Genomic DNA, 54,150 nt, shown 5'->3' on the forward strand with positions numbered 1-54,150 from the left:
CCCGGCGCTGCGGGTCGTGACCGGGCGGGCGCCGGGCGCGCTCGCCGGGCTGCCCGCGCCCGACGCGGTGTTCGTCGGCGGCGGCGTCACCGCGCCCGGCATGATCGACGCCTGCTGGGCGGCGCTGCGGCCGGGCGGGCGGCTGGTCGTCAACGCCGTCACGCTGGAGTCGGAGCAGGTCGTGGCGGCGGGCCGGGCCCGGCTCGGCGGCGACCTGACCCGGATAGCGATCAACCGCGCCGCCCCCGTCGGCGGGTTCACAGGATGGAGAGCGATGATGCCGGTGACCCAGTGGACGGCCGTCAAATGACCGTGCACTTCATCGGCGCCGGTCCGGGCGCCGCCGACCTGATCACCGTGCGCGGCCGGGACCTCATCGCCGCCGCGCCCGTCTGCCTGTACGCCGGCAGCCTCGTCCCGGACGAGGTGCTGGCGTGGTGCCCGCCGGGCGCGCGGCTGGTCGACACCGCCAAGATGGTGCTGGACGACATCGTCGCCGAGATGGTCGCCGCGCACGCCGCCGGGCAGGACGTGGCGCGGCTGCACTCGGGCGACCCGTCGGTGTTCAGCGCGATGGCCGAGCAGATGCGGCGGCTGGACGCGGCGGGCGTCCCCTACAAGGTCACGCCGGGCGTCCCGGCGTTCGCGGCGGCGGCCGCGTCCCTCGGCCGCGAGCTGACCGTCCCGGGCGTCGGGCAGACCGTCGTGCTCACCCGCACCTCGGCGCGCGCGACGCCGATGCCGCCCGGCGAGGACCTGGCGACGCTCGGCCGCAGCCGCGCCACGATGGTGCTGCACCTGGCCGTGCAGCGGATCGACGAGGTCGTCGCGGAGCTGGTCCCCAACTACGGCGCGGACTGCCCGGCGGCCGTGGTCGCCTACGCGAGCCGCCCGGACGAGATCGTGCTGCGCGGCACGCTCGCCGACATCGCCGCGCAGGTGCGCGCGGCCGACGTCCGCCGCACCGCCGTGATCATCGTCGGGTCGGTGCTGACCGCGGCGGGCTTCACCGACAGCCACCTGTACTCGGCCGCCCGCTGCCGCGACGAATAACGATCTTGACAGCGGGCGGTCGCCGGTGAATCGTCCCGATTCATGGAGATCCGCGACCTGACCCCGGCGGAACGCCGCGTGTGGCGGGCCTTCCCGCGCGGCCGCCGCGTCGACTTCACCGACCGCCCGCCGGGGCCGGAACGCACCGTCCGCGCGAAGGTGCTGCGCGCGCTCCTGCTCACCCAGGGCGCGGCGGACGGCGAGGTCGCGTCGCTGCGGATGACCGCCGCCCGCATCACCGGGCGCCTCGACCTGAAGTACGCCACGGTCGAGCACCCGGTGTCGCTGCACGGCTGCCACTTCGACGAGGTGCCGTTCCTGTACGGGGCGCGGGTCCGGCAGTTCAACCTGCAAGGTTCGCACCTGCCGGGCCTGGACGCGGCGACCATCCACGTGGACGGCGTGCTGCGGGTCACCGGCTGCCGCGTCACCGGCCTCGCCCGGCTCGGCGGCGCGCGGATCTCCGGCGCCCTGTTCTGCGACGGCGCCGAGTTCGGCTCGCCCGGCGTCGCCACCGCGCTTGAGCTGAACCACGTCTCGGTCGGGCGCGACCTGTACGGCGTGGGCCTGGCCGCGCACGGCACCGTCCGGCTGAACGGCGCCGAGGTCACCGGCAAGGTCAACCTGCGCGACGCCGTGCTGGACGCGCCCGGCGGCACGGCGCTGAACGCCAAGCTGCTCACCGTCGGCTCCAACGTCTCCCTGGACGAACTCCAGGCGCAAGGCGAGGTCAGGCTGCACGGCGCCCGGATCCCCGGGCAGCTCGGCCTGACCGGCGCCCGGCTGTCCGAGCCCGGCGGCACGGCGCTGGACGTGGGCGCGGTCGTCATCGGCTCCGGCGCCGACCTGACCGGCTTACAGGCCGAGGGCCGGATCGAGCTGCACGACGCGACGGTCACCGGCCCGCTCGACCTCTCCAGGGCCCGCCTCACCGCACCCGGCGGTGTCGTGCTGGACGCCACCTCGCTCACGGTCGGCTCCAACGTCGTCCTGCACCGCCTCCAGGCGGAGGGCCGGGTGGAGCTGCGCGGCGCGACGATCTCCGGGCAGCTCAACTGCGCCGGGGCCCGGTTCACCAACCCGGGCGAGACCGCGCTGCGGGCGAGCAGCTGCACCATCGGCGAGCTGTGGCTGCGGGAGGACTCCCTCATCGAGGGGGCGGTGAACCTGCGCCGGTCCCAGATCGACATGGTGCACGCCGAGCCCGGCGCCTGGCCCGACGTCGTCAAGCTCGACGGGTTCGTCTACACAGCGCTGAATCCGCGCCGGCCCGCCCGGGAGCGCCTGCCCCTCCTCGAACGCGACGACGACGGCTACGTCCCGTTCGCCTACGAGCAGCTCGCCGCGTCCTACCGGCGGATCGGCGACGAGGCGGGCGTGCGGGCCGTCCAACTCGCCCGGCAGCGCCGCCACCGCGGCACGCTGCCCTGGTACGCGCGGATCTGGGGGTATCTGCAGGAGGTGACCGTCGGCTACGGCTTCAAGCCGCTGCGCGCCGCCGCGTGGCTGGTCGCGCTGCTCGCCGCCGGCACGGCCGCGTTCGGGCTGCACCACCCGCCGCCCCTCAAGCCGGACGAGACACCCGGCTTCAACGCCCTCTTCTACACCCTCGACCTGCTGCTGCCGATCATCGACTTCGGGCAGGAGAAGGCGTTCAAGCCGCAGGGCGGGTACCAGTGGCTGTCCTACGCGCTGATCCTGGCCGGCTGGGTCCTGGCGACGACGATCATCACCGGCATCACCCGCGCGCTCAGCCGGCAGTGAGCTCGCGCTTGATCTGCTCGAACTCCACGGCCATCGCGGCCTGCAGCGCCTGCGCGGCCGACAGCGGGCGGACCATGACCATGAAGTCGTCGATCAGGCCGTCGGCGCGGGTGTGGATGAAGTCGCAGCCGGTGATCTCCTTGTCGCCGACCCGCGCCTGGAAGACCAGCGCGTGGTCGTCGCCGTCGTTGATCTCGCGGACGTAGCGGAAGTCCTGGAAGACGCGGAAGACCGCGCGCAGGATCGCGGCGGTGATCTGCTTGCCCTCGTAGGGCTTGAAGACGACCGGGCTGGTGAACACGACGTCGTCGGCCAGCAGGGCGATGGCGGCGTCGGGGTCGTTCGCCTCGACGGCCTTGCGGAAGGACTGCATGCCCGGCTCCTCACTACTCAATTTGTTGACTATGTACCGATGAGATTAATCACCGCGCTGCTACGGTGTCCAGGTGTCGTTGCGTTACGCGGTGCTGGCCGCCCTCCTGGACGGCGAGGCGTCCGGCTATGACCTGGCCAAGGCGTTCGACGCCTCGGTCGGCAACTTCTGGGCCGCGACGCCGCAGCAGCTCTACCGCGAGCTGGACCGGCTGGCGGCGGACGGACTGATCGCGGCCCGGGTCGTCCAGCAGGAGCGCCGCCCCAACAAGCGGATGTTCACCCTCACCGGGACCGGCCGCGACGCGCTGCGCGCCTTCACCGCCGAGCCCGCCCGGCCGACCGCCATCCGCGACGAGCTGATGGTCAAGGTGCAGGCCGCCGACGCGGGCGACACCGCGGCCGTGCGGGCCGCCGTCGAGGCGCGGATGGAGGCGGCGCGCGCCAAGCTCGCCCGCTACGACCGCACCCGCGCCCGGCTGCTGGACGGCCGCGACGAGGCCGCCTACCTGCGCGAGGCCGAGCGCGTCGGCCCGTACCTGACGCTGATGCGCGGCCGCGCGTTCGAGCAGGAGAACCTGCGCTGGTGCGAGCGCACCCTGGAGGTCCTCAGCTCCCGCGGCTGACCGGCACCGGCTCCGGCACCCGGGGGCGCCGGGTCGCGACCGTAACGGCGAGGGCGCCGAGGACGAGGGCGGCGGCGGGCCAGCCGAGCGACGCCGGGCCCCAGGCGCCCAGCGCGATCCCGCCGAGCGCGCCGCCGAGGCCCATGCCGACGTACTGCGCCGAGGCGTTCAGCCCCATCAGCAGCGGCGTCGCCCCCGGCGCCAGCTCCACCAGCAGCCGCAGGTGCGTGGCGTACTGGAGCCAGGACGGCACCCCGAACACCGCGGCCCACAGCAGCGTGACGGCGTAGTCGTCGCGGACGAGCGGCACCAGCGCGACGACGACGGCGAACGCCGCCAGCGCGCCGATCCGGACGCGGTCCGGGTGCAGGCCGTCAGCGAGCCGGCCGCCGACCAGGTTCGCGCCGATCGAGACCGTGCCGAAGACCCACAGCGCCACGGCGAGCCGGCCGCCGTCGCCGCCCGTCGCGGGCGCCAGCACCGGGCCGAGGTAGGTGTAGAGGGCGTAGAACCCGGCGAACAGCAGCATGATCAGGCCGAGCATCGCGGCCACCCGCCGGTCGGCGAGCGGCGCGAACCGGCGGCGCAGCCCGTCGGGGACCGGCAGCCGCAGGTCCGGCACGACGAGCGCGACCCCGGCCAGCGCGGCGGCGCCGAGCCCGGCGACCAGCCAGAGCGTGGCCCGCCAGCCGAGCGCGCCGCCGACCCAGGTCCCGAGCGGCACGCCGATGGCGTTGGCCACGGTGAGGCCGGCCATGACGGCGGCCATCGCGCGCCCGCGGCGCTCGGGCGGCGCGAGCGCGGCGGCCACGGCGGCGGCGTTCGGGGTGTACATCGACGCGCCCGCCGCCGCGACCACCCGGGTCGCCAGCACCAGCGGGTAGCTCGGCGCGAGCGCGGTCGCGACGTTGCCGAGCACGAACAGCGCGAGCGCGGCGAGCAGCACCGGGCGGCGCGAGAACCGGGCCGTCGCCGCGGCGAGGACCGGCGACAGCACCGCGTAGGAGAGGGCGAACACGGTGACCAGCTGCCCGGCGGCGGACGGGGAGACGTCCAGGTCGCGGGCGACGGGGGCGACGAGCCCGGCGGTCACGAAGGCGTCCACGCCGATCGCGAAGGTGCCGGCGGCGAGGGCGAGCAGGCGTGATCTCAAGGGGGGACCTCCGCAGAACACTTTGATTGATCTCAAAGTGTCGGAAACTTCGACGCTTGTCAAACCATCGAAGCGAGGCCGTATGCTGCGGGCATGTCCCTGCTTCCCCAGCCCGCCCGCGCGGACATCGACTTCATCGCGCTGATGCACGCCCTCGCCGACCCGGTGCGGCTGCGGATGGTCGGGCTGCTGGCGGACGGCCGCGAGCGGACGTGCCTCGGCGTCGTGGAGGCGCTCGGCATGAACGCCTCCACCATGTCCCACCACTTCCGGGTGCTGCGCGAGTCCGGCGTGACCAGCACCCGCAAGACCGGCCGCGTCCGCTACGTCACCCTGCGCCGCGACGACCTGGACGCCCGCTTCCCCGGCGTCCTGGACGCCGCGATCGGCGCCGTCCCGGCCTAGCGGACGCAGTTGGGCGGCTCGTCGGGCTGCTGAACGTCCCCGGCAGGGAGCCGGAACCGCGAGTCCTTGACGGTGTAGCCCTTCAGCCACCGCCCGTCCGGCCCGGCGGAGGCGGGGCTGAACGGCGCGGGGCCGGTGCCCATCTGCTGGCACACCGGGTCGACCAGCCCCCAGGAGAAGCCCATCCGGTCGTACCGGTGGCCGCGCGGGTCCTGGTAGAAGGTGAACGTCCCGCGCCTCATGTTCGCCGGGACGTCGTCCTGGCGGAGGCCCGAGACCACCGCGACCGGGCCGCCGGTCATCACGTAGTCGACCTTGACGCTGCCCCAGTGGTGCACCGAGGGGCCGCCGGGCCGGTCGGGCGCGTAGTGGTCGAAGCGGATGGTGCCGTGCGCGGCACCCCAGGTGATCTTCCCGTCGACGACCTTGAACGGGCCGCCGTGCGCGTCCACGACGAACCGCCGGAACGGGTACTGCGGATCGCCGGGGTAGCGCAGCCACGCGTCGCCGGTGACGTGGGAGCGCTGCGCGGCGCCCCCTCCTGCGGCGGGCTCGGCGAGCGCGTCGCCGGTGGCGGTGAGGGCGGCCACCGCGCAGGCCGTTGCGAGAGTGACGCCGATCGTGCGGGACATCCGTCCTCCTGAGAACCGGTGCGGGCGGCCTTCGCCCGCGCCCTTCACGCTCGCAGCGGCGCGCCGCGCGGCCTTCCCCCGCCGGAGCGAGCCGCCTGGCCCGTCCGGGCGAGATCGCCGGGGAAAGGAATCGGCCCCGCGGCCAAGTAGGGGTGACCGCACCTGATCATGGGAGGCACCGCATGACCGGATTCCGCACTTGAGGGGCGCCGACGTGGCACCGCCCGGCACGCGGCGGGCCGACGAGTTCGCCGCGCACTACGACGCGCACTTCGCCGACGTCCACCGCTACATCGCCGGGCGGCTCGGCCGGGACGTGGCCGACGACATCGCCGCCGACACGTTCGTCATCGCGCTGCGCGGCCACGACCGCTACGACCCGGCCAAAGGCTCGGTCCGGCCGTGGCTGTTCGGCATCGCCACCAACCTCGTCGCGCAGCACCGGCGGCAGGAGCGGCGCCGCTACCGGGCCCTCGCCAAGGTCGGCCCGGACGCGGCGCAGGACGGCCACGAGGACCGGGTCCTCGACTGGGTGCGGGCCGAGGGCCTGCAGCCGCGCCTGGCCGGCGCGCTGCGCGCCCTGCCCGCCGCGCAGCGCGACGTGCTGCTGCTCAGCGCGCTCGGCGAGCTGACCAACGAGGAGATCGCCGCGGCGCTCGACATCCCCTACGGCACGGTCGCCTCGCGGCTGAGCCGGGCCCGCGCCAAGGTGCGGGCCGCTCTCGGAGAGGACCGGTAATGGACGACGACCGCATGATCCGCGCGTTCCTGGTGGACGACGCCCCGCCGTCGGCGGAGGTCGTCGCCGAGGGCCGGCGCCGGCTGTACGCGGCGGCGCCCCCTGCCCGGCGGCCGCGCCGGCGGCCGGCCTGGAGCCTCGGCGCGGCGGGGCTCGCCGCCGCCGCTGCCTGCGCGGCCACGGTGGTGACGCTCGGCGGCGGGGACCCCGCTCCGCCCGGCGGGCGGACGCTCACCGCGTCCCAGGTGCTGCTCGCCGCCGCGCACGAGGCCGAGACCGCGCCGCCCGGCCGGTACTGGCACAGCCACGTGGTGGCGGGGCAGACCTACCGCGTCGACCAGGGCGGCTACGCGATCGTCGGCGCCCGGATGGAGATCGACGGCTGGGCGGCGCGCAGCCCGCGCGACGCCGACGTCACCCGCAGCCGGTTCGCCGGGGCCCGCCCGCAGACCGCCGCCGACCGCGCCGCCTGGGCCCGCGCGGGCTCCCCGAAGACCTGGCGGGTGCGCTCCAACGGCTCTCTGATCGTCCAGCGGGCGGCGGACCAGCCGTGGGATGTCAGGCGCACGTCGCCCGCGGCCAAGAAGGCGCGCGAGGCGTTCTTCGCGGACCAGGCGGAGCGGTGCGCGAAGACGCGCGACTGCCCGCCGTCCGAACCGAGCGCCGCGCAGCGCGAGGCGTTCGCCGGCGACCCGAAGGCCCTGCGCGCCTACCTCGACGCGGCCACCGGCCAGGGCGGCCCGTCGGGGATGCTGCGCAACGCGGCCGGGCTGCTCACCCAGCCCGGCTCGGGCAAGCTGCACGGCGCGGTGTTCCGCCTGCTCGCCGGGCTGCCCGGGATCCGCAACGCGGGCCGGACCACCGACAGCGAGGGCCGCCCGGCGCTCGCGCTGTCCGCCCGGGATGCCAGGCTCGACACCCGCCTCCTGCTGGAGCCGGGCACCTATCGGGTGCTCGGCCTCCAGGACGTCCTGGTCACCGGCACCGAGGGTCTGAAGCCGGGAACCGTCTACCGCCAGGACGTCTACCTGAAGCTGGGCTGGACGGACGAGGCGCCTTAACCCGCGCGGCCGACGATGGTGCCACCCCGGTCGATGACGACGATGTCGACCTCGATCGGGGCGCCGCGCAGGGTGTCGAGCGCGACGTCCCGCGCGCGCGCTGCGACCAGGTCGCCGAGCGGCTGCCCCGCCCGCTGGCAGATCTGCAGCGCGTCCAGGGCGGTGTTGGCTCCGCGCACCTGCTCGGCCACCACGGGGTCGGCGATGAGGGAGGCGAGGGCGGCGAAATCGACCTGGGAGCGCTTGGAGTGCAGGTCCAGGTGGCCGTTGGCGAGCTTGGCCAGCTTGCCGATGCCGCCCGCGATCGTCAGGCGGGGCACCGGGTGGCGGCGCAGGTACTTCAGCACCGCGCCGGCGAAGTCGCCCATGTCGAGCAGCGCGTCCTCGGGCAGCCCGTACAGCTCCGCCGCGACCTTCTCCGAGGTGCTGCCGGTCGCGCCCGCGACATGGGTGTACCCGGCGGCGCGGGCGACGTCGACGCCGCGGCGGATGCTCTCGATCCACGCCGAGCACGAGTAGGGCACGACGATCCCGGTCGTGCCGAGGATCGACAGCCCGCCGAGGATGCCGAGGCGCGGGTTCCAGGTCCTGCGGGCCAGTTCCTCGCCGCGGTCGACGGAGATCTCCACGATGACGTCGGCGTCGCCGAGGACCTCGCGCATCATCGCGCGCGGCACCGGGTTGATGGCGGGCTCGCCGACCTCCAGCGGCAGGCCCGGCTTGGTGACCGTGCCGACGCCCGGCCCGGCGCGGAACACCACCCCCGAGCCGGGCGGCCCCGGGCGGACGGTCGAGCGGATCAGCGCGCCGTGCGTGACGTCGGGGTCGTCGCCGGCGTCCTTGACGATCCCGGCGGTCGCCGACGCCGCGGTCAGCTCCTCCACCGCGAGCGCGAACGCGGGCCGCTGCCCCTTCGGCAGGACGATCTCGACCGGGTCGGGGAACTCGCCGGTCAGCAGCGCGGTGTGGGCGGCCTTGGTCGCGGCGGTCGCGCAGGCGCCCGTCGTCCAGCCGTAACGGAGATCGCTCACGGTCCTAGCATGCTCCTGTGAGGCGGATACTGCTGCTGGGGGGCACCGGCGAGGCCAGGCGGCTGGCCGGGCGGCTGGACGAGGACCCCGCGTTCGAGGTGATCTCTTCGCTGGCCGGGCGGGTCGCCGATCCCGCGCTGCCGGCCGGGCGGGTGCGGATCGGCGGGTTCGGCGGCGTCGACGGCCTGGCCGCGTGGCTGCGCGCCGAGCGGATCGACGCCGTCGTGGACGCCACCCACCCGTTCGCCGCCGTGATGACCGATGCGGCCGTGGCCGCGGCCGGGCGGCTCGGGCTGCCGCTGCTGGTGCTGCGGCGCCCCGGCTGGACCGAGGGGCCGGGCGACGACTGGCGGCGCGTCCCGACGCTGGAGGCCGCCGCGGCGGACCTGCCCGGCGAGCGGGTGTTCCTGACGACCGGCCGCAAGAACCTCGCCGCGTTCGCCGGGGACGCGCGCCGCTGGTTCCTCGTCCGCTCCGTCGACCCGCCCGAGCCGCCAGTGCCGCCGCGCATGCACGCCGTCCTCGCACGCGGCCCGTTCACCGTCGCCGAGGAGCTGGCGCTGATGCGCGAGCACGCGATCGACACCCTGGTGACCAAGGACAGCGGCAGCCCGATGACGGCGGCGAAGCTCGCCGCCGCCCGCGAGCTCGGGCTGCCCGTCGTGATGGTCGACCGGCCGCCGCTGCCGGACGGCGTCCCCGCCGCGGCGACCGTGCAGGAGGCGCTCGCCTGGCTCACCTCGGGTAGCGGCGCGGGGTGAACACCACGCCGTTCTCCCACCGGGTCTGCGACGAGCCGACGATGAGCAGCGTGCGCATGTCGACGTCCGCCGGGTCCAGGTCGGCGAGCCGGACGACGCGCACCCGCTCCCCCGCGCCGCCGACGTCGCGGCCGAGCACGACCGGCGTGTCCGGGTCGCGGTGCTCCAGCAGCAGGTCGCGGGCCTCGGCGACCTGCGTGGTGCGGGTCTTGGACGCCGGGTTGTAGATCGCGATGGCCAGGTCGGCGCGCGCGGCGGCCTCGAGCCGGGCGGCGATGACGTCCCACGGCTTCAGCCGGTCCGACAGCGAGATCACGCAGTAGTCGTGCCCGAGCGGCGCGCCCGCGCGGGACGCGACGGCCTGCGCGGCGGTGAGGCCGGGCAGCACCCGCACCGGGACGTCCTTCCAGCGGTCCGCGGCGGCGACCTCCAGGACGGCGGTGGCCATCGCGAACACGCCCGGGTCGCCCGACGACACGACCGCGACCCGGCGGCCCTGCGCGGCCAGGCCCAGCGCGTGCTCGGCGCGCTCGGACTCCACGGTGTTGCCCGACGGGTGCCGGACCTGGCGGGCGTTCGGCGGGACCCGGTCCAGGTAGGGGCCGTAGCCGATGAGGTCGTCGGCGGCGGCGAGGGCCTCCTGCGCCTGCGGCGTCAGCCACTCGCGCCCGGCCGGGCCGAGGCCGACGACGACGACCTCGCCCTGCCCCTCCTGCTTCGGCGTCTCGGGCAGCTCGCGGCGCGTCCGCTCGTGCACGCGGCTCGGCAGGATCGCCACGGAGAAGTACGGCACGGTCTCGGCGTCGACCTCGGCGAGCGGCGACAGGCGCTGCCGGCCGGTGGTAGCGCGCTCGACGTACCAGGCGTCGTCCAGCCGCCCGGCCCGCTCCAGCGCGCCGCGGACCTTGCCGAACGTCCGCCCCAGCTTCATGATCGCGGCCGAGTCCGTCGCGGCGATCTGGTCGGCCAGCACGTCCTCGGGCAGCGTGCCGGGCAGGACCGTCAGCGCCTCCTCGCGCTCCACCAGCGGGCGGCCGAGCTCGGCCGTCGCGGCGTTGATGGAGGTGACGCCGGGGACGACCGTCGTCGGGTAGCGGCCCGCCAGCCGCTTGTGCAGGTGCATGTAGGAGCCGTAGAAGAACGGGTCGCCCGCGCACAGCACCACGACGTCGCGGCCCGCGTCCAGGTGCGCGGCGAGCCGCTCGGCGCAGCGCTCGTAGAACTCCTCGATGACGCCCCGGTAGTCGTCGGTCGCCTCGGTCGTCACCGGGTAGATCAGGGCCTCTTCGATCTGCCCCTCGCGCAGCAGCCCGGCCGCGGTCGCGCGGGCCACGCTGCGGCCGTGCCGCGCCGCGTGGTGGACGACGACGTCGGCGGCCTCGATCAGCCGGGCCGCCTTCAGCGTGATCAGCTCGGGGTCGCCGGGACCGACGCCCACCCCGTACAGGTGACCGGTCATCACTCCTCCTCGCTGGCGATGGCGTTGATCGCGGCGACGGCCATCGCGCTGCCGCCGCGCCGCCCATGCACCACCAGATACGGCAGGTCGGACCCGGCCAGGGCGACCTTGGACTCGGCGGCGCCGATGAACCCGACCGGGATGCCGAGCACCGCCGCCGGGCGCGGCGCGCCCTGTGCGACCAGCTCCAGCAGCCGGAACAGCGCGGTCGGGGCGTTGCCGATGGCGACGACGGCGCCGTCCAGGCGGTCGCCCCACAGGTCGAGCGCGGCGGCGCTGCGGGTGTTGCCGATCTTCGCGGCCAGCTCGGGCACGCGTGGGTCGTCCAAGGTGCAGACGACCTCGTTGCCGGCGGGCAGCCGCTTGCGGGTGACGCCGGCGGCGACCATCTTGGCGTCGCAGAGGATCGGCCTGCCGTCCAGCAGCGCGGCCCGCGCCGCCGCCACGACGCCGGGCGCGTAGGCCACGTCGCGGACCAGGTCCACCATCCCGCAGGAGTGGATCATGCGGACGGCGACCCGGGCGACGTCGGCGGGCAGGCCCGCCAGGTCAGCCTCGGCCCGGATCGTCGCGAACGACCGCCGGTAGATCTCGGCGCCGTCGCGGACGTAGTCGATCACTCGCTCTCCCGTGCTCTCGCGACGGCCGCCGCCGTCGCCGTCAAGTCGTGCCCCGGCGCGCGCACCTGGTCGCCGCGCCGCACCTGGTAGCCGTCCGCCGTCGCCACGACCGCGACGTGCGCGGACGCGGGCCTGCCGCACTGGCGGTCGCAGCCGGACCAGTGCACCGGCAGCCCCGCGCCGGACGCGGCGCGGGCGCGGGCGGCGTCCGCGCGCACGTCGGTGAGCGACTTGGCGCAGCCGGGCCGGCCGGCGCAGGCGGTGAGCCCGTCCCAGGACGATCCGGACCCGGTGACCAGGCCATGAGAGTGTGACACGTCCGTCAAATCGGTGATCACCACGGTCCGCCAGGGCGTGACGACGAGTCCCGGGGCATCCCGCAGCGGCCCCGGCTCAAGCCGCCCGAACGGCACGATCCCGTGCAGCGCGAAGCGCCCGTCCACCTGCTCGACGACCCCGAGCGCAGGCTTGGCCGGAACCCGCGGCACCTCAATCACCTCAGCCGAAGCCTCCGGCAGCAACCCCGCGAGCCGCCCGACCGGATCACTCCACTCGGTCAGCCGCCACTCGCCGTCCCGCACCGCGAGAAAGGCCCGAGCAGCCCGCAAAGCCACCCCGACGGCGTCCTCGCCCCCAACCCGCACCCCGGTGTCGCTGCCACCCAGCACCAGCGCGAACTCATCGGCCCCGACCGCGTAGAGCCCGACATCCCCCCGCATCGCGATGACATCGCCGCGCCCGTCATCGACCACGAACAGGAACCGCCCGGAAAGACCGGCCAACTCCGGATCAGCGCACAGCCCCGCATCCAATGCGCTCACCAGCGGCCGCACGTCCACCAACCCGCGCCCGTCCCGCCCGCTCAACACACTCGCGGCGATGTTGCGCACGGTCTCATGCGAGGCCGACGGCAGCAGCCCGCCGGCTCGCAACCGCTCCCCCAGCTCGACCTCGGCCCCCGGCGCCAGCCCGCGGATCTGCACGTTCCCCCGCGATGTGAGCTCCAGCGCCCCGTCCCCGAGCTCGGCACAAGCGTCTGCGAGCACCGCGAATCGCGCCGCGTCCAGCTCTCCCCCAGGCAGCCGAACCCGGGCAAGCCCCCCGTCCGCCGCCTGATGAACCCGCAACGCACCAGGACAAGAATCAGCACCAGACCGGGGAGAAGAGGACACACCCGGATCCTAAGCCGTGCCGTTTTCCCTTACCTAAGGGAGCCGCCTGGCGGCTCCCCCCTCGGCCATGCTCGGGCGAGCACGAATCGGTCCGCGATCACGCAGATCGCGGTGTGACAGCCCCCGAATTTCGGCGCGCCTCCGCCACCGCACCACCCTGCCTCCCTCATCCACGTACCGCTACGTGGCACGCCCTTCCCCTGATCGGATGACGTGTTTCCGGCTCCGCCTCTCCCGGGCCGGTCGCACTCACGCGACCACCGGGCCACTGAATTCCGCCTTGCCTCCTGCTCCTGCTTCACCTGCTCTGCCGGGTGACAGGCCACATGCCCGGCCCCTCTCGCCGGGACGCTTCCGCGGTCCCCGTTGGACGGTCGATGCGGGGACGGGCGGAGCCACAGGAGCCGGGGTCCGCGTGGGCATGCTATTTTTGTGAGCGTTCGTTCAACTACGGGGGTGCCGGTGGGACGCAAGCAACTCTGGGACCAAGGGGAAGTGCTGGCCTCCGCCATGCGCCTGTTCCGCCACCGCGGCTACCAGGCGGCCTCGCTGCGGGACATCGAGGAGGCGACCGGACTGCATCCCGGCAGCCTGTACCGGGCGTTCGACAGCAAGGACGGCTTGTTCCGCGCCGCCCTGGACGCCTACAACGACCAGGTGGTGCAGGAGCGGGTCCGGGTCCATCTCCTGACGCCGGCGGACCCCGTGGCGGGCATCCGGTCCTTCTTCACCTCGGCGTTCGAGACCGGCCTCGATCCCGATCCGGGCTGCCTGCTCACCAACACCGCCGTGGAGTCCTTCACCGTTCCCCAGGCCGCCGCGGGAGTACGCCGCGGGCTGGAGGCGATCGAAACCGGCTTCACCGACGCCCTGACGCGTGCCCGCTCCCTGGACCTGCTGCCGGCGGACCTGGACGTCGCGGAGTCGGCGGCCCGGCTGCTGGCCCTCTACCAGGGCCTGCTGGTGCTGGTCAGGGCCGGCACGCCCCGCACGAAACTGCACACCATCACCGACGGCGCACTGGCGTCGATCGGCTCCGAGAAAGAAGGACGGCCATGAGTGACTCACAGCGGCTCTGGACGAACTATGCCGCGTGCTGGTCTGCCGACCCCGGCGAGCGGCTCGCCGCCCTCCGCACGGTCGCGGTCGAAGACGTCGCCTACCGGGACCCGGGCACGGAGGTCGGCGGGCTGACCGAACTGGCCGCCTATATGGCCGGATTCGCCGGGGCCTTCCCCGGTCACCGGTTCCGCATCGACGAGGTGCTCCACCACCACGACCGATCGCTCGCGCGGTGGACCCAGCTCGGCGAGCAGGGCGAACCCGCCACCACGGGCGTGAGCACCGCGCTCCACCGGGACGGCCGGCTCGCCGACATCACCGGCTTCTTCCCCGCATGAGCGGATCCCGCGGCCTCGCCGAGCATGCCGCCGGCAGGCTCGCCGAAACCGACGGCACGGCCGAGCTCCTACGCTGGTGACCACATCGGCGCCTTGCCGACGCCCGGAGGGGCAGGCCGGCCCCTGCGGGCGGAAGGACACAGGCCGGCCGGACCGACGCTGCCGCGGGATCTTCTCCCCTTCCCTTCTCTTTCCCCTTTCTCCGCGCCCTCTCTCCGCGCCCTCTCTCCGCGCCCTCTCTCCGCCTCCGCGCTCTCTCTCCGTACCCTCTCCTCGTATCCCGCTTCGTCCTGCGCCCTTCTCAGCCGGATAACGCGTCTCCTTCGGCGCTCTCGGTGAGCCAGCGGAGGGCCTCCTGCTGGAAGGGGACCTCGGCTTCCAGTTGGCAGAGCACTCCGATGCCTACGCCCATGGCGCGTTGGGCGTGCACGAAGTCCGGCGGGAAGGCCAGGCTGAGGGCGACCGACATGGAGGACGTCATCCCGGCGAGGGTGTCGCGGAGGTAGGGGCCGTCGAAGCGGAAGGTCTCGGTTCGGGCGGGTGCTCCTGAGTGTTCGAAGAGCTCCATCAGCTCGGCGCCGTCCGCGCGTACGCCGGGGCGCAGGAACTCCAGCTCGCGCAGGACGCGGACCAGCTCCTCCGGCGTCTCGGCGAGGTGGATGTGCATCCACTTTTCGAACGGGCTCGGGGTTCCTGGGGTGTGGCGGTACATCGCGCCGAAGTCCAGGACGCCGAGGCGGCCGTCGTCGAAGAGCCGGAAGTTGCCCGGGTGCGGGTCGCCGTGCATCATCCCGGTCCGGGGGATGGCGGCGAACATCAGGCGGGTGAGCAGGAGGCCGGCCCGGTCCCGCTGTTCCTGGGTGCCGGCGGCGATGATCCGGGCCAGTGGGGTGCCGTCGATCCACTCCGAGACCAGCACCCGGCCTTGTTGGTGGACCACCTCGGGGATCACGAAGTCGGGGTCGGCCTGGAAGCCTGCGCGGAACGCGGTCTGCGCCTCGGCCTCCTGGGCGTAGTCCAGTTCCTCGGCCAGCCGGTCCATGAGGTCGGTGGCGAGCGCGCGGCCGTCGAGCTCCGGGGCGATCAGCGAGGTGAACCAGCGCATCGCGAAGATCGTCAGGTCGCGGTCGCCGAGCAGTTGCTCGCGGGCGTCGGGGTACTGCACCTTGACCGCGACCGGGCGGCCGTCCCGCCAGACGGCGCGGTGGACCTGCCCGAGCGAGGCGGCCGACGCCGGGGCGTCGTCGAAGGACGCGAACAGGTTCTGCCAGGCCGGGCCCAGGTCCTCTTCCAGTACCTGTCGGACATCCTCGGGGGTGGCCGCCTCCTGCAGCCTGGCCAGCCGCTCGCGGTAGACGGCGGAGATGGGGGGCGGGAGCACCGTCTCGTACACCGACAGCACCTGGCCGAACTTCATCGCGCCGCCCTTGAGGCCGCCGAGCACCTCGAAGAGCTGGTCGGCGGTGCGCTCGTGCAGCTTCAGCGAGGACTCGTCGGTCAGCCTGCCGAGGGCCTTCAGCCCGCCGGCCACGGCCATCCGCCGGCCGACCCCCAGCGGGATCGCCGACATCTTCGCCATCCGGGACAGCGTTCGGATTCGCATGGCCGAAGCTTCGCCGGGGTCGCTTGTAGACCGCATCGGCCCGTGGTCCTCAGTTGGAATGCGACCGCGGTAGGGGGTCGGCGTTGGACCACGGTCTGATGACGTCCAGGCCAGGCGCTGCTTAGGGTGTGCCTCACAGTGCCGAGACCATGGTCCGCCGGCGTCCGGGAGCGGGGTGCACAGGATGTGTTCCACAGTGCCGAGCTTGCGCGCGAGCGCGCTACCTGGCCGGTGCGGCGAGGCCGAAGGCGAGCCTCACCGGGCGGATGGCGAAGCGATTCGCACCTGGCCGAGCACGGCCAAGACGAGCCCTTGGGGCGGGATCGACATGAACACAGCGCACTCGGCCAGGGCGTGTTTCATGGATCTTGTTCGTCGTGAGCGGCGTCGGGGTGTGCGCATCGCAAGGCGGAGGAGGGAGCCGGCCTGTAAGTGACCGGCGGCAACGCGGCGAGGCGCGTGCCCGGCCGCCGCACAACAGAACGTAGATCCATCAAGCCCGCCCTGAACGAGTGCGGCCGGGTCTTTGCGTCATCGTCGAGGAGTTGCGCATGCGTTGGAGTGCCCCGCCCTGGCCGCTGCTGCGGCTGCTCGCCTGGGTCGGGACGTGCTGGGCGCTCCTCGCCGTGCTGCTCGCGCCGGCCCCGCCCGTCCGGACGGCGCTGGTCGCCGGGTACGCCCTGCTGTGGGGCTGGCAGACGGCGCGGCCGTGGCGGCCTCCTGCTGCGGCGGTGCCGGTGCTGGCGCCGCTGGTCCTGCTGGTCATCGTGCTGGCGCCGACCGCGGGCGACGGCGGGTTCCGGCCCTTCCCGTTCGCCGAGGGCAGTTACGCCGACGGGGCGCTGGCCGTCGCCGGCGCGCCCGTGTGGATCCATCTCGTCGTGCTCGCCCGGGGCCGCGACCTGGCCTGGTCGGTGCCGCTGACGCTGGCGCTCGCCCCGGCCCGGCACCTGCTCGCCGGGGGGCTGCCGCTCTGGCCCACCTGGGTCATGTGGGGGGTGGGGTTCCTGGTGCTCGGCTCGGCGTTCCGGATCCACGGCACGCTGTACGAGACGCGGCTGCGGCTGGGCCGGGAGGCCGTCGCGGAGGAGCGCCGGAAGATCGCGCGCGAGGTGCACGACCTGGTCGGGCACGGGCTCGGCGTGGTGCTGCTGAACGTCACCGCGGCCCGGCTCGCCGTCGCCCGGGGCGACGCCGAGGCCGCGGCCGGGGCGCTGGCGGAGGCCGAGCAGGCCGGGCGGCTGAGCGTGCGCGACGTCCACCGCGGGCTGGTGCTGCTGCGCGACCCGGCGGACACCGCGGTCGCGCCCGCGCTGCCCACCGCGGAGGACACCAAGGCGCTGGTCGACCGATTACGGGCCGGCGGGCTGGCGGTGCGGCTCACCGTCCGGGGCGATCTCGGCGCGGTCGATCCGGCGGTCGGGCTGGCCGTCTTCCGGGTGGTGCAGGAGGCGCTGTCCAACACCGCCCGGCACGCGCCCGGCGCGGCGGCGACGGTCACCGTCGAGGTCGGTGACGCGGCCGCCGAGGTGACGGTGGCCGATCAGGGGGCCGCGCCGGCGCGGGGGCGGCCCCCGGGCGGCGGGCTCGGCCTGGTCGGGATGCGCGAGCGCGTCACCGCGCTCGGCGGCACGTTGCGGGCCGGCCCGGACGGCGCCGGCTGGACGGTCCGCGCCACGATCCCGCTGGCCGGGGCCTCATGATCCGGCTGCTGCTGGTGGACGACCAGCAGCTCGTCCGCGCCGGGCTGACGCGCATCCTGGGCGGCGAGCCCGGCATGGAGATCGCCGGCGAGTGCGCCGACGGCGACGAGGTGGCCGCGGCGGTCGCGCGCTGCGCCCCCGACGTCGTGCTGATGGACGTCCGGATGAAGCGGATGGACGGCGCCGCGGCCACCCGGCTGCTGCGGGCACAGGCCGGGGCGCCGCCGGTGCTGGTCCTCACGATGTTCGACGATCCGGAGGTGGTCGCCGCCGCCCTCGCCGCCGGGGCCGCCGGGTTCGTGCTGAAGGACGCGCCGGGCGAGGAGATCGTCCAGGCCGTCCGGGCGGTGGCCGCCGGGAAGGGGTGGCTCGACCCGGCCGTCACCCCGCAGGTCCTCGCGGCCTACCGGACCGTGCTGCCGCCGCGGCCCGGGCCGTCCCCCGGGCTGTCGCTCCGGGAGCGGGAGGTGCTGGCGCTGATCGGGTCCGGCGCCACCAACCCCGAGATCGCGGCGCGGCTGAACATCGCCGAGGGCACGGTGAAGGCGCATGTCGGCAGCATCTTCACCAAGCTGGACCTCCGCGACCGCGCCGCCGCGGTCATCTACGCCCTCCGCCACGACCTGTCCGGCGGCTGAGCCCCGCACGGCCGGGACGGTCGCGGACGCCTCGCGCACCATGGCGTCACGGGCCGGTCGGCACGGCCCCGGCGGCGCTTGCGTTCGAGCGCGCTCGAAGGCCTAGCTTCACCGCCATGACGACACAGACATGGATCATCACCGGGGCGTCGAAGGGGTTCGGGCGGGCGCTGGCCGAGGCGGCCCTCGCGGCCGGGGACCGGGTCGTGGCGGCCGTCCGCACGCCCGGCAGCGTCGCCGACATCCGCGCCGCGGCCCCGGACCGCTGCGCGGTCGTCCGGTTCGACGTCCGGGACACCGCGCAGGCCGGCACGCCGGTGCAGGCGGCCCTGGACAGGTTCGGCGGCCTGGACGTGCTGGTGAACAACGCCGGCCGCGCCGTCGTCGGCGCGGCCGAGGAGGTCGGCGAGGCGCAGCTTCGCGACCTGATGGACCTGCACCTGTTCGGTCCGGCCGCGCTGGTCCGCGCGGCGCTGCCGGTGATGCGCGCGCAGCGGTCCGGGACGATCGTGCAGATGAGCAGCCAGGGCGGGCGCCTGTCGTTCCCCGGCGTCTCGGCCTATTCGGCGTCGAAGTTCGCGCTGGAGGGCTGGTCGGAGTCGCTCGCCGGGGAGGTCGCCCCGTTCGGCGTCCGGGTGATGATCGTCGAGCCGAGCCGCTTCCGGACCGCGTTCAACGCCGCGGACGTCCTGGAGTTCGCCGAGCCGTCCGGCGCCTACCGGGAGGCGCTGGCCTCCGTCCGCGCCGACCTGGCCGGGGCCGACGGCCTCCAGGAAGGCGACCCGGTCAAGGCCGCGCAGGTCATCGTGTCGCTCGCGCACTCCGACGAGGTGCCGCTGCGGCTGCCGCTCGGGCGCGAGGCCGTCGACCGGATCTCCGCCGCCTACCGGCGCGGCCTCGACGAGGTGACGAGGTGGGCGGACGTGGCGCGCGGCGCCGACTTCGCCGGCGCCGCCGCGTCCGCCCGTCCGATCTAGGGTGGGGGCATGGCCACCGACGACCTGATGAGCAAGGCGCTCGCGGCGCTCGGGGAGACCGGCGGTCCGGTGTCGGCCGAGGTCATCCACCGGCTCGCCGACGCCGGCGACGTCCGCGAGCCGATGACGATCGCCGAGGTCGCCGCCCTGCTCGACCTGTCGCCGCACACGCTGCGCTACTACGAGCGGGCCGGCCTCATCGAGGTCGACCGCGACGCCAACGGCCACCGCAGCTACTCGCCCGAGGCCGTCCGGCGGCTGGTGTTCGTGACCCGGATGCGGCTGTCCGGCATGGCGATGCGCGACCTCCAGCACTACATCGCCCTGGTGGACGCCGGGGAGGAGACCGTCCCCGAACGGCTCGACATGCTGCTGGAGCACCGCGACACCGTCCGCCGCCAGATCCGCGAGCTGACCCTCTCCCTCGCCGCCACCGAATACAAGATCGCCACCTACGGCGGCGCCGCCGCCCCCTGAGCACCGTTCCTGACCGCGGCCGGGCGGCGGGCGGCGCGCGCCGGAGCGGCGGTCGCGTCCCGGCCACAGCCCCGCGTCGTGGCGGCCGGGGAAAAGCGGCAGGGCCGCCAGACCGGGTGGTCTGACGGCCCTGTTCGGCCGGCTCATGATCAAGCCTTGTCGAAGGTGTGCTTGGCCCAGAGGTAGGAGGCGACCGCGATGCCGGCGCACCAGGCGACGGCGATGGGGCCGCTGTTGCCGATCGGGGTGCCCAGCAGCAGGCCGCGCAGGGTCTCCATGATGGGGGTGAAGGGCTGGTACTCGGCGAACCAGCGCAGCACGGTCGGCATGGAGTCGGTGGGGACGAAGCCGCTGCCCAGGAAGGGCAGCAGGATCAGGGGCATGGGGGCGTTGCTGGCGGACTCGGGCGTCTGGGCCTTCAGGCCGAGGGCGACCGACAGCCAGGTGACGGCGACCACGAACAGGATGAGCAGTCCGGCCGCGGCCAGCCACTCGACGACGGTGGCGTCGGGGCGGAAGCCCATGGCCAGCGCGACGCCGATCAGGACGGCCATGCCCAGCAGCTGCTGGATGACGGCGCCGACGACGTGGCCGGTCAGGACGGCGGGCCGCCAGATCCGCATGGTGCGGAAGCGGGCGATGACGCCCTCGGTCATGTCGGTGGCGACCATGACCGCGGTTCCCGTCGCGGCGGTCGCCACCGCCATGAGCAGGATGCCCGGCACGACGTAGTTGACGTAGGCGCTGCGGCCGTTCCCGGCGCCGCCGAGGCCGTTGCCGAGGGTGCCGCCGAAGACGTAGACGAACACCAGCAGCAGGATGACGGGCGTGATCACCAGCTGGATCGTCATGGACGGGTAGCGGACCAGGCGCTTCAGCTGGCGCCGGACCATGGTGGAGGAGTCGCGGGCGGCGAGGGTGAGGGCGCTCATCGGGTGGTCTCCTGGTTCTGGCCGGTGAGGGTGAGGAAGACGTCGTCGAGGTCGGGAGTGTGCACGCCGAGGTCGGCCGGCTCGATGCCGGCGGCGTCCAGGCGGGCGAGCAGCTCGCGCAGGGACGCGACGCTGCCGTCGGAGGGGACCTGCAGCGTGAGCCGGTTCTCGTCGGCGGGGTCCACGAAGCCGCGGCCGAGCGCGCCCAGCGCGCCGTTCAGCGCGTCGTCGCCGGTGAACCGCAGCGACACGTGGCCGCCGGGGATGAGCCGCTTGAGCTCGTCGGGGGTGCCCTCGGCGATCAGCGTGCCGTGGTCGAGGAGGGCGATGTGGTCGGCGAGCTCGTCGGCCTCGTCGAGGTACTGGGTGGTGAGGAAGATGGTGACGCCGCCCGCGACCAGGTCGCGCACGATCTGCCACATGGTGCGGCGGCTGCGCGGGTCCAGGCCGGTGGTGGGCTCGTCCAGGAAGATCAGCCGGGGGTCGCCGACCAGCGTCATCGCCAGGTCCAGCCGGCGCTGCATGCCGCCGGAGTAGGTGGCGGCGGTCTTGCCGGCCGCGTCGGCCAGGTCGAACCGCTCCAGCAGCTCCTTGGCCTTGCGCTTGCCCTCGCGCTTCGGCAGGTGCTTCAGGTCGGCCATGAGGAGCAGGTTCTCCTCGCCGGTGAGCAGCTTGTCGACGGCCGAGTACTGCCCGGTGACGCCGATCGCGCCGCGGACGTCGTCGGCCTGGCGCGCCAGGTCGTGCCCGGCGACCTTGACCCGGCCGTCGTCCGCCCGGATCAGCGTGGACAGGATCTGCACGGTGGTGGTCTTGCCGGCGCCGTTCGGGCCGAGCAGGGAGAAGATCGTTCCTTCGGGGACGGCCAGGTCGACACCGTCCAGCACGACCTTGTCGCCGTAGGACTTGCGCAGTCCGCTCGCTTCGATGGCCAGGTTCGTCATGGGGGGATGCTCCTCAGGTGCGGCGGGTCAGAGGCTGCGGGCGGTGATGTCGCCCTGGATGGTGGTGGCGCGGATCTGGAGTTCGGCGGTGCCGTCGTTCTTGAGGGAGTTGTTGATGCGGCCGTGAGAGGTGCCGGCGTCCAAGGAGGCCGAGACGCCGGGGGCGGCGTCGATGGTGATGTCACCGGACTGGGTGTTCAGCTCGACGGCGCCGCCCCTGGCCTCGGCGATCCGGATGTCGCCGCGCTGGGTGCTGATCTGCGCGGGACCGTTCAGCCGGCCGACCTCGACGTCGCCGTCGATGGCGGTGAGGCGGAGCCCGGCGGCTTCGTCGATCTTGGTGTGGCGGTAGGCGCCCTCGAAGGCGACCTCGCCCAGGCGGCCGACGCCGCGCAGCTCGGTGGCGGCGGCCTTGCCCTCGACGCGGGACCCGGCGGGCAGCTGCACCGTCACCTCCACCGCGCCCGACGGGCCGAGGTACTTGCTGCCGGCGGGGGCCTGGACCCGCAGGACGCCGTCGGCGTACTCGACCGTGGTCTGCTCGGCGGCCTTGGCGTCGCGGCCCTTGCCGGGGGTGGCGGGCAGGACCTCGACCAGGGTGTCGGCGCGGTCGGCGGCGATGACCTGCACGCGGCCGGCCGGGATGTCGAAGGTGGCGGTGATCGGGGCGGGGGTGGCGAAGGTGTTCATCGTGTGCTCCTTGCGGTCTGCCGTGCGGCTCGTTGTTTCCGACATCGCAAAAGCTACGTTGCATTCACGGATCCTTCAAGTAGATCATTGCGTTGAAACTACGTTCACGCAGGTCATAGCAGGGAAATCATTGCAACGATCCTGATGATTAACGCAACGAGCCTCATGCAAAGCGTTGCAATGAATGAGAGTGAACGCTATGGTGGTGGCGACAAGGGACGTCGAGCGGCGCCAGGGGGCGCCCGAAGGGGGCCGTGGTGCCGGGAGGCAGGCTCACCCAGCAGGAACGCCAGCAGATCGCCGCGGGGCTGGCGGACGGCCTCGCCTACGCCGAGATCGCCCGGCGTCTGGACCGCCCGACCTCCACCGTCACGCGTGAGGTGATGCGCAACGGCGGCCCCACCGGCTACCGCGCCGACCTGGCCCACCGCGCCACCGAGCACCGCACCCGCCGGCGCCGGGGCGCCTCGGCGCGGGGGCCCGAGCCGGTCCAGCCGCACGGCCGCGACCCCGAGGCCGTCCGCGAGTACGAGGAGACCTTCACCACCATCATGATGGCGTCGGGCCTGCCCAAGATGATGTCGCGGGTGCTGGCCTGCCTCTACACCACCGACGCCGGCAGCCTCACCGCCGCCGAGCTCGCCCAGCGCCTCCAGGTCAGCCCGGCCTCCATCTCCAAGGCCGTGGCGTTCCTGGAGAGCCAGGACCTGGTCCGCCGGCAGCGCGACGAGGGCCGCCGCGAGCGCTACGCCGTCGACGACGACCTGTGGCACCAGTCGACGCTCTCCAGCGCCCAGGCCCTCGTCAAGTTCGTCGAGATCGCCCGGCAGGGCGTCGGCGTCCTCGGCCGCGACACCCCGGCCGCCGTCCGCCTGGAGAACATCGCCCGCTATCTGGACTTCGTCGCCGAGAGGTTCGCCCGCGCCGCCGAGCAGGCCCGCGAGGTCCTCTACGCGAACCCTGAGCCCGACGGCCCCGACAGCTGATCAGCCGATCCGCTGCTCCTCGGCGTCGAGCCAGACGTACTGGTCATCGGGGGTCACGGTCAGGCCCCACCGGCCGGCCGCGGGCCGGCCGAGCGCGTCCCACCAGCGATGGGCGTCCGCCACCTCCTGCCACAGGTCCCGCTCGCCGTACTGCCGGACCGGGAACCTCTCCGCGCCCGGCTCGTGGTCGAGGCGGGCCCACGAGCCGGACCACGGATCGACCAGCCAGAGGGTGTAGGCGCCCGGGCCGTGGTGCTCGACGATCGGCTTGCAGCGCGGCACCTTCAAGCCGATCGCCAGCGACACGTCGTACTCGCCGAGCACGTCGTAGGGGTGCAGGCAGGTGGACGACTCGCGCGCCTGTGCCTCGTGCCGCACGTCGCGCGCGAGCAGAACGCGTTTGCCGCGCTGTTCGCGCACCAGCATGAACGCCACGTTCCCCACGATCCGGCCCCGCATGGTGCCGTCCCCTGACACCAGGAACGACACCAGCGCGCCGTTGTGGAAGTCGGTGGCCCACGGCACCAGCACCCGGCCGCCCGGCCGGGTCTGCGCCGCCCACGCGGGCGGCACCCGCTTGACCGCCGCCGTGGCGATCACCCGGTCGAACGGCGCGGCCGGCCGGTGCCCGAGCGCCCCGTCCCCGGTCACCACGGTGACCCGATGGCCCGCCTCCCGCAGCACGCGACGGGCGCGGCCGGCGAGCGCCGGGTCCACCTCGACCGAGACGACGCGACCGGAGCCGAGCCGTTCGGCCAGCAGCGCGGCGTTCCAGCCGGTGCCGGTGCCGATCTCCAGCACCGACATGCCCGGTTCGGCCTGAAGCGCCGTGAGCATCTGCGCCACCACGTCGGGACGACTGGCGGAGCTGGTGACCTCATGGCCGGACAGGGCGCCGTCGTCCACCTGCGTGATCACGTAGTCGTCGGCGTAACACAGCTCCAGCCAGGCGTCCTCGTCGTCGCCGCGCCGCACCGGGACCAGCCGGTCCTGCTCGGGCACCCACACCGTGTCGGGGATGAACCGGTGCCGGAGCACCGTGTCGAACGGCTCCCGCCAGCCCGGGCCGATGTCGCCGGCCTCGGCGAGCCGCTCGACGAGCCGGGCGGACAGCTCCGCGGGGCCGGCCATCTACTTGCCGCCCTTCTCGTGCTTGCCGCCGCCGGGCGGATCCTTGGGCTCCGCCGGCGGGATCGGCTTGTCCCACTTGCCGTCGGCGTCCCGCTTCTCATCGTGCTTGCCCACGTCGGGCTCCCCTCACCTGGGCCGCAAGCAGCCGCTCTCGCAACTTGATTCCGGTCCGCGCCTGCAGCAGGAAATCCCGGCCGTCCACCGCGAACCACACCCCGGCGACCGGATCGGCCACGAACCCCAGGCCGGGGTACTCCGCCCGCAACCGCGCCAACGCCACGGCCGCCTGCTGCAGCAACGCGGCCGACCAGCCTTCCGGGGCATCGACGTCGGGACGCGGTTCGTTCCTCACGGCGCGTCCTCGGGTGCGGTCAGCTGTTCGGCGGCCCACCCGGCCTGCGCGCAGGGCGCCAGCCAACCGGCCGAGGACGAGTGGAAGCCCAGCCCCACCGGGCCTCGCACCACCTGCACCGACTCGCCCAGGCACGGCACCCGCAAGAGCAGCCGGGAGCCATCATGGCGCTCGACCCGCTGACCACGCCGCCACAGTTCCCGCCCCAGCCACGCCAGGCGAAACCGCGCTCGCAGAACGGCGGGTGCAGACGGAAGAACACCCACCGGCTGCGCCGCCTGCCCGGCGCGCCGCCGCGTCACCTGGCCGCCTGACGCTGCTTGCCGCGCGCGGCTTCGACGAGCAGCGCCTCCCGCAGCGCCTCGGCGGTGTCCTGGATGACCGTCAGGTCGACCCCGGCGGACGGGTCGTGCAGCGTCGCGCACCAATCGCCTAGCAGCCCGTCCGAACGGACGGACCGCCAGATGCGGTGCCCTCTGAAGTCCCTACGGAGCCGAGCGAGAGCCTGGTCGTCGGGGTGGGTGGGTATCGTCATCTTGCCTCCTTGCGAGGTGGAAGCCGTGCGGTCGGGCCCCGGGCTCCAATCCATGAGCCCGACCGCGCGGCGGCTTCTACGCTTCACGAAGTGCTACACATATGAGAGCTTCGACCACAGAGCGCTCGTCTGCAATGCACAGTGCAAGTTTTTCTTGTTACCTTCTGGCTATAGCCACCCGTCGCGATCACCTCCACACTGTTCACCATGGCTACTGTCCGCCACCGCCGACTTGCGCGAGAACTTCGCATACTTCGCGAGCGCTGCGGCCTCAGATCCGAAGCTGTCGCCCTCGAACTCGGCTGGGATCGCTCCAAGGTCAGCCGGTTGGAGACCGCCCGCGTCAAACCGAAGCTGGCCGACATCACCGAACTCCTCGATCTGTATGGAGTCACCAGCCCAGAACGGGACGCGCTGATCCAGCTCGCCAAGGACGCACGGCAACGCGGCTGGTGGAGAGCGTTCGGGGATGTCTTCGAGGGCACATACATCGGGCTGGAGAGCGAAGCCGACAGCATCCGCTCTTGGCAACCTCAGGTCGTCCCCGGCCTCCTCCAGACCGAGGACTATGCACGAGCCATCCTCACAGCCGCATGTCCTGACACTCTGGAACGCACCGAACAACGGGTTCGTGCACGGATGGCTCGTAAGCCACTGCTCAATCGCCCAGGACGTCCTCCCTCATTCCACGCCATCGTGGACGAGGCGGTACTTCGTCACATGGTCGGTGGCCGTGACGTGCTGCGAGCACAGCTCTCCGAGTTGTGGGCGGCTTCCCAGCGCCCCAACATCACGCTTCAGGTCATGCCTTTCGAGGCCGGCGCCCACCCGGGTGTCGACGGGGCTTTCGTGATCCTTGGCTACCTAGAGGATCTCGATCCCGACGTGGTGTACGTCGAGGGCCAGGCCGGGAGCGTCTTTCCGGAGTCGACGGAGGAAGTCACTCGCTTTAGGTTGATATGGGAGCGTCTCGTCGACGCTGCCTTGTCACCGGCGGACTCGGCGGCACTGCTCGTCGAACTGACCAGGGAGTGATCACCTTCATGGCCGACTTCACAGCCGCACGCTGGAGGAAGAGCAGCCGGAGCACGGGCAAGGAGGACTGCGTCGAGGTCGCCGGGCTCTCCCCCGTCGTCGCCGTACGCGACTCCCAAGACCCAGACGGCCCCAAGCTCACCCTCGACGCCACCGCCTGGCGCACCTTCGCCCACCGCATCAAGATCGGCGAACTCGACCTGGCCTGACACCGGCCGGACTTAGCCGTGGCTGCGCTTTGATGGAGGGGCGATGCCCTCCTCTTCCTCCTCCAGCGCGCAGGCCGCGCGGCAGCGCTTGGCCGAGCAGCTCCGCCGGATGCGTCAAGGCGCGCGGATCTCCGGTGTGCGGTTCGCCGAGCTGGCCGGCTGGCAGGACTCCAGCAACGTCTCCAAGATCGAGCGGGGGATGCGGCCCGCCTCGGCCGATCATGTGCGGTTGTGGTGCCGGATCTGTGGTGCCTCGCGGCAGCGCACCGAAGAGCTGCTGGCCGAGCAGGCGGCCGTGGCGCGTATGTGGATCTCCTACCAGCAGCTCAACCGAGGCGGCCTGACAGCCGCGCAGAAATCGGTGCGCGAGGAATACGAGCAGTTGAGGCTCGCACGTTCCTACCAGAACACGGTGATTCCCGGCCTGTTGCAAACCCGGCGCTACACCGAGGCGGCCCTACGCCAGGTGTGCGTGGAGCAGGGCGTGACCGCTGACGATCTCGCCGGTGCGGTCGCCGAGCGGATGGACCGGCAGCGGGTGTTGCGCCGGGTGGACGCCCGCTGGTGGTTTGTCATGGAAGAGGACGTCCTGTGGTACCGGCCGTTCGCCGTGGAGATCCACCGTGCACAGCTCGCGCATCTGCTGACGGTGATGCGGCTCCCCACGGTGCGGCTCGGCGTCATCCCCCGGTCCGCGGACCGGCGCAACGTGTCACCGGCCGAATCGTTCGACGTCACCGACACCGAACTGGTGACGGTCGAGCTGACCTCGGGATACCTGTCGGTGACGGTGCCCGAGGAGATCGCGATGTACCTGCGGGCCTGGGAGCGGTTGTCGGCGCTGGCGGTCCACGGCAAGCCCGCCGCAGCGCTGATCGAGCGGGCGCTGCGGGGTCTGGCGGGTCAGGACGGGGTGTAGTCGGCGTGCGGGACGGCCCGCTCCCACAACATCTCGAAGACGCCGACGACGGGGATGATCGCTCGCGGGTCGGTGACGTGCTCGTAGACGTCCAGGCCCGTCCCGTCCCCCGCGGTGAAGTTGTAGCGGATCACGCGCTGGTCGAACATGAAGTAGTCGGCCACCGGGGTCATCAGGTCGTAGGCCAGGCGGCGCGGCAGCCAGCGCAGTTCCTCCCCCGCCCGGATGTTGCCGTAGCTGATCGCGTGCTCCCAGCGGATGTAGTCGCTGACCGGCTCGGACACGATCCGCAGCCGCCGGAACCGCACGCCGCGGGCGACGACACCGCCGACCAGCTCGATCCAGTCGTCCCACTCGTAGGAGGTGTCGCCGGTCCGCCGCCATTCGATGAACGCCGGATCGGTGGTGTCGTAGGTGTCGCGGGCCTCCAGGTGGACCACCGAACGTTCGGCGCCGGCCAGCAATGCCTCGAAGGTCGGCTCCCCCTTGCCCTGCCTTCCGGGCTCGTAGGTCCCGGTCAGCGCCTCCAGGACGTACTTGCCCATACTCGCGGGATGCCAGACCACGGCCTCGTCCGCACTGATGGGCGAGTGTTCGGCGATCTTCATGAGCGTCCCGGGGTCGGTCACCAGGCGGCCCTGGTAGTAGGCGTCGCCGGTGCCAGGGTCGACGAAAACCGCCGGGCACTGGTTCTTGGGTGAGTCGTCGTCCATGCCGACGAAGTCCATGACGACCTCCTGCGCGCGGTGGGCGGCTGTTCCCGGACGACCCTCACCCGGAGGACGCCACCCGTCAAGAGACCTGTCCGCTGACCACGTCATGCCGCCGGGCAGGGGCCAAAGTCCGCCAAATTTCTTCCCCTGGGCGCGACGAGGGGGTCAGAGTCGGGCTCAGCCAAGCCCCGTAGCTCCAGGTCAGCTCCCTGTGGTGCGGATTCTGGGGAACCCAGCGTGGCAACCGGCCGCGCCCGAGGCTCATGGAGGAGCCGTGACCGTCACAGCACAGCGACCTATGGAGGTCGGAGTCACCGCGGATCCCCGATCATTGATCTCCCCGGAGCTGCTGGCCCGTCTGGCGGGCCGGATCGCCTCGGAGCAGATCTGCACCGAACAGCACGCCGAGCAGGTCATGCTCCAGGCGCTCGGTTTCCTGAAGGCATGCGCGCTCAATCCGGGTGCGGGCCTGGCGCCCTCGGAGGCCGTGGACATCGGCTGGCACACCTTTATCCTGCACACCCGCGAGTACGCCGACTTCTGTCAGCGGGTGGCCGGCCGCTTCATTCACCACACCCCCGCCGACCCTGGCGAGTCGCCGCATCAGGCCGAGGCGATCGGCTCGACCGTCGCCGCCATGCGGGCCGCCGGCATCGAGGTGGACACCGCGTTGTGGGTGCCGGTCAGCAAGTGCAGCCAGTGCTACGCCGGATGCGCCAACGACCCCAAGGCGGCGGGAGCATGATCCCCTGCCACTGGGACGCCGTTCCCGCGCCGCACCAGGCCGCGATCGAAGCCGTCTGCGGGCGGGTGCTCAAGGCCGAGCCGGTCACCGGCGGGCTGATGCCCGGTCTGACCGCCCGTCTGCACACCGAGGGCCGGTCGTTCTTCTTCAAGGCGATCCCGGCCGACAACGCCGCCGCCACGTTGTTCCGGCGCGAGCGCGAGGCCGGGTGCGCGCTCCCCGAGGACGCACCCGCGCCCAAGCTGCTGTGGTCGGACGACTCCCACGGTTGTGTCTCGCTGCTCTTCGAGCACGTGGACGGCCGGGACGCCGACCTGTCGCCCGGCTCACCCGATCTGCCCGGCGTCTTGGAGGCGCTGGGCCGGCTCAACGTCCTCCAGTGGGAGCAGGCCCCGCCGGTGGCCGGCAACCTCGGCCCGCTCCTGGACAAGGCCGCCGCCTTGCTCGGCGAACGGCGCGACGCCGCGCACTGGGCCATGTACGCCGAAGCGGTCGCCGGGTTCCGTCCGGAGTCGGTGGCCGGACCGTCGCTGCTGCACTACGACCCCCACCCTGGCAACCTCCGGGTCACCGGGCACGGCGTGCGGCTGGTCGACTGGTCGTTCGCCTGCATCGGCGTCTCCTGGATCGACGCGGCGTTCCTGGTGCCCCGCCTCATCAAGGCCGGGCACTCCCCCGCCCAGGCCGAAGCGCTGGTGTCGGCGCACCCCGACTGGTCCGCCGCCCCGGACGATGCGGTGACCGGCTTGGCCGCGCTGTGGACGCTGTTCCGCGAGTACAAGGCGCTGTACGGCCCCGATCACGCACGGACCTTCCGCATCCGGGCCGCCCACGCCGGACGGTCATGGGTGCGTCACCGAATATCCTGACCGGCCCTTGGCCGGCCGGCCGCCGGCGGGCGCGGCGACGCTGCTGATCCGGCATGGCGCGTCCCAGTCCGCGCGGGCAGACGGGCCGTTTCCGCTGGTGAACGGCCAGGGCGATCCTGGGCTCGCGACGGAAGGGCGGCAGCAGGCCGAGCAGGTGTGCGCTCGCCTTGCCGGAGAGAGGGTCGACGCGGTCTACGTGACGCCGCTGCGCCGCACCCACCAGTCCGCCGCTCCGCTTGCGTTGGCCCTGGGCGTCGAGCCGGTGGTGGAGGACGGGCTGCGCGAAGTCCATCTGGGCGAATGGGAAGGCGGCGCGTTCCGCAGGATGGTCGCGGAGAACGCCCCCGAGGCGCAGCGGATGTGAGCCGAAGAACCCTGGGACGCCATCCCCGGCGCCGAGTCGAACGAGTCACCGCCCCCCCGACGCCCTGGCCGGTTCCGCAAGTCCTGCGCCGCTCCACCAAGGGCGGCCCAAAGCAGCCGGTCTACCTGGCGATGGAAGAACTCGGCCGCGTCGTACGCACGATCTTCACCTGTGACCACCTCGCGGACGAACAGCTCCGCCGGGAGATCAACAGCGGCCTGCATCTGCTCAGTCCGCCCTCGTCTATGTCAACACCCGGCTCCCGGCCCACATCAACCCGTACGGACGCTTCTACCTGGACATGGAGACCCGCCCAGACCTCACCGCAGCCTGACGGCCCGTTGGAAGCCGGCGAAGCTCTGGTTCGGACCGGTCCCGCACGGCTGAAGGGTACGCATGCGCATTCTGAGAGCCATACCTCGTCTGGTCATGTTCGGATCGCGATCGGCGGCCACTGGGAGCCGATGTCGACAGCCGATATCTGTCGGCTCCCAGTGGCCGTGCGCTCAGGGGGCGGTGGCGACCCAGGCCGCCTGCTGCCATGCCCGGTAGTTCAGGACCGTGCCTGCGGGCGCGGTCTGGTCCACGGGTGTGCGCGGGTCGGATACCGGGCCTCCCGGCCGGGCTCGGACCAGGACCGTCTCTTCTGCCAGCAGTCGGCCGGTGGCGGTGTCCACGACGAGGCGGCGTTCCGTTGCGGGGCCGCCTGACGGTGCTCCGCTGGGCAGGGCGACCGCGTGTCCCCGCCGGCCGAGTGGATCGCTCACACTGCCAAGGCTGCGGATGCCGGGCATCTGGGCGAGCATACGGTACGCCGCTGCACGGACGTTGGACGGCGCCGGCTCGGAGAACAGGTCCCAAACGGCATCGTAAAGCCGTTCGGCATCCGTGATCGGGCCCTCGGAACCGTGTGGCTTTCTGAGGATGTACGCCCGTAGTTGCGCCGGGTCGGTCGGGAGTCGCCGCAACTGCGCCGCTGAACCGTCAGGGAAACTCAACCGGACCGGCACCTTGATGGTCTTCCACCCGGACGGTTGCGCGGTCCATGAGGTGAGCGGCCGCGGGAGTGCCCAACGTTTGGGGGATCCTGCCCTGCGCCATGCGGCCACGTCCGCCGGTCGTTGTGGATGTGCGCCGAGGTCGCGGGTGGCTTGCCAGGACGGGCGCTTGCCGGTTCCGAGCCACTGGCGAAGACCCTGACGGCGTTCCAGGACGTAGGGCCCGGAAGGCGCGTGGATCACGGTCGTCCACCCCTGTACCTCGTCCGTCAGCCAGTACGGGCCATGACCCGCCGCCTCGTGCGTGGTGGATTCCGCCGCGCTGAGCAGGATGGACTGTGCGGACAGTGCGGTGGGCCGCGTCGGAGTGGGACGGGTGGAGGGCGCACCGCCGCCGATGGTGGCGGCGGCCACCGCAGTGGCCGTCGCGGCGCCCAGGAGGCCGGATCCGATCATCCAGCGGCGCCGCGGCATGACGCGTAGCGAACTCCGCCTGCGGCCGGTCATCTCCTGTTCCAGCCGGTTCAGCGCCTCGGCGGCTGCATGGCGTGACGGGGGCGGCGGCTCTTTCAGCAGATCACGGACCATGGTCATCTCGTTCATGCGGGTGACTCCTCGGTGGTCAAAGTGGGGTTGGTTCCGCCGAGCGATTCGCGGAGTTTTCGCCGGGCACGGTTCAGCCGTGAGGCGACCGTGCCGTACTTCAGGCCCATGGCCTGCGCGACCTCCTCATACGTCAGGTCGGCGAGCGCGATCAGCAGCAGCACGTCCCGGTCGCCGGGAGAAAGCCGGGCCAGCGCGCCGGCCAGCGCGCCGCCCGTACTTACGGCACTCACGCGGTCCGCAGCCCGCTCTTCGTGGCTTTCTACGGCGTTCAGCGTCGGCGTCTTGGCCAGTGCCCGGTAGAAGCGTTTCTCCGCGCGACGGTGCAGGCCGATCAGATTCGTTGCGATCCCATACAGCCACGGCCGTACGGAGCCGCGATCCGGGTCGAAACGCCGCCGCTGCCGGAACGCGGCCAGGAACGTCTCAGCGGCGATGTCATCTGCGGCGTCCGGGCCGACCCGCCGTGTCACATAGCCGTGGATCTCCTTGTAGTAACGATGGAAGATCTCGGCGAAGCGTTCGGGTTCGTGCCACGACTCGGCGATCAGCGCGGCGTCTTGGGGAGGGGACGCCGCGCTGTCAGACGCGTGGCTCACATCCATGAAGGATCCTCTTCTCGGGGGCAGCTCACCCTGTTCTCAACCGGACGGCGCCAACCCCTTCACGAGTAGATGACGGTGGCGATGGCTACGCCGCGCATGTACCGGACAACGCGCAGCGGGCGCGAGTGCCGGCGGCCGAGTCCATCCGCGAACTCATCGTGCAAGGCACCAACGAGGGCCTGGCGGCCGAACCGGGCGATGCCCTCATGCTCCACGGCACGGTGGTCCAGGACCACGAACCGGTCGACGTCGATGAGCTCCAGCCGGCCCTCGAGGTCCTACGGGCGAAGTGCCGAGCACGAAGACACAAGCGCGTAAATCAGAAACTGCGCCTACCTTGCGGCTCACCGGAGCTTCGGGATTCCTGGGCCGTGTCGGCGCACCCCGGCTGGTCCGCCGCTCCGGACGATGCGGTGACCGGCTTGGCCGGGGGATGGGGCCGTCGCCGACGTGCGGGACTCCGACGGGCCTTCGCTCGCCGTATCAAGGCCGGCGGGGCCGCAGCCGTTTAGGGTTCGTTCATGGGCGAAACCGTCGAGTACGCGCAAACCCGCTACCAGCCGCCGGCGGGCGCGGCGACGCTGCTGCTGATCCGGCACGGCGCGTCCCAGCCCGCGCGGGCAGACGCACCGTTTCCGCTGGTGAACGGCCAGGGCGATCCTGAGCTCGCGCCCGAAGGGCGGCAGCAGGCCGAGCAGGTGTGCGCTCGCCTCGCCGGAGAGAGGATCGATGCGATCTACGTGACGCCCCTGCGCCGCACCCACCAGTCCGCCGCTCCCCTGGCGCTGGCCTTGGGCGTCGAGCCGAGCGTGGAGGACGACCTGCGCGAAGTCCATCTGGGCGAATGGGAAGGCGGCGCGTTCCGCAGGATGGTCGCGGAGAACGTCCCCGAGGCACAGCGGATGTGGGCCGAAGAGCGCTGGGACGCCATCCCCGGGGCCGAGTCGAACGAGTCGCTGGCCGCCCGCGTCCGCGCCGCCCTCGACCGCATCGCGGCGAAGCATGCCGGTGCGCGCGTCGCCGTCTTCACCCACGGCGGCATCATCGCGCAGGCGCTGGCGCTGGCCAGCGGCTCCCGCCCCATGGCCTTCCTGGGCGCGGACAACGCCTCGATCTCCGAGCTCGTCGTCCTCGACGGCAACTGGGCCGTCCGCCGTTACAACGACACCGGCCATCTGGACGCCCCGGCCGGCTCCGCGCTCACCTGACACCGCCTGCGAACCGGGCTTGTCAGGGGTGTGCCGTGAAGACGTGGGCGACGGCTCCGCCGGTGAAGGCGGTGGTGCTGATCGGCTGGAGGGTGAGCGGCGCGGGGAAGAGCGGCTCGCCCCCGCCGAGGACGACCGGGTGGACGAGGAGGTGGTACTCGTCGATCAGGCCGGTCCCGACCAGCGACCGGGCGAACCGCGCTCCGCCGTGGGCGAGCAGGTAGCCGTCGCGGGGCTCGTTCTTGAGCCGGGTGACGGCCTCGGTGAGGTCCCCGGCGACGATCGTCGTCTCGGCCCAGTCGGCGGAGGTGAGCGAGTTCGAGAACACGACCTTGGGGATGTCGTTCATCGGCTTGGCGAACGGCGCGGTGCTGCTGGGGTAGTAGGCGGCCATCGCCTCGTAGGAGGCGGCGCCCATGAGGTGCGCGCCGGCCTTGCCCAGGGTCTCGACGAGCCAGCCCATGGCGTCGTCGGAGCCTCCCGCGGCGATCCAGTCGCCGCTCCCGTCAGGCGGTGCGACGTAGCCGTCGAGCGAGACCGACATCTTCAGGACCAGTGAAGCCATGCGCTGCTTCCTTCCAGGGGTGGTGACGCGAGCTGCTCGCGCCCCATAGTCGATCACTCGCACGCTCAGACCGCCGGGCTTCCCGGAACTCATCGCGTTCCGCGGCGCGAAAGAGCGCCCGTTCGCCCGTGGGCGTGCCCGTTCCCCGAGGCGGCCGGTGACCTGGGCTTGGGGAGGGGCTCCCGGGGGAACGGACCCGTCATCACGGGTGCGGAGGAAGGTGCTTGGCCATGGACACCACCGGTGTCACGATCGAGCTCGGTGATGCGGCGCTGGAGGGCGACGTCGCCCTGCCGGACGAGCCCGCCGGCATGGTCCTGTTCGCGCACGGGAGCGGCAGTTCGCGGCACAGCCCGCGCAACCGCGCCGTCGCGGCCGGGCTGCACGGCGCCGGGTTCGGCACGCTGCTGGTGGATCTGCTGACCGAGGGCGAGGAGCGGCGGGACGCCGGGCTGCGGTTCGACATCGGGTTGCTGACGCGGCGGCTGGTCGGCGCCGTCGACCGGTTGAAGGAGGGGCTGGAGTCCGCCCCGCATACCTCCGGTCTGCCGATCGGCCTGTTCGGGGCGAGCACCGGGGCGGCCGGGGCGCTGGCGGCGGCGGCCGAGCGCCCCGGCGAGATCACGGCGGTGGTGTCGCGGGGCGGGCGGCCCGATCTGGCGGGGCCGGCGCTGGAGCTCGTGCGCGCGCCGGTGCGGCTGATCGTCGGCGGCGGCGACCCGCAGGTGCTGGAGCTGAACAGGCAGGCCGGGCAGCGGCTGGCCGCCGTCCACGACCTTCAGGTGGTCCCGGGGGCGAGCCATCTGTTCGAGGAGCCCGGAGCCCTGGAGAAGGTCACCGCGCTCGCCGCGGACTGGTTCCTGCGCCATCTGTCGCACTGATCGGGCGGCCGGACAAATGATCATTTCGCGGTGGAAGGTGCGATCATGGGCCTTCCGTGCGATGTGAGGTGACCCGTGACCGAGCCGATCCTCGTCCTCGCCGACGCCGGAGCGTGGGAGGCGTGGCTGGCCGAGCACCACGGCGCGCGGTCCGGCGTCTGGCTGAAGATCGCCAAGAAGGGGTCCGGCGCGACCACCGTGACGCTGCCGGAGGCCCTGGACGTCGCGCTCTGCCACGGCTGGATCGACAGCCAGCGCAAGCGCTGCGATGACACCTACTACCTGCAGCGGTACTCGCCCCGCGGCCCGCGCAGTCCCTGGTCGCAGGTGAACGTGGCCAAGGCCGAGGCGCTCATCGCGGCCGGGCGGATGCGGCCCGCCGGCTTCGCGGAGATCGAGGCGGCCAAGGCGGACGGGCGCTGGGCGGGCGCGTACGAGGCGCAGCGCAACGCCACCGTCCCGCCCGACCTCGCCGAGGCGCTGGAGCGCAGCGAGCGGGCCCGCGCGGCCTTCGAGGCGCTCGGCAAGACCGACCGCTACCTGCTGGTCCTGCCCCTGCACAAGGCGCGGACGCCCGAGAGCCGCGCCGCGCGGCTCCGGAAGGCGATCGCCGCCTTGGAGGCCGACCCTCTGTAGGGTGTGGATCGCGACCAAGTGGAGGAAGCCGGTGCGAATCCGGCGCGGTCCCGCCACTGTCACCGGGGAGCGGACCCCAGCAAGGCCACTGCGCGAGCGGGAAGGCCGGGGCGAGTGCCGATCCGGAAGCCAGGAGACTCCCTGGTCGCCGTAATCCCTGCTACACGGGGCGAGGACACCCCGGGTGAGGACGACCAGCGTGATTCTCCTGCTGTCCACTTCGGACACCGACCTGCTCAGCGCGCGCGCTAGCGGGGCCGACTTCCGGCTTGCCAACCCTGCGCGCGTCTCCCTGGACGAGCTTCCTGCTCTGGTGGACGGCGCCGACCTCATTGTGGTCCGGCTGCTCGGTGGGCGCCGCGCCTGGGAGGAGGGCCTGGACGCGCTGCTGGCCGGGCCGCGTCCCGTCGTCGTCCTCAGCGGTGAGCAGCAGCCCGACGCCGAGCTGATGGAGCTGTCCACCGTGCCCGCCGGTGTCAGCGCCGAGGCGCACGCCTACTTGGCGCATGGCGGCCCGGCGAACCTGCGGGAGCTGTTCAACTTCCTGAGTGACACCGTGCTGCTAACGGGGTTCGGTTTCAGTGCCCCCGCAGCCACCCCCACGTGGGGTCTGCTGGAGCGCGAAGCGCGCGCGGGCGACGGCCCTGTGATCGGTGTCCTTTACTACCGGGCGCATCACCTGGCCGGGAACACCGCGTTCGTCGAGGCGCTCTGCCAGGCGATCGAGGACAAGGGCGGGCGCGCGCTGCCGGTCTTCTGCGCGTCGCTGCGCACCGCCGACGCCGGGTTGCTGGAGACCCTCGGGCAGGCCGACGCGCTGGTGGTGACCGTCCTCGCGGCGGGCGGCACCAAGCCCGCGCTGGCCGGCGCGGGCGGCGACGACGAGGCGTGGGACGTCGGCGCCCTCGCCGAACTGGACGTCCCGATCCTGCAAGGCCTCTGCCTCACCAGCGAGCGGTCGGCGTGGGAGGAGAACGACGACGGTCTGTCCCCGCTCGACACCGCCACCCAGGTCGCGGTGCCCGAGTTCGACGGCCGGCTGATCACCGTCCCGTTCTCGTTCAAGCAGATCGACGAGGACGGCCTCAGCGTCTACGCCGCCGACCCCGAGCGGGCGGCGCGCGTCGCCGGGATCGCGGTGCGGCACGGCCTGCTCAGGCACGTCCCCGCGAGTGAGCGGCGCATCGCACTGATGCTCTCGGCCTACCCGACCAAGCACGCACGCATCGGCAACGCGGTCGGCCTGGACACCCCGGCGAGCGTGGTGAAGCTGCTCGCCGCGATGCGCGACGCCGGGTACGAGATCGGCGGCGAGCTGCCCGAAGAGGGCGACGCCCTCATGCACGCCCTGATCGCGGCGGGCGGCCAGGACGCCGACTGGCTCACCGAGGAGCAGCTCACCGGCAACCCCGTCCGCATCCCGGCGGCGAAGTACAAGACCTGGTACGCCACGCTGCCCGCGGACCTGCGCGAGGGCATCGAGCGGCACTGGGGGCCGCCGCCCGGCGGCCTGTTCGTCGACGACTCGCAGGATCCCGAAGGCGAGATCGTCCTGGCCGCGCTGCGGTCGGGCAACGTCGTGGTGATGGTCCAGCCGCCGCGCGGCTTCGGTGAGAACCCCGTCGCGATCTACCACGACCCCGACCTGCCGCCGAGCCACCACTACCTGGCCGCCTACCGGTGGCTGGACGGCGAGTTCGGCGCGCACGCGGTCGTGCACGTCGGCAAGCACGGCAACCTGGAGTGGCTGCCGGGCAAGGCGGCCGGGATGTCGGCGGGCTGCGGCCCCGACGCCGCCCTCGGCGACCTGCCGCTGATCTACCCCTTCCTGGTGAACGACCCGGGCGAGGGCACGCAGGCCAAGCGCCGCGCGCACGCCACCCTGGTCGACCACCTGATCCCGCCGATGGCGCGCGCCGACTCCTACGGCGACATCGCCCGGCTGGAGCAGCTGCTGGACGAGCACGCCAACATCGCCGCGCTCGACCCGGCGAAGCTGCCCGCGATCCGGGCGCAGATCTGGACGCTGATCCAGGCCGCCCGCCTGGACCACGACCTCGGCCTGGACGACCGCCCGCACGACGCCGAGTTCGACGACTTCCTGCTGCACGTCGACGGCTGGCTGTGCGAGGTCAAGGACGTCCAGATCCGCGACGGCCTGCACGTCCTCGGCACGCCGCCGGAGGGCGGGAACCGCGCCGACCTGGTGCTGGCGATGCTGCGCGCGCGGCAGATGTGGGGCGGCTCGGTGTCCCTGCCGGGCCTGCGCGAAGCGCTCGGCCTGGACGAGGAGAGCCGGGACCGCAACGAGGTCGACGCGTTCGAGGAGCAGGCGCGGGCCCTGGTGCTGGCCATGGAGGAGCGCGGCTGGGCGCCCGAGGCGGCCGACGAGATCGCCGAAGGCGCCGTCGCGGACGTGCTGCGGTTCGCCGCCACCGAGGTCGTCCCCCGGCTGGCGAGGACCACCGACGAGATCGGCATGGTGCTGCACGCCCTGGACGGCGGGTACGTCCCGGCCGGCCCGAGCGGCTCCCCGCTGCGCGGCCTGATCAACGTGCTGCCGACCGGGCGCAACTTCTACTCCGTCGACCCCAAGGCCGTGCCGTCGCGGCTGGCGTGGGAGACCGGCCGCGCGATGGCCGACTCGCTGCTGGCCCGCTACCGCGACGACACCGGCGCGTGGCCGCGCTCGGTCGGGTTGTCGGTGTGGGGCACCAGCGCGATGCGCACGTCCGGCGACGACGTCGCCGAGGTGCTGGCGCTGCTCGGCGTCCGGCCCGTCTGGGACGACGCCTCGCGCCGCGTCACCGGCCTGGAGCCGATCCCGCTCGCCGAGCTCGGCCGCCCCCGCATCGACGTGACGATCCGCATCAGCGGCTTCTTCCGCGACGCGTTCCCGCACGTGGTGGCGATGCTCGACGACGCCGTCCGGCTCGCCGCCGCGCAGGAGGAGGGCGACGACGACAACTTCGTCCGCGCCCACGTACAGGCCGACCGGGCGAGCCACGGCGACGAGCGCCGCGCCACGATGCGGGTGTTCGGGTCGCGGCCGGGCGCCTACGGGGCGGGCATCCTGCCGCTGATCGACAGCCGCAACTGGCGCGACGACTCCGACCTGGCCGAGGTGTACGCGGTGTGGGGCGGCTACGCCTACGGCCGCGACCTGGACGGCGTCCCGGCGCGCGGCGACATGGAGAACGCCTACCGGCGGATCAGCGTGGCGGCCAAGAACACCGACACCCGCGAGCACGACATCGCCGACTCCGACGACTACTTCCAGTACCACGGCGGCATGATCGCGACGGTGCGGGCGCTGACCGGGCAGGCCCCCAAGGCCTACATCGGCGACAGCACCCGGCCCGACGCGGTGCGCACCCGCACCCTGAACGAGGAGACCTCGCGGGTGTTCCGGGCCCGGGTGGTCAACCCGCGCTGGCTCGCGGCGATGCGCCGGCACGGCTACAAGGGCGCGTTCGAGCTGGCCGCGACGGTCGACTACCTGTTCGGCTACGACGCGACCGCCGGGGTCGTCGCCGACTGGATGTACGAGCAGCTCGCGCGGACCTACGCGCTGGACCCCGAGAACCAGCGGTTCTTCAACGAGTCCAACCCGTGGGCGCTGCACGGCATCACCGAGCGGCTGCTGGAGGCCGCCGACCGCAACATGTGGGAGCACCCCGAGCCGGGCACGCTGGAGGCGCTGAAGCAGCTGTACCTCCAGGTCGAGGGCGACCTGGAGGACGATGCCTAGGAGCGCTCAGTACTCCTTGACGGCGTAGCCGCCCACAATGTCGCCGAAGTCCTGGAAGTCGACGGTCTCGCCGCTCTGCTGCGCCTCCACCCGGGCCTTGTTGGTGAGCGCGAGCTCCTGGTTGGCGGTGACGTAGCCGCGCAGCTCGGACTCGTAGGCGGCGAACGCCTTCTCGTGGTCGCCGCCGGCGGCCTTCAGCTCGCCCGCCAGGACGTACGCGCCGACCATGGCCATGCTGGTGCCCTGCCCCGACAGCGGGGAGCCGCAGTAGCCGGCGTCGCCGAGCAGCACGACGCGTCCCGTGGACCAGGAGTCCATGTGGATCTGCGCCATCGCGTCGAAGTGGAAGTCGCCCGCGGCCTTCATGTACTCCAGCAGGCGGGGCAGCTCCCAGCCGACGCCGGCGAACCGCTCCAGCATGATCTGCTTCTGCGCGTCCTGGTCGCGGTAGTCGTAGTCGAGCGGCTCGGGGGACTCGAACCCGAAGTAGGCGCGCAGCTCGGTGTTGCCGCGGACGGTCATGACGCCGCCGCCCCACGACCCGCCGGGCATCTGGTGGAACATCTGCCAGCGGTCCAGGCCGAGGTAGTTGGGCGCGGCCCACACCGCCAGGTAGGTGCCGAGGTGGCGGATGTAGTCCTGCTCGGGGCCGAAGGCGAGGCGGCGGGTGTTGGAGTGCAGGCCGTCGGCGCCGACGACGAGGTCGAACTCGCGGACGGTGCCGCTGCGGAAGGTGACCTGGACGCCGCCGGCGGTCTCCTCCAGCGCGGTGATGGAGTCGCCGAACAGCCACTCGACGCCGTCGCCGGCCGAGTCGGCGAGGATCTGCGACAGGTCGTCGCGCAGGATCTCGATGTCGGGGCTCGCCAGGTCGCCGCCGGTGACGGTGTGCTCCTCGCTGCGGTAGAGCTCGTTGCCGTCGCCGTCGACCATCGACATGCCGGTCATCTGGACGCGGGCATCGCCGATCTGCTTCAGCACCCCCATCCGGGCGGCGACGTCCAGGGCGGGACCGCGCACGTCGACGGCCTGGCCGCCGCGCCGCAGCGCCGGGGTGATCTCCACGACGGCGACCTCGAAGCCGTAGCGGACGAGCCAGTGCGCGAGGGCCGGGCCGCCGACGCTGCCACCGGAGATCAGGATGCGGGTGTTCTTCATGGCCGTGCTCCTATCGGGTCGTTCTCGATGACCCGAGGTTCGCCGGGGGCGCTGACCGCCTGCTGACGGCCCGCGCACCGCCGCGGTGCGCGGGCCGGTGCGCGGCCCGTCCTGACCCGGCCCCTTGACCGCACCTCACCCGCTTTGCGGCTATCGTCGCGATCATGACGGAGGCAGGGCGCGAGATCATCGAGGGCTGCCGGGCCGCGCTCGGCGAACCGCCCCGCGCGCTCGGCGGCCGCGGCCTGCGCACCGGCGTGCCGCTCTGGCTGCGGCTGACCCGCGACGCGGCGCTGCGCGAGGTGCTGCGGCACCAGGACCTGCTGCTCGCCGAGGGCCGCGCGGTGTGGGGGTGCGTGGTGCAGGCGCCCACGGCGCTGCTGGAGCCGGGCCGGCGCGACCTGCCCGCCGTGGTCGTCTACAGCACCGACCCGGCGTTCGACGACATGCCGGGCGAGCTCCAGGAGATCGCCGCGCGGCTGTTCGCGGTGCGCGGCACCGAGCAGCCGGACCCCGGGCTGCGCGGCCTCGCCGAGATGCTCGCCGGCCGGGCGCCCGCCGCGACGCGGACGCCGCTGCCGCGCGTGCTCGTCGGCAGCCTGCCCGTCTTCGCCACGACGGTGCTGGTCGCCCGGCGGCACCTGCCCGGCGGGACGCTGGCCGCCGGGACGTTCCCGCTGCTCGTCCACCCCGGCACCGACGCCACGATGATCGTGCCGGGCCGGTTCTGGCCCGGCCGGCTGCTCCGGCTGTGGCGGGAGGCGGCGGGCCGGCCGGACTAGGGCGGGTCAGACCGAGCTGACGGCGTTGCGGCGGCGGCGGCCGACGTAGGCGGCGTCCGGCGCGGCGGACGCGGGCGGCTTGGGCTTTCGGGTCTTGCGCTCGTAGCGCGGGAACACCAGCACCGCCAGCACCGCGACCAGCACCGCCCCGGCGCGCAGCCCGAACACGACCGGGTCGCGCGGCCACGGCTCCCCGTACAGCAGCGTCGCCGACAGCAGCAGGTGGATCTTGGCGGTGACGGTGAGGACGGTGACCAGGACCGTCAGCCGGCAGCGCTGCAGGCCGATCGACAGCAGCCCGATGCCGAGCAGCCCCGAGACCAGGAAGAGCGGCGGCAGCGGGCCGGTGAGCAGCTCGCGGGCGTGCCCGCCGCGGATCCGCAGCGCCAGGCCGAGGCCGAACACCTCCGAGGTGCCGAGCATGGCGCCCGCGCCGATCCCGTAGGCGACGCCGGTCAGCCGCCGCGCGTGCCGGGCGGGCACCAGCCGGTCGCGGGCGGCGAACATCCACACCGGGATCAGCAGCGAGGGCACCACCACCGCCGCCATCTTCCACAGCGGCGGCACGGCCGGGTCGGCGGGCCGGCCGGTGACGGTGAGCGGCCCCTCGGGGACCAGCAGCACCGACAGCGCGGCGAGCACCATCGCGGCGACGGTGAGCAGCAGGGCGGCGGCCTCGCGGCGGGTCAGCCGGTCCCCGAACCGCCAGATGCCGAGCATGAGCAGGAGCGGCAGCGTGCCCGAGTACGCCGGGAGCGCGGACGCGATCGGCAGCGTGAGCAGGGCGAGGTCGGCCATCGCGAAACCCGCCATCAGCACCACGAGGCCGAGCAGCCAGCGGCGCTCGTGCAGGATGCTCCCCACGGCGATCAGCGGGCGGCGGCCGGTCAGCGGCCGCATCCGCGCGGCGGCCGACTTGAACATGACATAGGCGGCGAAGAACAGCAGTTGCGCACAGCAGGCGAGGATCACGGCGTTCACGGCACACCCCCGGGGTGGGAAGGAGCTGTGAATCGGATGTTCGCATAATGGGACGCATAGGAAATCGCCGCCAACTACGGATAATGTCGCCGATCTGTGGGTCGGACTGAGTAGCAGCCCGCCAGGGCGGATCTTGCGCACCGGAGTGAACATCGCGCGCGCCGCTTTTGCATTTCGGACAGTATGGCGTTCGGTGCGCGACGGGTAATCTGCGGGACGCCACTTCCACCCGGGCCGCGCCAGCACGCCATCTGGTCCAGGTTGGGCACACGGGGCCTCGTTTCGGCCTATCTTGGAGCGATCCCGGCCCGGCACCACCCTCGCCCGCGCCGGCGGGGGCCGCCGCCCCGTCCACAAAAGGTCAAGACCGGCCTGCACAGTTCGTTGCCCGATCACGCAGCGCAGGGAGATGATTGCGCTGCGTTCCCGATCTCAGTGTGGTGATCAAGTGACTCTCGGCCAGCCAGACCCCGCCCCGGCCGCCCGCCCGGGCCGCTCCCGCCGCGCCACCGCGCCGGCCGCGCCGGCCGTCCGGCCGTGACCGCCGCGATGGACCCGATCGGCGACCCGCTGCTGGTGGCGGGCGACCGGCGCGCCGGGCAGGCGGCCCGCCGCACCGTCCGGGACCGCGCCGCCAAGGTCGTCACCGCCGAGGAGACGCTGGACGACGTCGAGCTGATGACCGCCGAGGCCATCGCCAACGCGGTGCTGCACGGCAGCGGGCTGATCCGGATCACGGTGCGGGGCGACGACCGGCGCGTCCGGGTGGAGGTGCGCGACGAGGGCCCCGCGCCGCGCGACACCTCGGCCGGCCACCGCATCGACCACGGCCGGGGGCTCGCCGTCATCGACGCGCTGGCGGCGGAGTGGGGGCTGGAGCAGTCCCCCGAGGAGACCCACCTGTGGTTCACCGTCGAGGCGCCCGGGCCTTAGTCAGCGCAGCCGCACCGGCAGGGCGGTCAGCCCGCGGAAGCGGACGTTGGGCTGCCAGGCGGGCTCTGTGCCCGGCTCGGCCTCCCGCAGGCCCGGGAAGCGCGCGAGCAGCAGGGTGAAGGCGACCTCGGCCTCCAGCCGGGCCAGCGGGGCGCCCAGGCAGTGGTGGACGCCGTGGCCGAACGCCAGGTGGGCCGCGGCGTCCGCGCGGGTGATGTCCAGCCGGTCCGGTTCGGCGAACACCGCGGGGTCGCGGTTCGCGCCGGGCAGGGCGACGTGCACGAACTCGCCCTCGGGGATCTCGGTGCCGCCGATCGTCACGGGCTCGCCGGTGTAGCGCAGGGTGGCGATGTTGACGGGGCTCTCGTAGCGCAGGAACTCCTCGATCGCGCCGGGCAGCAGCGCGGGGTCGGCGCGCAGCGCCGCCAGCTGATCGGGGTGGCGCAGCAGCGCCTGCACGCCGCCCGCGATCAGGTTCACGGTGGTCTCGTGGCCGGCGACCATCAGCAGGAACACCATCGCGATGACCTCCTGCTCGGACAGGGCGTCGCCGTCGTCGCGGGCCTGCACCAGGGCCGACAGCAGGTCGCCCGCGGGCTCGGCGCGCTTGGCCGCCACCAGTCCCTTCAGGTAGTCGGCGGACTCCTTGAGCGCGGCGAAGAACTCCTCGCGCGAGCCCTCGCCCGCGAGCATCTTCCGGCTGCGCGACTCGAAGTGCGCCCGGTCGGCGAGCGGGACGCCGAGCAGCTCGCAGATGACCGTCATCGGGAGCGGCAGCGCGTAGGACTCGACGAGGTCGGCCTCGTCGCGCCCGTCCATCTCGTCCAGCAGCGCGGTGGCGATCTCCTCGACGCGGGGGCGCAGCTGCTGCACCCGGCGGGCGGTGAACCCCTTCTGCACCAGCTTGCGCAGCCGGGTGTGGTCGGGCGGGTCGGAGTTGAGCATGTGCGCGGACAGCCCGCCGCCGGGGGCGGGCATCTCCGCGCCGAGCCGGCGCAGGTAGCGCTGGTTCGCGCCGTCCTTGCGCAGGCGCGGGTCGGCGAGCGCGGCCCTGGCCTCGGCGTGGCCGGTGACCACCCAGCCCGCGAGGCCGCCGGGCAGGGTGACGCGGTACGCGCCGCCCGCCTCGCGCCAGCTCGCGTAAAAGGCGTAGGGGTCGGCGAAGAAGGCGTCGGCGTCGGGTGTCATCGGCGGGCTCCGTCCATACAGCTCGTATCTCGCATACAACATGTATGTGATATTCCTGATGCATGGACGCCGTCAAGCCCCGCCGGGAGATCTACGCCGAGACCACCCGCCGCGCGCTGCTGGAGACCGGCCGGCACCACTTCCTGGAGCGCGGCTACGCGTCGGTGTCGGCCGAGGAGCTCGTCCGGGCCGCCGGGCTCAGCCGCGGCGCGCTCTACCACCACTTCGACGGCAAGCAGGGCCTGTTCGAGGCCGTCTTCGAGGAGGTGCAGGAGGAGACCGCGCACCGCGTCGGGCGCGCCATGGCCGCCGCCTCAGGCCCGGCGGACCGGCAGATCATCGCCGGCCTGGAGGGCTGCCTGGACGCCTGCGCCGACCCCGCCTACCGGCGGATCGTCCTCGTCGAGGGGCCGGTCGCGCTCGGCCACGCGCGCTGGCAGGAGCTCGACCGCGCCCACCTGCGCTCGCTGCTCGCCTACTTCGTGCGGACCCTCACCGAGCACGGCGTGCTGCGGGAGCGCCCGACCGAGCTGCTCACCGCCGTGCTCCACGGCGCGCTGACCGAGCTCTCGCAGGCGGTCGCGGAGGCCGACGACCGGGCCGAGGCGCGCGAATCCGCCATCGGCATCGTGCACGCCCTGCTCAAGGGCCTGGCGTAAAAAACAACCGGCCCCTCCCCCGGCGCGGGGAGGGACCGGTTGGTCAGGCGCCGATCAGCAGGCCCCGCGACTGCAGGGCCGCCGTCAGCAAGTTCTGCACGGCGTCGAGCTTCTTGCGCACCTTGGCGACACCGACCATCCCGCCGGAGAAGCCGGAGTTGCCCAGGTGGAGCTCGATCAGCGCGGTGCCCTCCGGAGCGGAGTACACCTGCACCTTGTACTTGTAGTGCGTGGCGAGGACGCCGAGCAGCATCGCCTTGGTGCGGGTGCCCTTCTCGGCCAGTCCCACGCCCGGCGCCTCCCAGGTGAACCGGAAGCCTTCGGGCTGAAGGGTCTGCTCGAGCAGCTGGACGGCCTGGTCGGGGGTGCCGTTCAGGTGGAGCCGGACGGAATCGGTCATCGCACTTCCCAGAGGGCGTGGCGCGCCGCGGCCCGGCGGGATCGCCGGGGCGGCCGCGCCGGGGGGTGCGAGGATCATACGGTCGGCGGCTCGGTCGGCAGCAGCCGCCGCATGATCTTGCCGGTGGCGTTGCGGGGCAGCGACTCGGCGAAGTGCACGTCGCGCGGGACGGCGAAGCGGGCCAGGTGGTCGCGCACGTGCGCGCGCACCTCGTCGGCCTCCAGCTTCGTCCCCGGCTCCAGCACCAGGTGCGCCGCCAGCCGCTGCCCGAACTCCTCGTCGGGCACGCCGACCACGACCGCCTCGCGCACCTCGGGCATCCGCAGCAGGACCTCCTCGACCGCGCCGGGGAAGATGTTCTCGCCGCCCGACACCACCATGTCGTCGTCGCGGCCGTCCACGAAGAGCCGGCCCGCCGCGTCCAGGTGGCCGAGGTCGCCGAGGCTCATCATGCCGTCGAGCATCTCCTTGGTGCCGCCGTTGGTGTAGCCGGCGAACAGCAGGTCGTTGGCGGCGAAGATGCGGCCGGTGGTGCCCACCGGGACCGGCTCGCCGTCGGCGTCCAGGATCGCCACCCGGGTGCCCGGCGGGGGCGTGCCCGCGGTGTCGGGGCTGACGCGCAGGTCCTCGGGGGTGGCGATGGTGACCCAGGACGCCTCCGTCGACCCGTACAGGTTGTACAGCACGTCCCCGAACGCGTCCATGAACGCGGTGGCGAGCGCGCCGGGCAGCGCCGAGCCGCTGACCGCGGTGATCCGCAGGTCCACCGGGCGCGGCCGGGCCGCCGGCGGCAGCTCCATCACGCGCTGCAGCATCACCGGCACGGCGACCAGCGCGGTGCAGCCGTGCGTGCGCAGCGCGCGGACGGTGCCCTCGGGATCGAACTTGCGCTGCAGCACGATCGTGGCGCGCAGCGAGATCGCCGTCTGCAGCATCGCGTAGCCCCAGGTGTGGAACAGGGGCGCCTCGATCATGACCCGCTCGTGCACCCGGAACGGGATGCGCGACAGGATCGAGGCGAGCGGGGTCAGGCCGGGCTTGGAGTGCCGGTCGGCGCCCTTCGGCGTACCGGTGGTGCCCGAGCTCAGCATGATGGTGCGGCCGGCCAGCGCGGGCGGGACGACGGTGGCGTCCGGCGCCCCGGCGATCACCGACTCCAGCTGGGCGCCGGAGGTGATGACGCGCACCTTCTCCGGCACCGCCTCCAGGAAGTCGGCGAACTCGGGGTCGGCGATCACGACCTCGACGTGCTGGCGCTCCAGCACCGCCAGCAGCTGCTCGGCGCTCATCCCGGTGTTGAGCAGGACCAGGTCGGCGCCGCGCTTGCTGCAGGCGACGAGCGTCTCGATCATCCAGCGGTGGTTGCGGCACAGCACCGCGATCCGCGACGGCTCGCCGTAGCGGCCGAGCGCGAGGGCGAGCCGGTCGGTGCGCCGGTCGACCTCGGCGTAGGTCAGCGCGCCCTCGTCGTCGATGATCGCGACACGGCCGGGGTCGCGGGCCGCCGCCGAGGCCCAGGTGCCGCCGAGCAGGGTGCCCCAGCGGCGCAGCGCGCCGAGCTGGCGGGCCACCCGGGCCGGCGGGCCGGGGCGCCACAGCCCGCTGCGCGCGAACATGCCACCCGTGCGGGCGACCGTCCGTGTCCGGTCGCCGATCCGCGCTGGTCCGATCATGATCCGTCACCGTCCCGCTTGGTCGTTTCCGCGACGCTATGGGGTGGTGCGGCTCCGGCACTTCACCGCGCACCCAGGGCTTTGGGGCGTTATTTATCAGGCATCTCACAATTGCCCGATATCTTCCGCTTTTGCGCCGGAAACACCGCCGTATTGAAATGCGGCGCGGCGGCGTTAGGGTGACGGGCATGACGGGCGCGCAGACCGGGCGGCGGCGATTCCGCCGGCTCCCCTCCGGGCGCCGGCGCGAGGAGATCATCAGCGCGGCCGCGGCGATGTTCGGCGCCCGCCCCGAGCACGAGGTGACGATCGACGACGTCGCCGCCGCCGCGGGCACGTCCCGCTCGTCGGTCTACCGCTTCTTCGACGGCCGCCAGGAGCTGTACGGGGCCGTCGCGCGCCGCGTCGGCGACGAGCTGCTCGAGCGCATGCACCGGGTCACCGACGGGCCGCCGTCCCTGCTGCTGCGGGCCCGCCTGGGGATCTACTTCGACTTCGTCGCCGAGAACGCCGGCGGCTGGGGCGGCGTGCTCGGCTCGGGCGCCGCGCACGCCGCCGAGGCCGCGCAGACCGTGCTGCAGGAGGTCCGCGACCGGGCCTGCGCGCTGACGCTGGCCACGCTCGGCGCGGAGGAGGCCTCACCGGTGCTGCGCGGCACCGTGCAGGCGTGGATCACCGGGGTGGAGTGGGCGAGCGCCGAGTGGGCGCGCACCGGCCGGCCCGAGCGCGCCGAGCTGGAGCGGCTGCTGGCCGCACACCTGGCCGGCATGCTCGTCGGCGCCGCCGCCCTGGACCCCGGCGCCGCCGAGCGGCTGGCGTGGCTGGCGCACCAGGAGCCGGCCGACTCCTCGTTCGGGACGCTGGTGCGGCTCATCGGCCACCGGGTCGGCGGGCGCGAGCTGACCAACCTCGCCCGCTTCCTCGGGCACGGCTAGCCGGCCGGCACCTCCCGGCGGGCGCGCAGGATCATCTCCAGCTCCAGGCAGCGGCGCGGATCCTGCAGGTCGTCGCCGAACAGCTCCTCCAGGTGCCGCAGCCGGTACCGGACCGTCTGCGGGTGGACGTGCAGCCGGTTGCCCGCCTCGGTCGCGTTGAAGTTGTTCTCCAGCAGCGACAGCAGCGTCTCGGCCAGCCGGTCGGCCTGCACCGGCGACAGGCCGCGCAGCGGCGCCAGCCGGGAGTCGGCGGCGTGCTCGATGAGGTCCTCGGCCATGAAGATGACCAGCGTCGGGACATGGTCCATGGTGCGGATCACCTCCTCGTCGCCGATCCGGCCGCGGCGGGCCAGCGCCAGCGCCTCCCGGGCCCAGCGCAGCGACTCGGCGGCGCGCCCGACCGGCACGGTCGGGCCGACCACGACGGTCCACTCGCGCAGCAGCGACTCCAGCAGCCGGTCCCGGCCGGGCCCCTCGGGATCGGGCAGCAGCAGGCACGGCTCGGCGCGGGCGAAGTCGACCAGCACCTCGCGGGGCAGCGCGGGCGGGCGGACGCCGGCGTCCTCGCGCGGGTGCAGCGCGACGGCCGCGACGGTGCGCGGCACCGGCCAGCCGGCGTCCTTGGCGGCGGCCGCGACCTCGGCGGCGTCGCCGTCGCCGAGCAGCGTGCGCAGCAGCCGGACCCGGTGCCGGTGCACCGCCTCCTCGCTGCCGGCCGCCTCGGTCTCGTAGCCGTGCCCGACCTCGGCGGCGACGGCGTCCATGTAGGCGAACTGGGCGTCGGCGATCAGGCCGAGCGTGCGCCGGTCGACCTCCAGGGTCTCGGCGAGCGCGGTGAGGGTGCGCCACGTCGCGCGCGCCGCGCGGCGCATCGCCCGGTGCATCTCCTCCAGGTCGCGGCCCCGGATCGCCATCTCCCGGCCGACCTCACGGTACAGCTCGGCGATGCGCGGCCACGCCCGGGCCGGGTCCTCCAGCAGGTCGTAGAAGTGCTTCAGCCCCTCCACGATGCCGGTGCGCAACTGCACCGCATCCGCCTCGTCCGGTTCGGTGACCAGGTCGGCGAGCAGGTCGTCGGCCGCGGCGCCGACCCACGGGCGCATCCGCGCGACCAGGTCGCGCGGGATCGCCGCGAAGGGCCGGGTGTCGAGCTCAGGACGTGTCATCGGACGGCTCCCCTGTGCCAGCGGACCACTGTGAAACCCCGGGTCTCACAAGAATGCCGCAACCGCCGCCGCCCTTGATTGTCAATGAAGCGCACACCTTTCCCGGCGGATCGCAACCAAGGTTGATAACCGCCTTACGGAACGCGCTGTCCCAGTACCTCGGCATCGTCGGTCATCCGGTCGCCGTTCGCCCCGTGCCGGGCGTGCAGGATCAGCTCCATCTCCAGGCAGCGGCGCGGATCGCGCAGGTCGTCGCCGAACAGGCCCTCCAGCTGCCGCAGCCGGTACCGGACGGTCTGCGGGTGCACGCGCAGCCGCTTGCTCGCCCGCGCCGCGTTGAAGTTGTTCTCCAGCAGCGCCAGCAGCGTCCTGGTCAGCCGGTCGCGCTGCGCGGGCGCCAGGCCGCGCAGCGGCGCGAGCCGGGTGACGGCGGCGTCGGCGATCAGCTCCCCGGCCCGGAACACCACCAGCGCGGGCAGGTTCTCGGCGCTGCGCACCACGCCGGCGTCGGGGATGGCGCCGCGCTGCGCGAGCGTCAGGGTGTCGCGCGCCCAGCGCAGCGACTCGCACGCGCGGACCAGCGGGACGGCCGGTCCCATGGCGACGACCCAGTCCTCGGTGAGCGGCTCCAGCAGCGCGGCGCGGCCGTCGGGATCGGGCAGCAGCATGTGCGGCTCGGGCCGCCCGAAGTCGACGAGCAGATCATCGGGGACGGGCAGCCGCGCCGCGCTCCCGCGCCGCCGCCGCACCGCGACCGCCGCGACCGTGCGCGGCAGCGGCCACCGCGCCTGCCGCGCCAGCGCGCCGATGACGCGCGGGTCGGCGGGCGGGTCGGCCAGGAGCAGCGCGAGCAGCCGGGCCCGGCGCAGCCGCGCCGTCTCGACGGCGTCGCGCGCCTCGGCCTGGTAGCCGGCGGTGACCACGGACGTCACCGCGTCCAGATAGCTGAACTGCGCCTCGACCAGCAGGCTCAGCAGGTTCGTGGCGGAGGGGGCCTGCGTCCCCTCTCCCTTCTCCAGCAGATCGCTGAAGGCGGTGATGCCGCGCCAGGCCGCGAGCGTCGACCGGCGCAGCGCCTGGTGGGTCTCGGCCGGGTCGCGGCCGTCGCGCGCCATCCGCCGGCCGATGGCGCGGTAGAAGGTGGCGACCCGGTCCCAGCCGGTGCCGGGGTCCTCCAGCAGGTCGCAGAAGTGCCCGAGGCCGGTCTCGATCGCCGCGCGCAGGTCGCCCGCGTCGACGCCGGGCGCCGTCCGCCCGTCGTCCAGCATCTCGTGCAGCAGCTCGTCCGCCACGGTGCCGATCGCTCCGCGCAGCCGGGTGCCCACCCAGTCGGGAATGGCGGCGAACGGCCGGGCGTCCAAAGGCGTCGTGGTCACTTCGACACTCCCCCCAAATAAGGCGTGATCTGCAACGTAGACAAGGATCACGTAACAGGGGCCCGGCCGATTGTGCTGAGGGGAATACCTTTGGGCCGTCAGTCTCCATCTCGCTGACAAGACCAGGCGGTCACTGACAAAAAGCGCCGTAAACCTCCCACGACCGAAAAAACGCCGACACCCGCCCGCCTTCCGGCGAACGGGTGCCTGCGTCCGCCAGGGTGACGGATCCGTTTCATTCCGTAGTGTCACGGCAGTTCATTGACGCCGCCGGATGCGGTCCGCCGCGCAGGCCGCACGAGGCCCGGCAGGCGGTCGATGTGACGAGAGTCACCCGTGAGCTGCGGCGTCTCCGGCGGACCAGGCAGCGGCCGGCCTATCAGCGGCAGAGATCGAAAACCGCCCGCCGCCTTTCCTTGAAGATCGCCCCGGCGTACTCGGCCGGCTCCATAGCCCAACCGACAATGGCGTCGAAGCGCTGGCAGGAACGTTCCCGGACTTCACCGGCCCCGGAAATGCCGGAGCACCCGCCCGCCGGAGGAGAGGCGCGTTCTCCTGCGACGGACGGGTGCTCCGTTTCGGCGCGGTGGACGACCCGCGCCGAGCCTGGGGGCTCCTGCTAGGACTTGGTGGTCTTGCAGGAGGCGGCGTCGTTGAACGCCGCGCCGAGCTTGGGGTTGCTGGCCTTCAGGTCGTCGGCCGGCCCGTGGTAGGTGGCCGACTTGGCCATCACCTTGGACAGCTTCTGCATCTCGGCCTGCAGCGCGCCCTTGTTCTCGACCTTGACCTTCGCCAGCCTGACGCGGGCCTGCTCCAGCGAGGTGCGGGTGGCGCGCAGGTTGGCCAGGGCCTTGTCGACCGACGCCTGCCCGCCCTCGACCGGCGGCGAGCCGACGCCCTGCAGGTTCGCCTCCATCGACTTCAGCCGGGACGCCACGTCGTCCAGGAACGTCACGATGTTCTTCCGGTAGACCTTGACGTCGGAGCTGACCGCCGGCAGCGCCAGCTTGGCCGTGCTCTGGTTCACGGTGTCGCAGACCTTCGCGGCCCAGGCGACCTCGGGACCCTTGGGCGCGGCCTTCTTGTCGTCCGAGCCGCAGCCGGCGACCGACGCGACGGCGGTGGCCGCCAGCGTGAGGGTGATGATGAGGCGCTTCATCGGGTGCTCCTTCAGCAATTCGGGGTGGGTGCCTTGCCGGCGAATCTGTCGGCGATGAAGGTCAGTGCGTCGGCGTTGCCGCGCGCGACGCCGGTGATGTGGTCGACGTCGTAGGTCTGCCAGGTGTCCTGGACGCCGAGCGCGCAGTACTTGTCACGCAGCTTCTTGTCCTGGTCGAAGTCGACGATGTCGTCCTTGGTGCCGTGGTAGTGGAACACCGGCGCCTTGATCGGCGCGCTGCCGAGCCTGTTCTCGACGACCCGCGACTGCCAGGGCTTGTCGGAGAAGGGCGACTTGGTCATGTACTTCGACATCTGCTTGTTCTTGTAGTCGGTGAGCAGCTCCAGCGTGCAGGCGTCCTTGTTCAAGGAGGCGAACAAGGCGCGCCCGTCCTCATTGAGGTAGGAGTCGAGCTTCAGCTCGGGGTAGGCGTTGTCCAGGCCGATCATGGCGTCGAACAGGAAGCCCGAGCCGCGCAGGCCGTTCAGCGGCAACGCGACCTGCACCAGGTCGGCCGGCACGCCGCCGCCGACGACGCCGACGAGCTTCAGCTCGGGCGCGTAGGTCGGCTGGAGCTGCCCGGCCCACATCGAGGCGCCGCCGCCCTGGGAGTAGCCGCGGAACACCACCGGCGCGTTCGCCGACAGGCCCGTGGCGGACAGCCGCTGCGCGGCGCGCACGCCGTCCATCAGCGCGGGGCCCATCGACCGGCCCGTCATGTAGGTGGTCTTGGGGTCGGTGTGGTAGCCCTCGTAGTCGGTGACGGCGACGGCGTAGCCGGCCTTCAGCATCCCGTTCAGCGCGGCCTGCTCGTAGAAGGCGCCCTGGTCGATGAACTTCGACGGCGCGCAGCGGAACGCCGGGCCGCTGGTGCCGGGCCCGAAGCCGACGATCGGCGTGGTGGCGGGGTCGCCGTCCTTGGGCACCAGGACCGTGCCGGTCACCACGTTGGGCTTGCCGAGGCCGTCGGTGGACAGGTACATGACCTGCCAGGCGTTGGCGAGCGAGCGGGCGGCCGGCGGGCCGGCCTTGGACGGGCGCCAGCGGATGATGTCGCCGGGCTTGCCCTCGGGCAGCGGGCTCGGCGGCGTGTAGAACTCGTCCCCGGCGGGTGCCGGGTCGCCCGGCGCGGCGGCCTGGTAGGGCGACCGGACGGGCGCCGCGACGGCGGCCGTCACCGAGCCGGCGCACAGCGACACCGCGAGCGCCAGTGGCGCGAGGACCCGGCCGGACCGGGAGAGCATTCCGTTCATCGGTCGAACCTCCTTCACTTGGCCTTGGGGGTGAGCTGCAGGTCCAGGGTGTTGCCCGGACCGGTGATCGAGGAGCCGAGCAGCCCGGTCAGCGGGCCGCAGTCCTTGAGCGCGGCCAGGTCGTAGCCGCCCTTGATGCGGCCCCCGGCGGCGGCGTCGAACGCCCCCTCCGAGGTGAGCGTCACCTCGGACGGGGTGGTGGTCTGGCACTTGTCCCCGCCGCCGAGCGGGAGGCCGAACAGGGTGAACGACGACAGCCTGGTCAGGATGGAGACCCTGCCGGTGAGAGCGCCGCCCTTGAGCGTTCCGGTGGCCTTGTCCTGCGCCTCCGGCCGGACGGTCGCCTCGACCGGCAGGAAGCCGAACACCTTGAAGGTGCCCTTGGTCTGGTCGAGGGCGAGCGCCGCGGTGAAGGCGCCCGCGGCGTCCAGGTCGGCCTGCGCGGCGCCGGTGATCGGCAGGTTCCCGCCGGCCGCCTTGATCAGGCTGGTGCCCTTGACGTCGTAGTCGTGGTGCGAGCCGGTCCCGCCACCGCCGCCACCGATCTGGACGGTCGCCAGCGTGGGGTCCTGGCCGGGCTCGACGGTGCACTCGGACTCGAAGGTGTCCAGCCCGCTCAGGGTGCCGTCGGACAGCCGCGGCGTCAGCGTCAGCAGCAGGTCACCGACGTTGATCTTGGCGGTGCCGGGCTTGCTGAACTTGATCGCCGGGGACTTGCCGTGCGCGTTCACGGCGAACCCGCCGGAGGCGGGCAGCTCGGTCTTCTCCAGGGTGGTGGGCACCTTGACCTCGACGTCGCCCTGCGGCGCCGCCACCGTCGCCTTCGCGCCGGCGGTGCCCTCCAGGGTGACCGTGCCGACCTCGCGCAGGCCCTGGGCCGACTTGGCGCCGACCTGGGCGACCGCGTCCACCACGATCGGCGGGAGGAAGGAGCCGACCTCGGCCTGCTTGGGGACGTCGGACTTCATCGACACGGTGACCAGCTGCGGACCCAGCAAGGGGAACTGGCACTGGTACCGCAGTGTCAGCGACACCGGGTCCGCTGATGCCGGGCCGCCGCACACGGTCAGGCCCGCCAGGGCCAGACCGGTGGCGGCCAGGATGGACTTGACTCTCACGTGCTACCTCTCGCTGGGTTCGTTTCCGCTACGCCGGGGGCGGCGCCGGGGG

At 73.0% G+C, this 54,150-nt stretch carries 56 protein-coding genes, 1 pseudogene and 1 riboswitch (1 of these 58 only partly in view); of the genes and pseudogenes, 29 read left to right on the forward strand and 28 right to left on the reverse strand.

Annotated features, from left to right (window positions below):
• The 3 genes in view from cbiE to ACRB68_RS41220 are tightly spaced (at most 42 nt apart) and all read left to right on the forward strand, a layout consistent with a single transcriptional unit that may run on beyond the window.
• Window positions 1-310, forward strand: the end of a protein-coding gene (cbiE, locus tag ACRB68_RS13850; RefSeq protein ID WP_153532902.1) for a precorrin-6y C5,15-methyltransferase (decarboxylating) subunit CbiE. It extends 854 nt beyond the left edge of the window; the window shows 310 of its 1,164 coding nt (coding positions 855-1,164); its start codon lies off the left edge, out of view; its stop codon occupies window positions 308-310.
• The gene (gene cobM, locus ACRB68_RS13855) at window positions 307-1,053 is read left to right on the forward strand and encodes a precorrin-4 C(11)-methyltransferase (protein WP_153532903.1); all 747 of its coding nucleotides are present in this window, start codon (window positions 307-309) and stop codon (window positions 1,051-1,053) included. Before cbiE ends, cobM begins: the two co-directional genes overlap by 4 nt.
• A gap of 42 nt (window positions 1,054-1,095) precedes the next feature.
• Complete coding sequence (locus ACRB68_RS41220; protein WP_153532904.1) at window positions 1,096-2,817, forward strand: translocation/assembly module TamB domain-containing protein; 1,722 nt, start codon at window positions 1,096-1,098, stop codon at window positions 2,815-2,817.
• On the opposite strand, the gene ACRB68_RS13865 is transcribed toward ACRB68_RS41220, so the two are convergent.
• Complete coding sequence (locus ACRB68_RS13865; RefSeq protein WP_153532905.1) at window positions 2,804-3,190, reverse strand: nuclear transport factor 2 family protein; 387 nt, start codon at window positions 3,188-3,190, stop codon at window positions 2,804-2,806. The two genes, ACRB68_RS41220 and ACRB68_RS13865, sit on opposite strands and share 14 nt — an antisense overlap.
• A gap of 73 nt (window positions 3,191-3,263) precedes the next feature.
• Here ACRB68_RS13865 and ACRB68_RS13870 point away from each other — a divergent pair, with 73 nt between their 5' ends.
• The gene (locus ACRB68_RS13870; RefSeq protein ID WP_328594178.1) at window positions 3,264-3,815 is read left to right on the forward strand and encodes a PadR family transcriptional regulator; all 552 of its coding nucleotides are present in this window, start codon (window positions 3,264-3,266) and stop codon (window positions 3,813-3,815) included.
• On the opposite strand, the gene ACRB68_RS13875 is transcribed toward ACRB68_RS13870, so the two are convergent.
• Window positions 3,799-4,968, reverse strand: a complete 1,170-nt coding sequence (locus ACRB68_RS13875) for an MFS transporter (RefSeq protein ID WP_194293310.1) — start codon at window positions 4,966-4,968, stop codon at window positions 3,799-3,801. The genes ACRB68_RS13870 and ACRB68_RS13875 overlap by 17 nt on opposite strands.
• A gap of 93 nt (window positions 4,969-5,061) precedes the next feature.
• On the opposite strand from ACRB68_RS13875, the gene ACRB68_RS13880 reads away from it, so the two are divergent.
• On the forward strand, window positions 5,062-5,373 hold the full coding sequence (locus ACRB68_RS13880) for an ArsR/SmtB family transcription factor (protein WP_153532907.1): 312 nt from the start codon (window positions 5,062-5,064) through the stop codon (window positions 5,371-5,373).
• Here the strand turns inward: ACRB68_RS13880 and ACRB68_RS13885 are convergent.
• Window positions 5,370-6,005, reverse strand: a complete 636-nt coding sequence (locus tag ACRB68_RS13885) for a hypothetical protein (protein WP_153532908.1) — start codon at window positions 6,003-6,005, stop codon at window positions 5,370-5,372. The two genes, ACRB68_RS13880 and ACRB68_RS13885, sit on opposite strands and share 4 nt — an antisense overlap.
• Before the next feature lie 214 nt (window positions 6,006-6,219).
• Between ACRB68_RS13885 and ACRB68_RS13890 the strand changes: the two genes are divergently transcribed.
• Window positions 6,220-6,744, forward strand: a complete 525-nt coding sequence (locus tag ACRB68_RS13890; protein ID WP_328594179.1) for an RNA polymerase sigma factor — start codon at window positions 6,220-6,222, stop codon at window positions 6,742-6,744.
• Window positions 6,744-7,805 (forward strand): hypothetical protein, encoded by a 1,062-nt coding sequence (locus tag ACRB68_RS13895; RefSeq protein WP_153532910.1) that lies wholly within the window; start codon window positions 6,744-6,746, stop codon window positions 7,803-7,805. The genes ACRB68_RS13890 and ACRB68_RS13895 overlap by 1 nt, the downstream gene beginning before the upstream one ends.
• Here the strand turns inward: ACRB68_RS13895 and ACRB68_RS13900 are convergent.
• Window positions 7,802-8,839: pseudogene (locus ACRB68_RS13900) on the reverse strand (cobalt-precorrin-5B (C(1))-methyltransferase); the annotation flags it as partial. The gene ACRB68_RS13895 and the pseudogene ACRB68_RS13900 sit on opposite strands and share 4 nt — an antisense overlap.
• A 14-nt stretch (window positions 8,840-8,853) precedes the next feature.
• On the opposite strand from ACRB68_RS13900, the gene ACRB68_RS13905 reads away from it, so the two are divergent.
• Complete coding sequence (locus tag ACRB68_RS13905; RefSeq protein ID WP_328594180.1) at window positions 8,854-9,597, forward strand: cobalt-precorrin-6A reductase; 744 nt, start codon at window positions 8,854-8,856, stop codon at window positions 9,595-9,597.
• Here ACRB68_RS13905 and cobJ read toward each other — a convergent pair.
• The 3 genes from cobJ to ACRB68_RS13920 are packed head-to-tail and all read right to left on the reverse strand — an operon-like array spanning window position 9,572 to window position 12,848.
• Window positions 9,572-11,056 carry a precorrin-3B C(17)-methyltransferase gene (gene cobJ / locus ACRB68_RS13910; protein WP_153532911.1) on the reverse strand — a complete coding sequence of 495 codons (1,485 nt, stop codon included), beginning with the start codon at window positions 11,054-11,056 and terminating at the stop codon, window positions 9,572-9,574. The two genes, ACRB68_RS13905 and cobJ, sit on opposite strands and share 26 nt — an antisense overlap.
• The gene (locus ACRB68_RS13915) at window positions 11,056-11,676 is read right to left on the reverse strand and encodes a precorrin-8X methylmutase (protein WP_207709687.1); all 621 of its coding nucleotides are present in this window, start codon (window positions 11,674-11,676) and stop codon (window positions 11,056-11,058) included. Before ACRB68_RS13915 ends, cobJ begins: the two co-directional genes overlap by 1 nt.
• Window positions 11,673-12,848 carry a precorrin-3B synthase gene (locus ACRB68_RS13920; protein WP_328594181.1) on the reverse strand — a complete coding sequence of 392 codons (1,176 nt, stop codon included), beginning with the start codon at window positions 12,846-12,848 and terminating at the stop codon, window positions 11,673-11,675. The genes ACRB68_RS13915 and ACRB68_RS13920 overlap by 4 nt, the downstream gene beginning before the upstream one ends.
• Window positions 12,849-13,310: 462 nt before the next feature.
• Here ACRB68_RS13920 and ACRB68_RS13925 point away from each other — a divergent pair, with 462 nt between their 5' ends.
• Window positions 13,311-13,907 (forward strand): TetR/AcrR family transcriptional regulator, encoded by a 597-nt coding sequence (locus ACRB68_RS13925; protein WP_207709688.1) that lies wholly within the window; start codon window positions 13,311-13,313, stop codon window positions 13,905-13,907.
• Window positions 13,904-14,248, forward strand: coding sequence for a nuclear transport factor 2 family protein (locus ACRB68_RS13930; protein WP_153532913.1), 345 nt, complete (start codon window positions 13,904-13,906; stop codon window positions 14,246-14,248). Before ACRB68_RS13925 ends, ACRB68_RS13930 begins: the two co-directional genes overlap by 4 nt.
• A gap of 301 nt (window positions 14,249-14,549) precedes the next feature.
• Here ACRB68_RS13930 and ACRB68_RS13935 read toward each other — a convergent pair whose 3' ends face one another.
• The gene (locus tag ACRB68_RS13935; protein WP_194293311.1) at window positions 14,550-15,851 is read right to left on the reverse strand and encodes an ABC1 kinase family protein; all 1,302 of its coding nucleotides are present in this window, start codon (window positions 15,849-15,851) and stop codon (window positions 14,550-14,552) included.
• Window positions 15,852-16,402: 551 nt separating this feature from the next.
• On the opposite strand from ACRB68_RS13935, the gene ACRB68_RS13940 reads away from it, so the two are divergent.
• The 4 genes from ACRB68_RS13940 to ACRB68_RS13955 all read left to right on the forward strand — a co-directional run bounded on the left by ACRB68_RS13940 (window position 16,403) and on the right by ACRB68_RS13955 (window position 19,646).
• A complete protein-coding gene (locus tag ACRB68_RS13940) occupies window positions 16,403-17,554 on the forward strand; it encodes a sensor histidine kinase (RefSeq protein WP_153532915.1) in 1,152 nt (383 codons plus the stop codon).
• Window positions 17,551-18,192, forward strand: coding sequence for a response regulator transcription factor (locus ACRB68_RS13945; RefSeq protein ID WP_153532916.1), 642 nt, complete (start codon window positions 17,551-17,553; stop codon window positions 18,190-18,192). Before ACRB68_RS13940 ends, ACRB68_RS13945 begins: the two co-directional genes overlap by 4 nt.
• Before the next feature lie 116 nt (window positions 18,193-18,308).
• The gene (locus ACRB68_RS13950; RefSeq protein WP_153532917.1) at window positions 18,309-19,169 is read left to right on the forward strand and encodes an SDR family oxidoreductase; all 861 of its coding nucleotides are present in this window, start codon (window positions 18,309-18,311) and stop codon (window positions 19,167-19,169) included.
• Window positions 19,170-19,178: 9 nt separating this feature from the next.
• Window positions 19,179-19,646, forward strand: coding sequence for a MerR family transcriptional regulator (locus ACRB68_RS13955; RefSeq protein WP_153532918.1), 468 nt, complete (start codon window positions 19,179-19,181; stop codon window positions 19,644-19,646).
• Between the two features lie 149 nt (window positions 19,647-19,795).
• Here ACRB68_RS13955 and ACRB68_RS13960 read toward each other — a convergent pair whose 3' ends face one another.
• Genes ACRB68_RS13960 through ACRB68_RS13970 form a run of 3 tightly spaced genes read right to left on the reverse strand, consistent with a single transcriptional unit; the run spans window position 19,796 to window position 22,212 of the window.
• Entirely contained in the window at window positions 19,796-20,578 is a 783-nt protein-coding gene (locus tag ACRB68_RS13960) for an ABC transporter permease (protein WP_153532919.1), read from the reverse strand.
• Window positions 20,575-21,522, reverse strand: a complete 948-nt coding sequence (locus tag ACRB68_RS13965; protein ID WP_153532920.1) for an ATP-binding cassette domain-containing protein — start codon at window positions 21,520-21,522, stop codon at window positions 20,575-20,577. Before ACRB68_RS13965 ends, ACRB68_RS13960 begins: the two co-directional genes overlap by 4 nt.
• Before the next feature lie 27 nt (window positions 21,523-21,549).
• On the reverse strand, window positions 21,550-22,212 hold the full coding sequence (locus ACRB68_RS13970; protein ID WP_153532921.1) for a DUF4097 family beta strand repeat-containing protein: 663 nt from the start codon (window positions 22,210-22,212) through the stop codon (window positions 21,550-21,552).
• 257 nt (window positions 22,213-22,469) lie between these two features.
• Here ACRB68_RS13970 and ACRB68_RS13975 point away from each other — a divergent pair, with 257 nt between their 5' ends.
• Window positions 22,470-23,198, forward strand: a complete 729-nt coding sequence (locus tag ACRB68_RS13975) for a GbsR/MarR family transcriptional regulator (protein WP_328594182.1) — start codon at window positions 22,470-22,472, stop codon at window positions 23,196-23,198.
• Here the strand turns inward: ACRB68_RS13975 and ACRB68_RS13980 are convergent, their stop codons facing one another.
• The 3 genes from ACRB68_RS13980 to ACRB68_RS13990 form a co-directional block, all read right to left on the reverse strand.
• Window positions 23,199-24,329, reverse strand: coding sequence for a methyltransferase domain-containing protein (locus tag ACRB68_RS13980; RefSeq protein WP_153532922.1), 1,131 nt, complete (start codon window positions 24,327-24,329; stop codon window positions 23,199-23,201). It abuts the gene before it with no gap.
• 97 nt (window positions 24,330-24,426) lie between these two features.
• Window positions 24,427-24,681: a hypothetical protein gene (locus ACRB68_RS13985; protein WP_153532923.1), complete on the reverse strand. Its 255-nt coding sequence runs from the start codon at window positions 24,679-24,681 to the stop codon at window positions 24,427-24,429.
• 298 nt (window positions 24,682-24,979) lie between these two features.
• A complete protein-coding gene (locus ACRB68_RS13990; protein WP_153532924.1) occupies window positions 24,980-25,216 on the reverse strand; it encodes a hypothetical protein in 237 nt (78 codons plus the stop codon).
• A gap of 207 nt (window positions 25,217-25,423) precedes the next feature.
• Between ACRB68_RS13990 and ACRB68_RS13995 the strand changes: the two genes are divergently transcribed.
• The 3 genes from ACRB68_RS13995 to ACRB68_RS14005 are packed head-to-tail and all read left to right on the forward strand — an operon-like array spanning window position 25,424 to window position 27,379.
• Window positions 25,424-26,251 carry a helix-turn-helix domain-containing protein gene (locus ACRB68_RS13995; RefSeq protein WP_153532925.1) on the forward strand — a complete coding sequence of 276 codons (828 nt, stop codon included), beginning with the start codon at window positions 25,424-25,426 and terminating at the stop codon, window positions 26,249-26,251.
• Between the two features lie 8 nt (window positions 26,252-26,259).
• A complete protein-coding gene (locus tag ACRB68_RS14000) occupies window positions 26,260-26,460 on the forward strand; it encodes a DUF397 domain-containing protein (protein ID WP_153532926.1) in 201 nt (66 codons plus the stop codon).
• Window positions 26,461-26,503: 43 nt separating this feature from the next.
• Window positions 26,504-27,379: a helix-turn-helix domain-containing protein gene (locus tag ACRB68_RS14005; RefSeq protein WP_153532927.1), complete on the forward strand. Its 876-nt coding sequence runs from the start codon at window positions 26,504-26,506 to the stop codon at window positions 27,377-27,379.
• Here the strand turns inward: ACRB68_RS14005 and ACRB68_RS14010 are convergent.
• Entirely contained in the window at window positions 27,364-28,107 is a 744-nt protein-coding gene (locus ACRB68_RS14010) for a DUF6879 family protein (RefSeq protein ID WP_207709689.1), read from the reverse strand. The two genes, ACRB68_RS14005 and ACRB68_RS14010, sit on opposite strands and share 16 nt — an antisense overlap.
• Before the next feature lie 259 nt (window positions 28,108-28,366).
• On the opposite strand from ACRB68_RS14010, the gene ACRB68_RS14015 reads away from it, so the two are divergent.
• From ACRB68_RS14015 to ACRB68_RS14025, 3 genes are read left to right on the forward strand one after another with little or no spacing between them, the layout of a single operon-like run.
• Window positions 28,367-28,837 (forward strand): glycine-rich domain-containing protein, encoded by a 471-nt coding sequence (locus ACRB68_RS14015; RefSeq protein ID WP_207709690.1) that lies wholly within the window; start codon window positions 28,367-28,369, stop codon window positions 28,835-28,837.
• Window positions 28,834-29,706 (forward strand): phosphotransferase family protein, encoded by an 873-nt coding sequence (locus ACRB68_RS14020; protein WP_194293312.1) that lies wholly within the window; start codon window positions 28,834-28,836, stop codon window positions 29,704-29,706. The genes ACRB68_RS14015 and ACRB68_RS14020 overlap by 4 nt, the downstream gene beginning before the upstream one ends.
• A gap of 7 nt (window positions 29,707-29,713) precedes the next feature.
• Window positions 29,714-30,070 carry a histidine phosphatase family protein gene (locus ACRB68_RS14025; RefSeq protein ID WP_153532929.1) on the forward strand — a complete coding sequence of 119 codons (357 nt, stop codon included), beginning with the start codon at window positions 29,714-29,716 and terminating at the stop codon, window positions 30,068-30,070.
• Window positions 30,071-30,576: 506 nt separating this feature from the next.
• Here ACRB68_RS14025 and ACRB68_RS14035 read toward each other — a convergent pair.
• Together ACRB68_RS14035 and ACRB68_RS14040 are read right to left on the reverse strand one after the other, a co-directional pair.
• Window positions 30,577-31,671, reverse strand: a complete 1,095-nt coding sequence (locus tag ACRB68_RS14035; RefSeq protein WP_153532930.1) for a CU044_5270 family protein — start codon at window positions 31,669-31,671, stop codon at window positions 30,577-30,579.
• Window positions 31,668-32,276: an RNA polymerase sigma factor gene (locus ACRB68_RS14040; RefSeq protein ID WP_153532931.1), complete on the reverse strand. Its 609-nt coding sequence runs from the start codon at window positions 32,274-32,276 to the stop codon at window positions 31,668-31,670. The genes ACRB68_RS14035 and ACRB68_RS14040 overlap by 4 nt, the downstream gene beginning before the upstream one ends.
• 521 nt (window positions 32,277-32,797) lie before the next feature.
• Here ACRB68_RS14040 and ACRB68_RS14045 point away from each other — a divergent pair.
• The gene (locus tag ACRB68_RS14045; protein WP_153532932.1) at window positions 32,798-33,484 is read left to right on the forward strand and encodes a histidine phosphatase family protein; all 687 of its coding nucleotides are present in this window, start codon (window positions 32,798-32,800) and stop codon (window positions 33,482-33,484) included.
• Window positions 33,485-33,506: 22 nt separating this feature from the next.
• Here ACRB68_RS14045 and ACRB68_RS14050 read toward each other — a convergent pair whose 3' ends face one another.
• Window positions 33,507-34,049, reverse strand: a complete 543-nt coding sequence (locus ACRB68_RS14050; protein WP_153532933.1) for a dihydrofolate reductase family protein — start codon at window positions 34,047-34,049, stop codon at window positions 33,507-33,509.
• A gap of 230 nt (window positions 34,050-34,279) precedes the next feature.
• Between ACRB68_RS14050 and ACRB68_RS14055 the strand changes: the two genes are divergently transcribed.
• The 3 genes from ACRB68_RS14055 (at window position 34,280) to cobN (ending at window position 39,317) form a co-directional block, all read left to right on the forward strand.
• Window positions 34,280-34,930 (forward strand): dienelactone hydrolase family protein, encoded by a 651-nt coding sequence (locus ACRB68_RS14055; protein ID WP_153532934.1) that lies wholly within the window; start codon window positions 34,280-34,282, stop codon window positions 34,928-34,930.
• A gap of 75 nt (window positions 34,931-35,005) precedes the next feature.
• On the forward strand, window positions 35,006-35,566 hold the full coding sequence (locus ACRB68_RS14060; protein ID WP_328594185.1) for a YdeI/OmpD-associated family protein: 561 nt from the start codon (window positions 35,006-35,008) through the stop codon (window positions 35,564-35,566).
• Window positions 35,559-35,726: riboswitch (cobalamin riboswitch) on the forward strand. Its footprint overlaps the gene before it by 8 nt.
• A gap of 24 nt (window positions 35,727-35,750) precedes the next feature.
• Complete coding sequence (gene cobN / locus ACRB68_RS14065; RefSeq protein WP_328594187.1) at window positions 35,751-39,317, forward strand: cobaltochelatase subunit CobN; 3,567 nt, start codon at window positions 35,751-35,753, stop codon at window positions 39,315-39,317.
• 6 nt (window positions 39,318-39,323) lie between these two features.
• Here cobN and ACRB68_RS14070 read toward each other — a convergent pair whose 3' ends face one another.
• Window positions 39,324-40,475, reverse strand: a complete 1,152-nt coding sequence (locus tag ACRB68_RS14070; protein WP_153532936.1) for an FAD-dependent monooxygenase — start codon at window positions 40,473-40,475, stop codon at window positions 39,324-39,326.
• 164 nt (window positions 40,476-40,639) lie between these two features.
• Here ACRB68_RS14070 and ACRB68_RS14075 point away from each other — a divergent pair, with 164 nt between their 5' ends.
• Entirely contained in the window at window positions 40,640-41,257 is a 618-nt protein-coding gene (locus ACRB68_RS14075; protein WP_153532937.1) for a hypothetical protein, read from the forward strand.
• A 6-nt stretch (window positions 41,258-41,263) separates the two neighbouring features.
• Here ACRB68_RS14075 and ACRB68_RS14080 read toward each other — a convergent pair whose 3' ends face one another.
• Window positions 41,264-42,238 (reverse strand): hypothetical protein, encoded by a 975-nt coding sequence (locus ACRB68_RS14080; RefSeq protein ID WP_153532938.1) that lies wholly within the window; start codon window positions 42,236-42,238, stop codon window positions 41,264-41,266.
• Window positions 42,239-42,775: 537 nt separating this feature from the next.
• Between ACRB68_RS14080 and ACRB68_RS14085 the strand changes: the two genes are divergently transcribed.
• The gene (locus ACRB68_RS14085) at window positions 42,776-43,171 is read left to right on the forward strand and encodes an ATP-binding protein (protein ID WP_328594188.1); all 396 of its coding nucleotides are present in this window, start codon (window positions 42,776-42,778) and stop codon (window positions 43,169-43,171) included.
• Here the strand turns inward: ACRB68_RS14085 and ACRB68_RS14090 are convergent, their stop codons facing one another.
• Window positions 43,172-44,359: a cytochrome P450 family protein gene (locus ACRB68_RS14090; RefSeq protein WP_153532939.1), complete on the reverse strand. Its 1,188-nt coding sequence runs from the start codon at window positions 44,357-44,359 to the stop codon at window positions 43,172-43,174.
• A 62-nt stretch (window positions 44,360-44,421) separates the two neighbouring features.
• Here ACRB68_RS14090 and ACRB68_RS14095 point away from each other — a divergent pair, with 62 nt between their 5' ends.
• Window positions 44,422-45,018 carry a TetR/AcrR family transcriptional regulator gene (locus ACRB68_RS14095; protein ID WP_153532940.1) on the forward strand — a complete coding sequence of 199 codons (597 nt, stop codon included), beginning with the start codon at window positions 44,422-44,424 and terminating at the stop codon, window positions 45,016-45,018.
• A 43-nt stretch (window positions 45,019-45,061) separates the two neighbouring features.
• Here the strand turns inward: ACRB68_RS14095 and ACRB68_RS14100 are convergent, their stop codons facing one another.
• Together ACRB68_RS14100 and ACRB68_RS14105 are read right to left on the reverse strand one after the other, a co-directional pair.
• Complete coding sequence (locus ACRB68_RS14100; RefSeq protein WP_153532941.1) at window positions 45,062-45,418, reverse strand: hypothetical protein; 357 nt, start codon at window positions 45,416-45,418, stop codon at window positions 45,062-45,064.
• A 74-nt stretch (window positions 45,419-45,492) separates the two neighbouring features.
• Window positions 45,493-47,091, reverse strand: a complete 1,599-nt coding sequence (locus tag ACRB68_RS14105) for an AMP-binding protein (RefSeq protein ID WP_153532942.1) — start codon at window positions 47,089-47,091, stop codon at window positions 45,493-45,495.
• Between the two features lie 188 nt (window positions 47,092-47,279).
• Between ACRB68_RS14105 and ACRB68_RS14110 the strand changes: the two genes are divergently transcribed.
• Complete coding sequence (locus ACRB68_RS14110; protein ID WP_194293313.1) at window positions 47,280-48,026, forward strand: TetR/AcrR family transcriptional regulator; 747 nt, start codon at window positions 47,280-47,282, stop codon at window positions 48,024-48,026.
• On the opposite strand, the gene ACRB68_RS14115 is transcribed toward ACRB68_RS14110, so the two are convergent.
• From ACRB68_RS14115 to ACRB68_RS14135, 5 genes are all read right to left on the reverse strand, one after another.
• Entirely contained in the window at window positions 48,023-49,192 is a 1,170-nt protein-coding gene (locus ACRB68_RS14115; protein ID WP_153532944.1) for a PucR family transcriptional regulator, read from the reverse strand. The two genes, ACRB68_RS14110 and ACRB68_RS14115, sit on opposite strands and share 4 nt — an antisense overlap.
• Before the next feature lie 134 nt (window positions 49,193-49,326).
• Window positions 49,327-50,568, reverse strand: a complete 1,242-nt coding sequence (locus ACRB68_RS14120) for a helix-turn-helix domain-containing protein (RefSeq protein ID WP_328594190.1) — start codon at window positions 50,566-50,568, stop codon at window positions 49,327-49,329.
• Window positions 50,569-51,187: 619 nt separating this feature from the next.
• A complete protein-coding gene (locus tag ACRB68_RS14125) occupies window positions 51,188-51,727 on the reverse strand; it encodes a hypothetical protein (RefSeq protein ID WP_153532945.1) in 540 nt (179 codons plus the stop codon).
• 11 nt (window positions 51,728-51,738) lie between these two features.
• The gene (locus ACRB68_RS14130; RefSeq protein ID WP_153532946.1) at window positions 51,739-52,980 is read right to left on the reverse strand and encodes a lipase family protein; all 1,242 of its coding nucleotides are present in this window, start codon (window positions 52,978-52,980) and stop codon (window positions 51,739-51,741) included.
• Between the two features lie 14 nt (window positions 52,981-52,994).
• Window positions 52,995-54,098: a DUF6801 domain-containing protein gene (locus ACRB68_RS14135; protein ID WP_328594192.1), complete on the reverse strand. Its 1,104-nt coding sequence runs from the start codon at window positions 54,096-54,098 to the stop codon at window positions 52,995-52,997.
• Window positions 54,099-54,150 lie beyond the last annotated feature (52 nt).

Origin of the sequence: Actinomadura macrotermitis, from assembly GCF_009604375.1 — a bacterium.
Lineage (GTDB): Bacteria > Actinomycetota > Actinomycetes > Streptosporangiales > Streptosporangiaceae > Spirillospora > Spirillospora macrotermitis.

Excerpts from the sequence above, each read along its gene's own strand:
- ACRB68_RS14055 (WP_153532934.1), top strand. The coding sequence starts at position 34,280 with ATGGACACCACCGGTGTCACGATCGAGCTCGGTGATGCGGCGCTGGAG.
- ACRB68_RS13990 (WP_153532924.1), bottom strand. The coding sequence starts at position 25,216 with ATGACGATACCCACCCACCCCGACGACCAGGCTCTCGCTCGGCTCCGT.
- ACRB68_RS13935 (WP_194293311.1), bottom strand. The coding sequence starts at position 15,851 with ATGCGAATCCGAACGCTGTCCCGGATGGCGAAGATGTCGGCGATCCCG.
- ACRB68_RS13955 (WP_153532918.1), top strand. The coding sequence starts at position 19,179 with ATGGCCACCGACGACCTGATGAGCAAGGCGCTCGCGGCGCTCGGGGAG.
- ACRB68_RS13980 (WP_153532922.1), bottom strand. The coding sequence starts at position 24,329 with ATGGCCGGCCCCGCGGAGCTGTCCGCCCGGCTCGTCGAGCGGCTCGCC.
- ACRB68_RS13895 (WP_153532910.1), top strand. The coding sequence starts at position 6,744 with ATGGACGACGACCGCATGATCCGCGCGTTCCTGGTGGACGACGCCCCG.
- ACRB68_RS13965 (WP_153532920.1), bottom strand. The coding sequence starts at position 21,522 with ATGACGAACCTGGCCATCGAAGCGAGCGGACTGCGCAAGTCCTACGGC.
- ACRB68_RS14125 (WP_153532945.1), bottom strand. The coding sequence starts at position 51,727 with ATGAAGCGCCTCATCATCACCCTCACGCTGGCGGCCACCGCCGTCGCG.
- ACRB68_RS13885 (WP_153532908.1), bottom strand. The coding sequence starts at position 6,005 with ATGTCCCGCACGATCGGCGTCACTCTCGCAACGGCCTGCGCGGTGGCC.
- ACRB68_RS13930 (WP_153532913.1), top strand. The coding sequence starts at position 13,904 with ATGAGTGACTCACAGCGGCTCTGGACGAACTATGCCGCGTGCTGGTCT.
- ACRB68_RS14110 (WP_194293313.1), top strand. The coding sequence starts at position 47,280 with ATGACGGGCGCGCAGACCGGGCGGCGGCGATTCCGCCGGCTCCCCTCC.
- ACRB68_RS14100 (WP_153532941.1), bottom strand. The coding sequence starts at position 45,418 with ATGACCGATTCCGTCCGGCTCCACCTGAACGGCACCCCCGACCAGGCC.
- ACRB68_RS14010 (WP_207709689.1), bottom strand. The coding sequence starts at position 28,107 with ATGGACTTCGTCGGCATGGACGACGACTCACCCAAGAACCAGTGCCCG.
- ACRB68_RS14070 (WP_153532936.1), bottom strand. The coding sequence starts at position 40,475 with ATGAAGAACACCCGCATCCTGATCTCCGGTGGCAGCGTCGGCGGCCCG.
- ACRB68_RS14050 (WP_153532933.1), bottom strand. The coding sequence starts at position 34,049 with ATGGCTTCACTGGTCCTGAAGATGTCGGTCTCGCTCGACGGCTACGTC.
- ACRB68_RS13880 (WP_153532907.1), top strand. The coding sequence starts at position 5,062 with ATGTCCCTGCTTCCCCAGCCCGCCCGCGCGGACATCGACTTCATCGCG.
- ACRB68_RS13940 (WP_153532915.1), top strand. The coding sequence starts at position 16,403 with ATGCGTTGGAGTGCCCCGCCCTGGCCGCTGCTGCGGCTGCTCGCCTGG.
- ACRB68_RS14090 (WP_153532939.1), bottom strand. The coding sequence starts at position 44,359 with ATGACACCCGACGCCGACGCCTTCTTCGCCGACCCCTACGCCTTTTAC.
- ACRB68_RS14105 (WP_153532942.1), bottom strand. The coding sequence starts at position 47,091 with ATGATCGGACCAGCGCGGATCGGCGACCGGACACGGACGGTCGCCCGC.
- ACRB68_RS13960 (WP_153532919.1), bottom strand. The coding sequence starts at position 20,578 with ATGAGCGCCCTCACCCTCGCCGCCCGCGACTCCTCCACCATGGTCCGG.
- cobJ (WP_153532911.1), bottom strand. The coding sequence starts at position 11,056 with ATGACCGGTCACCTGTACGGGGTGGGCGTCGGTCCCGGCGACCCCGAG.
- ACRB68_RS14130 (WP_153532946.1), bottom strand. The coding sequence starts at position 52,980 with ATGAACGGAATGCTCTCCCGGTCCGGCCGGGTCCTCGCGCCACTGGCG.
- ACRB68_RS13995 (WP_153532925.1), top strand. The coding sequence starts at position 25,424 with ATGGCTACTGTCCGCCACCGCCGACTTGCGCGAGAACTTCGCATACTT.
- cobM (WP_153532903.1), top strand. The coding sequence starts at position 307 with ATGACCGTGCACTTCATCGGCGCCGGTCCGGGCGCCGCCGACCTGATC.
- ACRB68_RS14005 (WP_153532927.1), top strand. The coding sequence starts at position 26,504 with ATGCCCTCCTCTTCCTCCTCCAGCGCGCAGGCCGCGCGGCAGCGCTTG.
- ACRB68_RS14040 (WP_153532931.1), bottom strand. The coding sequence starts at position 32,276 with ATGGATGTGAGCCACGCGTCTGACAGCGCGGCGTCCCCTCCCCAAGAC.
- ACRB68_RS13950 (WP_153532917.1), top strand. The coding sequence starts at position 18,309 with ATGACGACACAGACATGGATCATCACCGGGGCGTCGAAGGGGTTCGGG.
- ACRB68_RS14000 (WP_153532926.1), top strand. The coding sequence starts at position 26,260 with ATGGCCGACTTCACAGCCGCACGCTGGAGGAAGAGCAGCCGGAGCACG.
- ACRB68_RS14020 (WP_194293312.1), top strand. The coding sequence starts at position 28,834 with ATGATCCCCTGCCACTGGGACGCCGTTCCCGCGCCGCACCAGGCCGCG.
- ACRB68_RS14115 (WP_153532944.1), bottom strand. The coding sequence starts at position 49,192 with ATGACACGTCCTGAGCTCGACACCCGGCCCTTCGCGGCGATCCCGCGC.
- ACRB68_RS14035 (WP_153532930.1), bottom strand. The coding sequence starts at position 31,671 with ATGAACGAGATGACCATGGTCCGTGATCTGCTGAAAGAGCCGCCGCCC.
- ACRB68_RS14045 (WP_153532932.1), top strand. The coding sequence starts at position 32,798 with ATGGGCGAAACCGTCGAGTACGCGCAAACCCGCTACCAGCCGCCGGCG.
- ACRB68_RS14075 (WP_153532937.1), top strand. The coding sequence starts at position 40,640 with ATGACGGAGGCAGGGCGCGAGATCATCGAGGGCTGCCGGGCCGCGCTC.
- ACRB68_RS13865 (WP_153532905.1), bottom strand. The coding sequence starts at position 3,190 with ATGCAGTCCTTCCGCAAGGCCGTCGAGGCGAACGACCCCGACGCCGCC.
- ACRB68_RS13970 (WP_153532921.1), bottom strand. The coding sequence starts at position 22,212 with ATGAACACCTTCGCCACCCCCGCCCCGATCACCGCCACCTTCGACATC.
- ACRB68_RS13945 (WP_153532916.1), top strand. The coding sequence starts at position 17,551 with ATGATCCGGCTGCTGCTGGTGGACGACCAGCAGCTCGTCCGCGCCGGG.
- ACRB68_RS41220 (WP_153532904.1), top strand. The coding sequence starts at position 1,096 with ATGGAGATCCGCGACCTGACCCCGGCGGAACGCCGCGTGTGGCGGGCC.
- ACRB68_RS14095 (WP_153532940.1), top strand. The coding sequence starts at position 44,422 with ATGGACGCCGTCAAGCCCCGCCGGGAGATCTACGCCGAGACCACCCGC.